We start from the raw sequence: 56,976 nt of genomic DNA on the forward strand, positions 1-56,976 counted from the left end.
GCGGCCAGGGAATTCCGAACCTTCATTCCTTCTCTCTTTCCTCTGTCGCACGGCCGACAGGGGCCGGTCGCCCACTTCGGGAGCGACAGAAAAGAGAATCAATGGCAGGAAATGCCGAAAGCAAGTATTCCGCATTTCACATATTTTATGCGCGGAACCCGGGGCAGAAGCCCCGGACCCTACCGGACGTGGGGCAATTGCCCCGAGGGGCGCGCGGCGCGGGAGGGAAAACCGTCCGTGTGGGTGACCTGCGTCGGGTGCCGGACAATGGGCATATGGCACGGGGCGACAGACGGCGTGACAAGCCGCGCGACAAGGGGCGCGACGGTGAGCGCGCCAGGGACCGCGGCGCCGAGCGCGACAGGGACCGCACCAGGAACCGTGCCGCAGGCCCGGTCACAGCCGGGGTCGGTGGCGGGACCGCCTCGCTGGTGCCGGACCCCGACCGGCCGTACTCCTGGTCGCTGCTGCTGGACGGAGCCCCGCAGTCGCACGTGGACCTCGCCGACCCCACCCGCCTCGGCTTCGAGTACCAGCGCCGCCTCGGCCACCTGGTGGACCTCCTCGCGCCGCCCGGCCACCCGGTGCGCGTCCTGCACCTGGGCGGCGGGGCGCTGACACTGGCGCGGTACGTCGCCGCCACCCGGCCGCGCTCCACCCAGCAGGTGGTCGAGGTGGACGAGGAGCTGACCCGGCTGGTGCGCGAGCACCTCCCGCTGGAGCGCGGCTGGCGCATCCGGGTGCGCGGCGGTGACGCACGCGCGGGCCTCGAGCGGCTGCCGCAGGGCTGGGCCGACCTCGTCATCGCCGACGTCTTCAGCGGTGCCCGCACTCCGGCTCACCTCACCAGCGTGGAGTTCCTGCACGAGGTGCGGCGGGTGCTGCGGCCCGCCGGGTGGTACGCGGCCAACATCGCCGACGGCGCGCCACTGCGCCATCTGCGCGCCCAGATCGCCACGGCGGGGGCCGTCTTCCCGCAGCGCTGCCTGCTCGCCGACCCCGCGGTGCTGCGTGGCCGCCGGTTCGGCAACGGCGTGCTGCTGGCCGCCGAGGGGGAGCTGCCCGTCGCCGAGCTGACCCGGCGCACGGCGGGCGACCCGCACCCGGGCCGGGTCGAGGCGGGGCGCGGCCTGGACGCCTTCACGGCCGGCGCCGCCCCCGTGACGGACGCCACGGCAACGGCTTCACCGGCCCCGCCCGAGGGCACGTTCGGCTAGCACCCCCTACCCGTCGTACGTCTCGATCCGCGGCGGGCCGTTGTCCCAACGGCAGAAGACCGACGAGGAGACGGCGCCGTTGGTGAACGTCACCCGGACCAGCCCCGGAGCCTCCCAGATCCGCATCTCCCATCCCGGATCGGGGGTCGCGGACACCAGGGCTCCCTCCCGGCCGCTCAGGTCGAAGACGGCCCGGCCGCCGCGTACGGTCGCGCCCCTGACGTTTCCGGTGTGGTGGCCGTCCGGGCTCGGCTCCTCGGCGCCGGGGTGCGAGCCCGGGGAGCCGGTGTGCCGCGGCGTCCGCGTGGCCGTCTTCGAGGGACTCGGGGTGGGAGAGGGGCTCGGCCTGGGCCGGTGGGTGGAGGAGGCCCGGGGCGTGACCCGGTCGGCGCTCCCGCCGGAGACGGGCAGGGCCCGGGGCGGCGCTTCGGCGGTCTCGTTCAGCACCGTGTGGACCCCGAACCAGGAGAGCGTGGTCGCGGCGCCGGTGGCCAGGAGCCACGCGCCGACGTGCAGCCAGCGAGGTCCGGGGAGGCTACTTGGGCGCTGCATCCCCGTCAGCCTAGAGGCCGTTGGAATGTCGTACGGTTCCGCCCATGCCAAGTGTGCTCGTGGTCGAGGACGACCAGTTCGTGCGCTCCGCTCTCATCCGGCACCTGACAGAGGCCGGCCACACGGTCCGCAGTGTGGGTACGGCGCTGGAGGCCCTGCGCGAGGTGGCGCAGGTCGGATTCGACGTGGTCGTGCTGGACCTGGGACTGCCGGATCTGGACGGCGCCGAGGCGCTGAAGATGCTGCGCGGGGTCACGGACGTCCCTGTGATCATCGCCACCGCGCGGGACGACGAGGCCGAGATCGTCCGGCTGTTGCACGCCGGCGCGGACGACTACCTGGTCAAGCCGTTCTCGGTGGCGCACCTTTCGGCGCGGATGGCTGCCGTGCTGCGCCGTACGCGCACAGGGGAGTTCGGCGGCAGCGGGGAGAGCGCCGGGGACGGCGTCCTGCGGGTCGGCGGCCTGGTGGTCGACCCGCTGCGCCGGGTGGCCCGGCTGGACGGGGTGGCGCTCGATCTCACCCGCCGGGAGTTCGACCTGCTGGCCTTTCTGGCGGGGCGGCCAGGTGTCGTCGTCCCGCGCAGGGAGCTGCTGGCCGAGGTGTGGCAGCTCTCCTACGGGGACGACCAGACCATCGACGTGCATTTGTCATGGCTGCGGCGGAAGTTGGGGGAGACGGCCGCCCGGCCCCGCTATCTGCACACCCTGCGCGGGGTCGGCGTCAAGCTGGAACCGCCCCAGGAGGAGGGCGGGCCACGGTGAGCGGCGGCCCGACGCGAGAGGGCCCGGTGTGCAGGGGCGGTTGCGGCCCGGCGCGAGGGGCCCCGGCGTGAGAGGCGGGCCCGCGTGAGGTGGGCGCTGGTGAAGGTCTGCCTCGCGGTGACGGTGATGGTCGTGGTGGCCTTCGCGGTACCGCTGGCACTGGTCGTCAAGGAGACCGCGCGCGACCGCGCCTTCGCGGGCGCCGAGCGGCAGGCTTCCGCCATCGGTCCCGCCTTGGCCATCACCCGCGACCACCGCGAGCTGCAGCGCGTCGTCGCCGTCACCCAGGCGGGCGCTCAGGACCGCATCGCCGTACACCTGCCCTCCGGTGCGACCAGCGAGTCCGGCAAGAGCGCCGAGTCCGGCAAGAGCGCCGAGTCCGGCCGATCCGACGGCTCCGGCTCCGGCTCCGGCGGCGAGCTGCGGGTCGGGCACAGCCTTGCCCCACAGGACCGGGTGGCCGCGGCGCGGCGTCTCGGGCGGGCCTCGACCGTCGAGGTCGAGGGCGGGTACGCGCTGCTGCGGCCCACCGCTGTGGCGGGCGGCAAAGTGGCGGTCGTCGAGGTCTTCGTGCCCGACAAGGAGGTCACCCGCGGGGTGGCCACCTCCTGGATGGTGCTCGCAGGAGTCGGGGTCGCGCTGGTCGTCGGCTCGGTCGCGGTCGCCGACCGGCTCGGCACCCGGATGGTACGGCCGGCCGAACGGCTCGCCGGGGCCGCGCACGACCTGGGCGAGGGCGAACTGGACGTCCGGGTGCCCGAGGAGGGGCCGACGGAGCTGCGGTCGGCGGCCGTCGCCTTCAACTCCATGGCCGACCAGGTCGTCCAACTGCTGGCCAACGAACGGGAGCTGGCCGCCGACCTCTCGCACCGGCTGCGCACCCCGCTGACCGTGCTGCGGCTGAACGCGGCCTCGCTGGGCTCGGGCGACGCGGCCGACCAGACGCGGGCCGCCGTCGCGCAGCTGGAGGGCGAGGTGGACCGCATCATCGGCGCGGCCCGCGAGCAGCGTGCCAAGTCGCCTGGCGCAGCGCACTCGGCCGTCTCCGACGCCGCCGAGGTGATCCGCGAACGGATGGCCTTCTGGTCGGCGCTGGCCGAGGACGAGGGGCGCGAGGCGCGGGTCGCCGGGGTCGAGCAGCCGGCCAGGGTGCCGGTCGCCCGGGCCGAACTCGCCGCCGCCGTCGACGCGTTGCTCGGCAATGTCTTCCGGCACACGCCGGAGGGCACCGCCTTCTCCGTCGACCTGCACAGCGGCGGTCCCGGCAGTGACGCCGTCATCGTGCTGGTTTCCGACGCGGGGCCCGGCATCGAGGACCCCCAGGCGGCGCTGCGGCGCGGCCACGGCGCGGGCGGACCCGGCTCGACGGGGCTGGGGCTGGACATCGTGCGCCGGGTCGCGGAGTCCACCGGCGGCGACGTACGGCTGGGGCGCTCGGTGCTGGGCGGTACAGAGGTGCGGATGTGGCTGGCGCTGCGGCCGACGGGCGGGCGTCGCCGCAACCACCGTCTGCGGCGCCGGGCCCGCCGCTGGGTGCGCCGCTGAGCGGCACCTCCCGCGGCCGTTGAGCGGCACAGGGAACGCCGCCGGGTCCGGACCGTGGGACGGGCCGGACCCGGCGGCGTCGCGGGGCGTGCCGCTGCTTACTCGGCTGCTTACTTGGCCACGCAGGTGTTGCCGATGGCCGGGTTCAGCAGACCGATGACGTTGACGGTGTTGCCACACACCTGGACCGGAATGTGGATGGGCACCTGGACGACGTTGCCGCTGAGCACGCCCGGCGACTTGGCGGCGCCACCCTGGGCACCGGAGTCGGCGACGGCGGCGGAGGCGCCACCCAGGACGAGGGCGGCGGCGCAGGCGGCCGTGGTCACGTAACGGAGCATGGTGTTCTTCCTCCAGGAGACAGACAACTTGACCACCATCCAGGCACAGGGGCCGGGCTCCGTCGTTGTGACTTTCCGACCAGCGCCGCTCCCTCACTCCACGGAGTGGCGGGGCTGTGCGGCGAATGGAGCAACAGCGCGGCGAAAGGGCCCCGCCCGCCGCGCGGCCGCGGTCCGGGGCCCTCTCCTGAGGAGGCCCTTTCGGCTTCCTTAAGAGCTCCCTAAGGCCGACGGCAGAAGTCCGCAACATGGCGTTTGCCCGATTCACCGTCAGTACCGTGCTGCTCGTTCCCATCCCCCACAGGACGAGGCAGCAACGAGATGACGAAATCAGCGGGCCACCGCCGCCGTACCGGCCGCGCCACCAAGACGGCGCTGGGCGCCGCCACCATGGTGCTCGTGGCGGGCGGCGGCTTCCTGCTCGCCGGCAACGCGACGGCGGGCGAGGAGCGGGCGGCCGACTCCGCGGGCACCCCCTTCGCGCCGTATGTCGACACCTCGCTCCAGCCCTCCTACGACCTGCTCAAGAGTGCCGAGAGGACCGGAGTCAAGGAGTACAACCTCGCCTTCGTCACCAGCGGCGGCGGCTGCGTCCCCAAGTGGGGCGGCAGCCAGGAGCTGACGGACAACCCGGTCGCCGGGCAGATACCCGAGCTGCGGGCCAAGGGCGGTGACGTACGGGTCTCCTTCGGCGGCGCCAACGGCTCCGAGCTCGCACTGGCCTGCGACTCGGCGGATGAGCTGGCCAAGGCGTACGGGAAGGTCATCGACGCCTTCGACCTCAAGAAGATCGACCTGGACATCGAGGGCGCTGCACTGCCCGACACCGAGGCCAACGAGCGGCGCGCCAAGGCCATCGCCTCGCTCCAGAAGAGCCACCAGGACCTGGACGTCTCCTACACCCTGCCGGTGATGCCCGAGGGCCTCACCGAACCCGGCGTCGCGCTGCTGAAGAACGCCGAGGAGAACGGGGTCGAGGTCTCGGCCGTCAACATCATGGCGATGGACTACGGCCCCTCCTACGACGGAGACATGGGCGAGTACGCCACCAAGGCCGCCACCGCGTCCCACAAGCAGGTCGCGACAGCCCTCGGCCTCGACGACGCCGCCGCCTGGAAGGCGCTGGCCGTCACCCCGATGATCGGCGTCAACGACGTCAACGTCGAAATCTTCGAACCCGAGGACGCCAAGGAGCTGCGGGCCTTCGCGGACGAGCACGGCATGGGCTGGCTGTCCATGTGGTCCGGTACCCGTGACAAGCCCTGCCCCGGCGGCCCCAAGGACCAGGCGGACCCGACCTGCTCCAGCATCGAGCAGAGCCCCGACGAGTTCAGCAAGGCATTCGCCGGCTGACCTGACCGCGCCGGCCGCTGCCGGCCAACACCAGCCACCTCCGGCCACCCCCCACCGGCGGGGCGCGACGGCACCCACCACCCCCCACACCGCCGTCGTGCCCCGCCTCCTCTCGCACCGCCTCGGTTCATGCCCCTCCTGCTGCCGGGGCCGGTGTAGTTGAATGTTCTCCTCGCCCGGGCCCCACGGGGTCGGGGCTCGCAGCACCGGGGAGGGCACCATGGCAGCAGTGCGCGGCGGACGGGCCCGCGGAACCGCACAGTCCAGGCCGACCCTGGAGGAAGTGGCGCGCCGCGCCGGGGTGGGCCGTGGCACCGCCTCCCGCGTCATCAACGGCTCGCCGAGGGTCAGCGACCGCACGCGCGCCGCCGTCGAGGAAGCCGTCGCCGAACTGGGCTACGTCCCCAACCGGGTCGCCCGCGCGCTCGCGGCCGGCAGCGCCGACACCGTGGCGCTGGTGGTGCCCGAACCGGAGTCCCGGTTCTTCACCGAGCCCTACTTCCCCGCCATAGTGCGGGGCATCAGCGCCGAACTCGCCGGTGCCGACATGCAGTTGCTCCTCACGCTGCTGCACGGCAGCAAGGAGCGGGACCGCTTCGCGCAGTACGCGGCGGCCCACCGCATCGACGGCGTGCTGCTGGTGTCCGTACACGCCGACCACACCCTGCCGGACCTGTTGGCCCGCTCAGAGATCCCCGCCGTACTGGGCGGCCGCCGCAGCGCGGCCGAACCGGTTCCGTACGTCGACTGTGACAACACCGGCGGCGCCCGGTCGGCCGTCACCCATCTGCTGGGGCGCGGGCGCACCACGATCGCCACGGTCACAGGGCCTGCCGACGTGTACGCGGCACGCTGCCGCGCCGACGGCTACCGTCAGGCGCTGCGCGAGGCGGGCCTGCCCCAGAACGCGGACCTGATGGCGTGCGGCGACTTCACCGAGGAGGGCGGGGACCGCGCGATGCGGCAGCTGCTGGACCGCGCCCCCGGACTCGACGCCGTCTTCTGCGCCTCGGACGTGATGGCGGCCGGCGCCCGGCGAGCGCTGCGCGAGGCAGGCCGCTCGGTGCCGGACGACGTGGCGCTGGTCGGCTTCGACGACTCGGTCGTGGCCCGCCATATGGACCCGCCGCTGACCACCGTCCGCCAGCCGATCGCCGCGATGGGGCGGGAGATGGCCAGGGTGCTGCTGGAGCTGCTGGGCAAGTGGACCCCGGGCGGTGCCGGGCCCGCGCCCGGAGAGGGAGACGCCCGGCACCGCGTACTCCCCACCGAGCTGGTGCGGCGCGGCTCCTCCTGACGAGGGATCACGTCACCCCGTGAGCCCTGCTCCGGGTGCGCCCGGCCCGCACCGGTCGTTGGATCACAGGCATGGCGCGCACCGGAACCGGCACACCGACAGGCACGGCACGGACGGGAACGACGAGTACGACGGGGGCGGGCAAGGCACGCACGGGCAAGGCGCTGGGACCGGGACGCCGTGTCCGCCGCCTGCTCGGCCTCACCCTGACGGGTGCGGCGCTGCTCGCCCCCGCCGCGGCTCTCGCCACGCCGGAACCGGACACCACCGCGTCCTCGGCGGCCCCGGTGACGCCCGCGCCCGGCCCTCCGGCGGCGTCACTGCCACCCGCGTCCGACCCCTCGGCGGCGCCCGCGACGCCGACCCCCGAGTCCGCGGCGGCGCCGCTCGCACCTGCCTCGTCCTCACCCCCGGCCCCGGCCCCGGACTCGCCCCAGCCCTCGTCCCCGCCTTCGTCCCAGCCGTCTTCGCCGTCCTCGCCCGAGCCCTCGTCCCCGCCTTTGTCCCCGCCCCCACCTTCCTCTTCGTCTTCGGCCCCACCTTCGCCCTCGCCCTCGTCCCCGCCCACCCCGTCCTCCCCGCCCTCCTCCTCCGAAGCCGGGCAGGGAGCGGGGGTCGGGGCGGGGAGCCGCTGGGTCACACCGGTGGTCGCGTCGCGGGTGCGGATCTCGCAGCCGTACGGTGCCAAGGGCAGCTGGGCGGCCGGCTACCACACCGGTGTCGACCTGGCCGTGCCCGTGGGCACTCCGGTGCGGTCCGTCGGACCGGGGACGGTCGTCTTCGCGGGGTGGGCCGGCGCCTACGGCAAGGCGGTGACGGTGCGGATGATCGACGGCAAGTACATCCTCTTCGCCCATCTGTCGGAGATCTACGTCGGGGACGGTGCGATGGTGGGCGGCGGCACCTGGCTCGGCCTCTCCGGTAACACGGGCCGCTCCTCGGGCCCGCACCTGCACTTCGAGGTACGGACCGGTCGCTCTTACGGTTCGGACATCGACCCGGTCCGCTATCTCGCCTCGCACGGCGTCCGGCTCGGCTGAGACGCGGACGCCAGGCGTCGCCCCGGGTGGGGCGAGGCCGTCCACAGATCCGCGGGTCAGCCGATCCGCGGATCCGCGGGTCAGCGCCCGGACCGCCCCAGCACCCGGTCCGGGCGGCAGACGTCGCACACCCGTGCTTCGGCCGTCCGCGCCAGCAGCTCCACCGCCTCGCGGGAGGTGATGCGCCGGGTGAGCCAGCCGTCCCTGGCCTGCCAGCAGTCCCGGCGGTGTACGCACCACCACGGCCCCGTCTCACCGACGCCCCGCACCCGGACGGCCAGCCACTGGCGGCCCGCCACGGCGCCGGCCGTGGGCACCGCATGATAGTTCTCGCCGGGGATCGGGGTGATGTTCTCGGCGGCGACGCTGATCGCGGTCGGCGCGCTCTTGGGCTCGGCGCGCCCGTCGGGGTGTTCGTAGCGGCTGGGCAGGATCGCCTCGCACTCGTACCACCAGTGGCCGTCGGCCGTACGGGAGCGGCCGGTGACGATCACGTCCAGCTCCTGTCCGTCCGGCATCCGGGCCCGCGCCCACGGGCCCGCACGGTCGCGCCACTCACTCACGTACCGAATATTAGTTCGAATACGAGGGTGGGTGCGCCGTCCGGGTTCATTACGGGCGGCGTTGTCGTGTTGTACCAAAAAGTGACACTTCACCCTCCATCGTGGTGTCTCGTCCAACCAACCCTTGGAGGTTCACATGCGCATGCGTATGCTCGCGCGCTCCGTCGCCGTTGGCTTCGCGGTCCTGGGCCTGGCCGGCGCGGGCGTGGGCTCGGCCGCCGCCTGGCCGAAGGGGCACGGCAACTCGGTGTACGAGTCGGTGAAGAAGGTCAACGTCTCCGACGACGACCACATCATCAGCGGCTCGTACTTCTTCTACTTCGGGCCGATGATCCTCGACTGACCCGAACACTTTCCCGTGGCAGACCCGCTCTGCCAGCCCGTCAGCACTGCGTTCCCGCCTCCCCAGGGAGTCCGGGAACGCAGTGTTTTCCACCCCCGCCGCACTCTCGCCCGAAGGGGCGCGGGGAACTGCGCGCACAACCACGACGCTGCCGCAGCCTGCCGCGGACAGTCAGGGGCAGTTGCTGCCCGGCAAGATCCGCCGGACAGCTCCCATGCCGATCCCGCACCCGCATCCGCTGCCGTGCGGCCCGTCGCCGCGTTCCCCGTGCCTGACTGGCCCGCGCCCGGCGGCTACGCGTCGGGGGTCTGGCTGTCGTTGTCCTTGCGCGCTGTGGACTTCGCGGGTTCCTCGGCCGGGTCCTTCCGGGCGCCCGCGCCGAACGGCCAGTGGGGGCCGCGTTTGTCGTCGGGGATGCCTACGAGCTCCTCGACATCGAAGAGGCGGGCGATGGGCACGTCCGAGCTGCTGTGGGCGATGATCGAGAAGGCGATGGTGACGGCGATGAGGGTGAACGCCTCCTCGCCGCGCGGGATTCCGGCCTGGAGCACCAGCAGTCCGTAGACCACGGAGGCGAAGCCCTTGGGGCCGAACCAGGCGGCCGTGAGCTTCTCCCGCCGGTCGAAGGAGGTGCCGATGAGCGACAGCAGGAGCGAGGCCGGGCGGATCAGGATGATCGCCAGTACGGCCACCACGTACCCGCCGAAGGACAGATCGCTGAACAGCTCGCCGGTCAGCAGCGCTCCGAAGACCAGCAGGGCGACGAACTTGGCCAGTTCGGCCAGCGAGTCGCCCAACGGCTCGAACGCGTGCTTGGCCTCGGGCGAGACCGCCGCCAGGACGGCACCCGCGCTGAACGCGGCCAGGTAGGCATTGGCGTGGGTCAGCGAGCAGACCGCGTACAGGATGACGCCGATGGCCAGCGGTCCCAGCGGCTGGAGCTTGGGCTCGGCGCCCAGCAGCCGGAAGCGTGTCAGGCCGTTGACGAGCAGCGGTGCCGCGATGCCGAAGACCACGCCGAGCACCAGCTCCAGGGCGATGCTGCCCAGCGAGGCGTGCTCGCTGTGCCCGCTCGGGGCCGCAGCCGCGATGAAGATGAGCACGAAGGGCAGCGCCAGCCCGTCGTTGACGCCGCTCTCCACGTTGAGCAGCTGGCGCAGCCGTGCGGGCACCTGCTGGCGGCCGACGATGGCGGAGGCGAACACCGGGTCGGTGGGCGAGAGCACCGCGCCGACCAGGAAGGAGGTCGTCCAGTCGAAGCCGACGAGATAGTGGGTGAGCAGCGCGATACCGAGGAAGGCCAGCGGCATGCCGAGGCCGAGCGCACGCGCCGGGCTCTTCCACCGCTCGCGCAGCTCGGCGAAGCGGACGTGCATGCCGTCCGTGAACAGCACCGCGAACAGGGCCAGATCGGCCGTCACCCGGACGATCTCGCTGCCGGGCGCGACGTGGATGAGTCCGAGCCCCCCGTCTCCGACCAGCGCGCCGCCCGCGAGGAACAGCAGCGAGGTGGACAGCACCGACCGGGCCGCCAGTCCGGACAGCAGCACGGCGACCAGCAGGGCTATGCCGAAGACGATGACCAAGACCACGAGAACAACCCCCGCCCGACCGTGCATACGTCACAGAGGCCCTGTGGCCCGCGTTTCCGCCGGCCACAGGGCCTCCGAGTGAGGGTGATCGACGGGACTTGAACCCGCGACATCCTGGACCACAACCAGGTGCTCTACCAACTGAGCTACGACCACCATGTCCGGCGGGGAAGAGAAGATCTCCCTGACCGGCCGCTACGAGTGTACAGGGTCGGGCGCGGTGCTCGCGCCCCGGTTTCCGGTGCGGCCCCTCACCCGACCCGGCCCAGGCGCTGCTCGGCCGGCCGGAGGCTCAGCAGCCGGCCGGAAGCCCGGTCGGCCGAAGGCTCGGTCGGCCAAGAGCTCAGTCGGCCGGAGGCAACACATGCCGGGCGGCGATCTTCTTGGCCGTCTCCGAGTCGGGGCCCGGCTGGGGCACGAACACCGCCTCGCGGTAGTAGCGCAGCTCGGCGATGGACTCGCGGATGTCGGCCAGCGCCCGGTGGTTGCCCATCTTCTCCGGGCTGTTGTAGTAGGCGCGCGGATACCAGCGCCGGGCCAGCTCCTTGACCGAGGAGACGTCCACGATGCGGTAGTGCAGGTGGCCGTCGAGCGCGGGCATGTCCCGGGCGAGGAAGCCGCGGTCGGTGCTGATGGAGTTGCCGCACAGCGGAGCCTTGCCCGCCTCCGGGACCCACTCGCGGACGTACGCCAGGACGCGGGCCTCGGCGTCGGCCAGCGTGGTGCCCGCGTCCAGTTCCGCCAGCAGGCCGGAGGCGGTGTGCATCTCGCGCACCACCTCCGGCATCGCTTCCAGGGCGTGTGCGGGCGGGCGGATCACGATGTCCACGCCGTCGCCGAGTACGTTCAGCTCCGAGTCGGTCACCAGCGCGGCCACCTCGATGAGCGCGTCATCGGACAGCGAGAGGCCGGTCATCTCGCAGTCGATCCACACCATGCGATCGTTCATGCGCCTCACACTACGTGACGGACCCGCTCAGCCCGCTCCCCGGCCTCGCTGCCCCGGCACTCGCGGGGCGAACGTGTCCGACTCCGGTTTGCCCTGTTCAGGGCGTTCGGAGCGGTTCTGCTGCGCGTTCCTGTGCTCCCTCGGCTCGTGACGGGTCTCGTGCCTGGTGCCGTACGCCGACGGGCCGTTCGCCGCCCCCGGCTCGTGGCCGGCTCCCGGGTGCCCGGCAGGCCCCGGATGGCCGCCCGGCGCGTGCCCGGGGTGCCCGGACGGGCCGGATTGGCCGGAATGGCCGGGGTGACCTGGGTGGCCCGGGTGCCCCGAGTGGCCCTGCTGGGGCTGATGGGACTGGTGCGGCAGCCGCAGCGAGTTCTCCGCACCCGCGCCCGGACCCCCGCCCGGACCCGGGCCCTGCGCGTGGCCGCCGGAGCCCGGCGCTCCGCCCCCGGCTCCGCCCACTGCACCCGCACCCTCGTGCCCCTGTTCCCCGTCCGGCCGGCGCGCGCGGTACGCGGCCCGGTAGGCGGCCGGGGAGGCGCCGAGCTGGCGGCGGAAGTGGCCGCGCAGCGCGACGGGGGAGCGGAAGCCGCAGCGGCCAGCCACCTCGTCCACGGAGTAGTCCGACGTCTCCAGCAGACGCTGTGCCTGGAGCACGCGCTGGGTGATCAGCCACTGCAGTGGAGCGCTCCCAGTAAGAGACCGGAAGCGCCGGTCGAAGGTGCGGCGGCTCATGTACGCGCGCGCGGCGAGCGTCTCCACGTCGAACTGCTCGTGGAGGTGTTCCAGCGCCCAGGCGACGACCTCGGCGAGCGGGTCGGCGCCGATCTCCTCTGGTAAGGAGCGGTCCAGGTGACGGGGGTGACCGCCGGTCTCCTGGCCGTTCCCGCGGCGGGGCGGTACGACCAGGCGGCGCGCGAGCGCCCCGGCCGCCTCGGCCCCGTGGTCGGTGCGTACGACGTGCAGGCACAGGTCTATGCCCGCTGCCGTGCCCGCCGAGGTGAGAATGTCCCCGTCGTCCACGAACAGCTCGCGCGGATCGACGTGTACGGCCGGATACCGCTTGGCCAGCGTCGGGGCGTACATCCAGTGCGTGGTGGCCGGGCGGCCGTCGAGCAGCCCGGCGGCCGCGAGGACGAAGGCGCCGGTGCACAGCCCGATGACACGGGCTCCCTCCTCGTGCGCGCGGCGCAGCGCGTCCAGTGCGGCCGGTGGTGGTGGCTGGGTGATGGAGCGCCAGGCGGGCACGACGACGGTGCCCGCGCGGGAGATCGCCTCCAGCCCGAACGGCGCGCTCAACTGCAGCCCGCCTGTGGTGCGCAGTGGCCCGTCCTCGCCCGCGCAGACCAGCAGCCTGTAGCGCGGAACTCCGGCGTCTTGGCGGTCGATTCCGAAGACGGAGAGCGGGATGGAACTCTCGAAGATGGGACCACCGCTGAAGAGCAACACCGCCACGATCTCGCGCCGGCGGCGCGCGGCCAGCTTGCGGGTCTCGACTGGGCCGTTCGTGGAGTCCTGGCTCATTGGAACTAAGCCCCCCTCAATCGTTGTGTTCCTCTCGGTCCATGCAGATCTCCCCCGCTCTCCCCCGCAGCGAAAGCCAAGATCGAATCTACTGCGTCGGATGAGGTGGGCGGTGCAAGTTCGGCATCCGGCGCTATGTCGACATGGCAACTTGGCGTGAAGCATTCGATCACGAAGCGTTTCACTCAACGGCGCTACAGGGAAGTACGCATGCCCTCTCTGCCCCATCAACGTAGGGTGCACACCCGCGCGCCGCTCCTTTCGCCCCTGGTGGCAGGGGGGTTGGCGCAAGGCGGGGCAAGGGTTGTGGCGGGGTGGCAAGTTGGCTGAAATTCGCGGGGGGTCAGACGTGCGATCCAGTCATCGGCCCGGCTCGCGTTTGGGGCTCCAGAGGTCCGTGGGGCGTATGGGGCACCTGAGGTACGCCCGGCGTACGCGGCCGGAAACAGTGCGTGATTTTTTGTGACTCTGTGCGCGCTGGTGTGTGCCGGTGTGCGCCCCGGGGGACCTTCTCGCGCCATCGCAACGATCGGGACCGGACGACTCCGGCGCGCCCCCCTGTCACCGCCCAAGTCATCGGCCGCCGCGCCGAACCGTTCCCACCGTGGGTGACCGGAGTGGTACGAACGGTGTGCGAGGGGCGTACGGGGCGTGCCCAGGCCGCCGACGCGGCCTGTTCAGCGGTTCTTCCGGGCCAGGGCCGCCTTACGTGCCTGTCAAGGAGGCGCGTAAGGGGCGTAACGCGGCATTGCGCTGTGGCCCGCGCTCAGGCATGCTCCGGGGTCAACCGCCTCGGGCGGCCCGCCACGCATTACCTGGGCAAGAGGGGAGTGCGGCCGTACCCTGTGGGTAAGGGACTTGGGAAGACGATTCCCGGTCTTCATCGACCAGGCCGTGCAGGCATCCAGCAGTTTTCGACCGAGCCGATCACAGAGAGCGCAAGCCGTCCGACATCCCTCTGCACAGAGGACTCACTTCGCCGAGACAACTCATGGCAGGACACGAGATCCCTGACCCAGCAGACCGCAGGCAGGTCGCCGACTCGACGGCGATCCCCGAAGCGGCGGACGAGACGCGCCACTCCTGCGATCCGGCCTTCCAGCACGGCGTCGTCGTCGGCTTCGACGGCTCCGTCTCCAGCGAGCGCGCCCTGGCCTACGCCATCGGCATGGCCCACCGCTCCGGCTCCGGCCTGATCATCGTCCATGTCGCCAACCGGTTGCCGACCACCGTGTGGGCGGGATGCGAGCCGCCCGTCTTCGTCGACGTCCCCGACCACCGCACCGAGGTGCTCGGGCTCGAACTGGCCTGCGCCGACCACCTCGCCGAAGTGCCCTGGATTCTGGTGGAGCGGGGCGGGGACATCTGTCACGAGCTGGAAGAGGTCGGCAGCGAGTACGCGGCCGACGCCATCGTGGTCGGCTCCACGCACGGACTGGTGGGCCGGATCTTCGGCTCGGTGGCCGGCCGGCTGGCCCGGCGCGCCCAGCGTCCGGTGATCGTCGTTCCGTAAGGCAGCCGCCTGAGCCCGCAGGTGCCCCGTCCGGCGGACGGGGCGGGTCCGGCCGGGCAAGGCCCTTGCAGCTGCCGGGAGTTCAGCTTCCGCACATCGACAAATCTACCCACCCGTAAGAGGTGGGTTGTGCGCTTGTGAGGGGCATACAGACAACACAACGGGTGGACAGAGCCCGAGGGCGCGCTGCCGAACGGGAGGTGACGGTCCCACGCGGCAGCCCACCCGCCGGCGTAATGGGCGACGCCGGCACAGGGGAGGCGGAATCCCGCGCGGTTGGTGGCCCGCGTGGGATTCCGCCCTTCCGCCTTTCCGCGCGCCTTGCGGCGCTGTGGCTCCCTGTTACTCCACGGTGACCGACTTGGCCAGGTTGCGGGGCTTGTCGATGTCCCGGCCCAGGGCGAGTGCCGTGTGGTAGGCCAGCAGCTGGAGCGGGATGCCCATCAGGATCGGGTCCAGCTCGTCCTCGTTCTTCGGGACGACGATGGTGTGGTCGGCCTTCTCCTGCTCCTGATGTGCGACGGCCAGGATGCGGCCGCTGCGGGCCTTGATCTCCTCCATCGCGGCCCGGTTCTTCTCCAGCAGATCGTCCTCCGGCACGATCGCCACCGTCGGCATCGCGGGCTCGATCAGCGCCAGCGGCCCGTGCTTGAGCTCGGAGGCCGGGTACGCCTCCGCGTGGATGTAGGAGACCTCCTTCAGCTTCAGCGAGGCTTCCAGTGCCACCGGGTAGCCGCGTACCCTCCCGATGAAGAGCATCGAGTGCGCGTCCGCGTAACTCTTGGCCAGCTTCTCGATCTCCGGCTCCTGCTTGAGGATCTCGGCGATCTGGCCCGGCAGCCGGCGCAGCCCGTCGATGATCCGCTTGCCGTCCTTGACCGACAGATCGCGGATGCGGCCCAGGTGCAGCGCGAGCAGGCCGAAGGCGACCACCGTGTTGGTGAAGCACTTGGTGGAGACGACGCACACCTCGGGCCCGGCGTGCACATAGACCCCGCCGTCCGCCTCGCGGGCGATGGCCGAGCCGACGACGTTGATGACGCCCAGCACCCTGGCGCCCTTGCGCTTGAGCTCCTGGACGGCGGCGAGCGCGTCGTACGTCTCACCGGACTGCGAGACGGCGATGTAGAGCGTGTCCGGGTCGACGACCGCGTTGCGGTACCGGAACTCGCTGGCGGGTTCCGCGTCGGCGGGGATGCGGGCCAGCTCCTCGATCATCTGGGCGCCGATCAGGCCCGCGTGGTACGAGGTGCCGCAGCCGAGGATCTTCACCCGGCGCACGGCGCGCGCTTCGCGCGGGTCGAGGTTGAGGCCGCCGAGGTGGACGGTGGCGAACCGGTCGTCGATGCGCCCGGCCAGCACCCGGTCCACCGCGTCCGCCTGCTCGGCGATCTCCTTGTGCATATAGGTGTCGTGGCCGCCCAGGTCGTAGGACTCGGCGGCGTACTCCACCGTCTCCGGCGAGGAGGAGGTGCGCGATCCCTCGGTGGTGTAGGTGCGGTAGTCGCCGGCCTTGATGGTGGCCATCTCGCCGTCGTCCAGGGTGACGACCTGGCGGGTGTGCGAGACCAGCGCGGCGACGTCCGAGGCGACGAACATCTCGTTCTCGCCGATGCCCAGCACCACGGGGGAGCCGTTGCGGGCCACCACGATGCGGTCGGGGAAGTCGGCGTGCAGTACGGCGATGCCGTAGGTGCCCTCGACGTGCCGCAGCGCCTCCTGGACGCGGGCCTCCAGGCGCTCGGCCTGGGCCCCGGCGATCAGATGGGTCAGCACCTCGGTGTCGGTGTCGGAGACGAAGGTGATGCCGTCAGCGGTCAGCTTGGCGCGCAGCTCGGCGGCGTTGTCGATGATGCCGTTGTGGACGACGGCGACCTTCTCGGCCGCGTCCAGGTGCGGGTGTGCGTTGACGTCGTTGGGCACGCCGTGGGTGGCCCAGCGGGTGTGGGCGATGCCGGCGGTGCCGGTGAAGCGCTTGGGGATACGCTCCTCCAGGTCGCGGACCCGGCCCTTGGTCTTGGCGGTCTTCAGGCCGCCCGGCTTGCTGCCCGTACCGGCCTGGATGGCGATGCCCGCCGAGTCGTAGCCGCGGTACTCCAGCCGCTGGAGGCCCTCCAGCAGGAGCGGGGCGGTGTCACGCTTACCGATATACCCGACAATTCCGCACATACTGCTGATGCCCTGCCTCTCCGTCGTGCTGTGCTGATTTCTGATATCCGGAGTCCGACTTCTCTGGAGTCCGACTTCTGGGTGCTCGGTGCTCGGTGCCGGGCGCTCGATGCCGGTGCGCTCCGCGGTCTGCGCTCTGTCAGCCGTAGACGATGCGGCGGAGCTGTCTGAGGGACAGCTCGGGCGGCGCCACGGCGCGGTGCGGCAGCTCGGCCTCGATACGCTCGAAGATCTCCGGGTTCGTCAGGCCCTTGGCCTGGAGCTCGCGATGCCGGCGGCGGACGAACTCGGTGGCCGTCTCATCGAAGTACGACAGCACGTCCAGCACCACCCGGGCCGCCTCGCCGCGCTGGAGCGGCGTGGTGCGGACCAGGTGGTCGATGAGGTCCTCATGGACCGGCGTCGTGGTGTCGAGCACCCGTCGATACTGCGGTCTCAGCGCCTCGATCGCAAGAAATCTGCCCGATAGCGGGCACCGTGTGGCGGAACCGGCACAGAAATACTCCCGGAATCTCCCGGCCGATGTCTTCCCGACCCCGTTCGAGGCGGTCATTATGGCGAAGTGTCCTGAACACGGCTTTCGTTGAGAGTGCGCGACCCGGACCTCCATGAACACTCGTTCGAAGGGATCGGAGTGATCCCGGAGGGAGCGCTGATGGGACGACGAATCGGCCCGTTACTGGTCCTGTGTGCCTCGCTGCTCGCCGCCACCGCCTCGCCACCCGCCGCCGCATCGCCGCGCACCGCACCGGCGACCGCTACCGGCGCCGGCACCCCCACCGCCACCGGCACTCGCACCGGCGCGGACGAAGCGGCCACCGCCCGTTCCCCGCGGCCACTCGATCGGGTGATACCCGCACCCGCCTCGGTACGCGAGCGGGGCCGGCCGTACGCGATCACCCCCCGGACGGTGATCCGGGTGCACGGTGGCCCGGACCACCACCGGCACGGGCAGCGGCGAGGAGCCCGCAAAGACGTACGACAGGTGGCCGACCACCTCGCCGAGCTGCTGCGGCCTGCCACCGGCTACCGGCTGCCCGTCACCACCCGCGCCGGCCGCGACGGCATCCAGCTGCGGCTCGGCGGCCACCGCCGACTGGGCCCCGAGGGCTACCGGCTCGATGTCACCGCACGGGCCGTCAGGCTCACCGCACGCGAGCCCGCCGGACTCTTCCACGGAATACAGACCCTCCGGCAGCTCCTCCCCGCCGCCGTCGAGGCCCCCGACAAGCAGCCCGGCCCCTGGCGGATAACGGGCGGCACCATCACCGACACGCCGCGCTACGCCTACCGGGGCGCCATGCTGGACGTCTCCCGCCACTTCTTCCCCGTCCCCGCGGTCAAGCGCTACATCGACCAGCTCGCCCTTTACAAGATCAACACCCTCCATCTGCACCTCTCCGACGACCAGGGCTGGCGCATCGCCATCGACTCCTGGCCCCGGCTGGCCGGCTACGGCGGCGGCACCGAGGTCGGCGGCGGCCCCGGCGGCCACTACACCAAGGCCGACTACCGCGAGATCGTCCGCTACGCGGCGGCACGGCACCTCACCGTCGTCCCCGAGATCGACATGCCCGGCCACACCAACGCGGCACTGGCCTCCTACGCCGAGCTCAACTGCGACGGCGTCGCACCGCCCCGCTACACCGGCACCGAGGTCGGGTTCAGCTCACTGTGCGTACCGCTGGAGCGCACCTACGACTTCGTCGACGACGTACTCCGCGAACTGGCGGCCCTAACCCCCGGCCCCTACCTCCACATCGGCGGGGACGAAGCGCACTCCACCAGCCACAAGGACTACGTCACCTTCATGCGGCGCGTACAGCCCCTCGTCGCCAAGTACGGCAAGAAGGCGATCGGCTGGCACCAGATCACCGCGGCCCCGGCCCGGGGAACCGTCGCGCAGTACTGGGGCTACGACCGCACCGGCCCGCAGGAGCGCGCCCAGGTGGCCGAGGCCGCACGGCGCGGCACCAAGCTGGTGCTCTCCCCGGCCGACCGCGCCTACCTGGACATGAAGTACGACAAGGACACCCCGCTCGGCCTGTCCTGGGCCGGCTATGTGCCCACCCGGCGCGCCTACGACTGGGACCCGGGCCGCTATCTGGAGGGGGTGCCCGAGCGGGCCGTACTCGGCGTGGAGGCCCCGCTGTGGTCGGAGACCATCGCGACCAGCGACCAGCTCGAATACCTGGCCTTTCCCCGGCTGCCCGGCGTGGCCGAGGTGGGCTGGTCGCCCGCCGCCACCCACGATTGGGACGGCTACCGGGAGAGGCTGGCCCAGCAGGCGCCGCGCTGGGAACTGATGGGAGTGAACTACCACCGGTCGCCGCAGGTGCCCTGGCCACGGTGAACTGCTGCCGGGCCGGACGCGTGAGGGCCCGCACCCGCCCGGCCGGCTGTCAGAAACGGTCGAGGATCGCCTTCTTGGCGAGGGCGAACTCGTCATCCGTGAGCACACCGGCACTGTGCAGCTCACCCAGCTCGCGCAGCCGCCGCAGCAGTCCGTCGTGGTCCGCGTCGGCCGGGAACGGGGTGGGGGCGCTCAACTCGGGTGCCGCCGCCCCGCCCCCCGTGCCCGCCCCGGCCCCCGTGCCCGCCCCGGTGGCTCCCTCCGCCGCGTGCCCCGCCAGCGGGTGCGGCAGCCGGGCGACCACGGCGGAGGCCAGCAGCACGGCGCCGCCCGTCTCCCGTGTCTGCCGCACGCCCCACAGCAGCAGACAGTTGGGGTCGTGCTGCGGCTTGAGGGCCGGGTAGGTGCCCTTGGGACGGAAACGGAGGCTGCCGTTCTCCCAGCCGAGCGCCGGAATCCACTCCACGCCCTCCAACTCCTGGAGCGTCAACCGGCGCGGACCAGCCGAGGACTTGCTCTGCTCGGCCATCCAGTTCCACTCCAACTGGACGTGCTCCCCGTCGAAGGCGGCGGTGCCGTCCGTGCCGGTGGCGGTCAGCGGGACGGGCGGCCCCGGCAGCAGATAGCGGTCGCACGGGGTGTCGGGCACCTCCGCCAGCAGCAGGGCGTTGCGCACCTCCTCGACGAAGTACTCGGCCACCCCTGTGCGGTCCTTCTCCACCGCCAGTTGATACGGGTCGGCCGCGTCCGGCAGCCGTCCGCTGGCCACCTGGGAGAGCGGGTCGGCGCCGTCGCGCAGCCGCAGGCGGAGCCTGCCGCCCTTGCGTCCGCCCGGCTCGTAGGCGATTCCGGCCACCGCGCCCAGGGGAACGGCGACCTCTCCCAGAGCCTTGCGCAGTTGGTGCACCTGACGCTCGGTGCCGGGCACGATCCTGACGGTCTCCCCGTCGAAGGTCCATGCCCCGGCCCGCTGGAGGATTTCCGCCATACTCCGATTATTTAGCCTCGGAGCGCGAGGGTCACCCCCGGTCCGGCCGCCGCCACGCGCCGCGTCCTCACTCGCCGACCCCCAACTCGCGGGCCACCAGCATGCGCTGCACCTCGCTGGTGCCCTCGCCGATCTCCAGGATCTTCGAGTCCCGCCACATACGGGCGACCGGATACTCGTTCATGAATCCGTAGCCCCCATGGATCTGCGTGGCCTCACGGGCGTTGGTCACGGCGCTCTCGGAGGAGTACAGCTTGGCCAGCGCCGCCTCCTTCTTGAACGGCTCTCCGGCCATCAGCCGTGCGGCCGCGTCCCGCCAGGCCAGCCGCGAGGTGTGGGCCCGCATCTCCATGTCCGCGATCTTGAACTGGATCGCCTGGTTGGCACCGATGGGCTTGCCGAAGGCCGTACGGGTGTTGGCGTAGCGCACCGACTCGTCCACACAGCCCTGGGCCAGCCCGGTGGCGAGCGCGGAGATGGCGATACGCCCCTCGTCGAGGATGCGCAGGAACTGGGCATAGCCGCGGCCCGGTTCGCCGAGCAGATTGGCGTTCGGGACGCGGACATCGGCGAAGGACAGCTCATGGGTGTCCGAGGCGTTCCAGCCCACCTTGGAGTAGGCGGGCGCGACGGTGAAGCCCGGGGTGCCCGAGGGGACGATGATCGTGGAGATGCGGGGTGCTCCGTTGTCCTTGCGCCCGGTGACGGCTGTCACGGTGACCAGGCCAGTTATCTCCGTACCGGAGTTGGTGATGAAGGACTTGGTGCCGTTGATCACCCATTCGTCGTTCTTCTCGTCCAGCACCGCTGTGGTGCGGGTGCCGCCCGCGTCCGAGCCGCACTCCGGCTCGGTCAGCCCGAAGGCGCCCAGCATCTCGCCCGCACACAGCCGCGGCAGCCACTCGCGCTTCTGCTCCTCGGTGCCGAACAGGTAGAGCGGCATCGCCCCCAGCGACACCCCCGCCTCCAGCGTGATGGCCACGGAGGAGTCGACCCGGGCCAGCTCCTCCAGGGCGAGGCAGAGCGCGAGGTAGTCGCCGCCCATGCCGCCGTACTCCTCGGGGAACGGCAGGCCGAACAGGCCCATGGAGCCCATCTGCCGGACGATCTCGTACGGGAACTCGTGCTGCTCGTAGAAGTCGCCGATCTTGGGCGCCACCACATCGTGGGCGAATTCCTCGACGGTGCGGCGCAGCTCCTCGTGCTCGGGGCTCAGTCGGTGGTCGAGTGCCATGGTCACTGCTCCTGGGAAGAGGTGGGGGCGGCCGTGCCGGCGAGGGCGCGGACCGTACGGGACGGGCTGGGTCGGCCCAGCCGTTCGGCCATCCAGCGGCTGGTGGCGGTGAGCTGGGCCAGATCGACGCCGGTCTCGATGCCGAGCCCGTTCAGCATCCAGACCAGGTCTTCGGTGGCGAGGTTTCCGGTGGCGCTCTTGGCATACGGGCAGCCGCCCAGCCCGCCCGCCGAGGCGTCCACCGTGGCCACGCCGTTCTGCAGCGCCGCCAGGGTGTTGGAGAGGGCCTGGCCGTAGGTGTCGTGGAAGTGCACGGCGAGCACGGGACCGGCGGCCGGCGGGCCGGAGCCGGGAGCGCCGGACTCCCCGGCGGCCGAGCCGGGCAGCCCTGCCGTACGGAGGGCCGCGAGCAGCGCGTGGACATGGCCGGGGGTGGCGACGCCGATGGTGTCGCCCAGGCTCAGCTCGTCGCAGCCCATTCCGGCCAGCGCCCGGCACACCCTGACCACCTGTTCGAGGGGCACGGCACCCTCCCAGGGGTCGCCGAAGCACATCGACAGATAGCCGCGCACCCGAAGGCCCTCCCGCTTGGCGTGGGCCACCACGGGTTCGAACATCTCCAGGGCCTCGTCCACCGTGCGGTTGAGGTTGGCCTTGGCGAACGACTCGGTGGCGCTGGCGAACACCGCCACCTCCCGCGCCCCCAGCGCCAGCGCCCGCTCCAGACCGCGCGCGTTGGGCACCAGCACCGGCAGCCGCACGCCCCCCAGTGCGGGTCCGCCGAGGCGCGGATACAGCTCCTCGGCGTCGGCCAGCTGGGGCACCCACTTGGGGTGGACGAAGCTGGTGGCCTCCACGGTGGTCAGGCCCGCGGCCGCCAGCCGCTCGATGAACTCCGCCTTGACCTCGACCGGGACGGTCGTCGGCTCGTTCTGCAAACCGTCGCGCGGGCCCACCTCGTGAATCCGCACCCGGCCGGGCAGTCCCTCGTGGCCCTCCAGGGGGAAGACCATGGGCAGCTGTGCCGGTGAGCCGCCGGCCCTGTCCGCCGGTGAGCCGCCCGGTGTCGTGGGGGTTGCCGCGTCAGTCATCCCGCGCCTCCTTCGCCGTCCGCCTTCTCGGCGTCCTCGAACGGGTCCACCACCGCGAGCACCTGGTCCATCGCCACGGTGCTGCCCGCCGTCACCTCCAGCTCGGCCACCCGGCCGGCGTGCGGGGCCGTGATGACGTGCTCCATCTTCATGGCCTCCACCACCAGCAGGCTCTGACCGGCTGCGACCTCGTCGCCCACGGCCGCCTTGACCACCGTGACCGTGCCGGGCATGGGCGCCGTCAGCGCATCGGCCCCGTGGGCACCGCCCGCCCGCCGGAGGGCTTCCGCCACCGGGTCGTGACCGCGCACCTGCCAGACCTCGCCGTCCCTGCCCAGCCACACCCCGGGGGTGTCGCCGTCCATTGCCAGGGCGCGGGTGAAGGTGCGGCTCATCCCGTCCCAGTCGAGCCGTACCGTCGGGCCGTCCGCTGTCCCGCCGGGTGCCAGCCGGGCCCGCACCGGGGCGGCGCCGTCAACGCTGACCTCCATCTCCCCTGCGGCCGGGGGGCCTTCGGGGCGCCTGCCGTCCGGCGCGGCCGGGCGGACCCGCACCGCGACCGGCTCGTGGCCCGGAACCCGCAGATGATGCACCGTCCAGGCCCGCTGTCCGCCGAGCCGCCACCCGGAGGGCACGGAGAACGGACTTACCCAGGCGGCGGCCCCGGCCGCTCGACCGGCCCCGGCCGGCTGACCGGTGGCGGCTTCCGGGGTGACACCCGGCACCGCGGCGGCGCCCGGTCCCGTACCGGCGCCCGGTCCCGTGCCGACGTCCGGGGCGAGTGCCGCCTGCCGCAGCAGAGCCGCCGCTCCGTACACCTCGTCGGGCACGCCCTCGGGCAGCAGCCCGGCAGCGGCGCGGTCCACCAGACCGGTGTCCAGGTCTCCGGAGGCCACCTCGGGGTGGGCGAGGAGGGCGCGCAGGAACGCCGTGTTGGTGTCCACTCCCAACACCGTCGTACGCGCCAGCGCGGCCCGCAGCCCGCGCAGCGCGGCGGCCCGGTCCGGCCCCCATGCGATGACCTTGGCGAGCATCGGGTCGTACGTCGTGCCCACCTCCGTGCCCTCACTCAAGCCGGAGTCGGTGCGCACGCCTTCGCCCTGCGGCTCTTGGAGCAGCAGCACCCGACCTGCCGAGGGCAGGAAGTCGACATGGCCGTCCTCGGCACCCGGCGAGACGCGGGCGGTCTCCGCGCAGATCCGGGCCTCCACCGCATGGCCGTCCAGCGCGATGTCCCCCTGCGCGAAGGGCAGCGGCTCCCCGGCAGCGACGCGCAGCTGCCACTCCACCAGGTCGAGCCCGGTGATCAGTTCGGTGACCGGGTGCTCCACCTGGAGCCGGGTGTTCATCTCCATGAAGTAGTATGACCCGGAGCCGTCGCCCGGCACGATGAACTCCACCGTGCCCGCGCCCCGGTAGCCGCACGAGCGTGCCGCGTTCACCGCCGCCTGCCCCATCGCCTGGCGCGTGGTCTCGTCCAGCAGCGGGCTGGGTGCCTCCTCGATGATCTTCTGGTGCCGACGCTGGAGCGAGCACTCGCGCTCTCCCAGGTGGAGGACGTTGCCGTGGCCGTCCGCCAGCACCTGGATCTCGATGTGCCGCGGCCGGTCGATCCACCGTTCCACCAGCAGTCCGTCGTCACCGAAGGCGCCCCTGGCCTCGCGGCGCGCCGCGGCGATCTCGTCCGGCAGCGCCGCCTCGTCGCGCACCAGCCGCATGCCCTTGCCGCCGCCGCCCGCGGACGGCTTGAGCAGCACCGGAAGGCCGGTGTCCCGGGCGGCGACGGCCAGTTCGGCGTCGGTCAGTCCGCTGCCCGAGGAGCCCGGCACCACCGGAACGTCCGCCTCGCGCACCGTCTCCTTGGCGCGGATCTTGTCGCCCATCAGCTCGATGGCGTCGGCGGGCGGCCCGATGAAGGCGAGCCCGGCCGCCTCGCAGCGCCGCGCGAACTCGGCGTTCTCCGCGAGGAATCCGTACCCGGGGTGTACGGCCTGGGCGCCGCTGCGGTCCGCGGCCTCCAGCAGCCGGTCCACGCTCAGATAGCTGTGCACGGCCGCCGCCGGGCCGATCCGGACCGCGGTGTCTGCCTCCCGTACATGGCGCGCCTCGGCGTCCGCGTCGCTGTGCACCGCGACGGACCGGATTCCGAGCCTGCGCAGCGTACGGATCACCCGCACCGCGATCTCGCCCCGGTTGGCCACCAGCACCGTGTCGAACATCGGTCCTCTCCTCGCCCTTGCGACCCCGTCGCTCCCGGCTTCCCTGCCGTCGGTCGGCTGTGCCACGTCCTGCCCCCTCACATCCGGAAGACGCCGAAGCGGGGCGCCTCCGGATCGCGGTGCGGCAGCGGCGCGTTGGCACAGGCGGTCAGCGCCAGCCCCAGCACCTGCCGGGTCTCCAGCGGGTCGATCACGCCGTCGTCCCACAGCCGGGCGGTGGCGTAGTAGGCGTTGCCCTGGGTTTCGTACTGCGCGCGGACGGGGGCGCGGAACTCCTCTTCCTGCTCGGCGCTCCACTCCTCACCGCGCGCCGCCAGCTGGTCCCGCTTCACGGTGGCGAGCACCGAGGCGGCCTGCTCGCCGCCCATCACGGAAATCTTGGCGTTCGGCCACATCCACAGGAAGCGCGGGCTGTAGGCCCGGCCGCACATCGAGTAGTTGCCGGCGCCGTAGGAGCCTCCGACCACCACCGTCAGCTTCGGAACCCGGGCGCAGGCCACGGCGGTGACCATCTTGGCGCCGTGCTTGGCGATGCCGCCCGCCTCGTAGTCCTTGCCGACCATGAAGCCCGAGATGTTCTGCAGGAAGAGCAGCGGGATGCCGCGCTGGTCGCACAGCTCGATGAAGTGGGCGCCCTTCTGGGCGGATTCGGAGAAGAGGATGCCGTTGTTGGCCACCACGCCGACGGGGTGGCCGTGGATATGGGCGAAGCCCGTGACGAGCGTGGTGCCGTACTCCGGCTTGAACTCCTGGAAGCGGGAGCCGTCCACCAGGCGGCCGATGACCTCGTGCACGTCGTAGGGCGTGCGGGAGTCGACGGGCACCACGTCGTAGAGGCCGGCCGGGTCCAGGGCGGGCTCCTCCGCTGGGCGTACGGCCCAGGGGAGGGCCGAGGCGGCGGGAGGCGCGGGCAGGGTGGCGACGATATGGCGGACGATGCGCAGCGCGTGTGCGTCGTCCTCGGCCAGGTGGTCGGTGACACCCGAGATCCGGGAGTGTGTCTCGCCGCCGCCGAGCTCCTCGGCGGTGACCACCTCACCGGTGGCCGCCTTCACCAGGGGTGGGCCGCCCAGGAAGATGGTGCCCTGCTCGCGCACGATCACCGCTTCGTCGCTCATCGCCGGGACATAGGCGCCGCCGGCGGTGCAGGAGCCGAGGACGGCGGCGATCTGCGGGACTCCGGCGGCGGACATCCGGGCCTGGTTGTAGAAGATCCGGCCGAAGTGCTCGCGGTCGGGGAAGACCTCGTCCTGCATAGGCAGGAAGGCGCCGCCCGAGTCGACCAGATAGAGGCACGGCAGCCGGTTCTCCAGAGCCACTTCCTGAGCCCGCAGGTGCTTCTTGACCGTCATGGGGTAGTAGGTGCCGCCCTTGACGGTGGCGTCGTTGGCGACGATGACCACCTCGCGTCCGGCCACGCGTCCGATGCCCGCGATCACCCCCGCCGCCGGTGCCGCATCGCCGTACATCCCGTCGGCCGCCAGCGGGGCGAGCTCCAGGAAGGGCGAGCCGGGATCGAGCAGGGCGTCCACCCGCTCGCGGGGCAGCAGCTTGCCGCGCGCCGTGTGCCGCTCGCGGGCTCGGGCACCGCCGCCCAGCCGGGCCCGCGCCAGCTTCTCTCGGAGCTGTCCGGCAAGCTCGCGGTGGGCCCTGCGGTTCTCCGCCGCGGCCTCCGAGCCCGGGTCGAGGGCGCTTCCCAGGCGTGGCGCCGCGGGCCCGTGCCCGCTCACGTCCCGCACTGCTCGCTCATTCATCCGGCCGGCCCCCTTGCTCGCACGTCACCACCACGACAGCCGCACCCGCCACCGCACATCCGGCGGTTAGCCATCGTTAACTCACTGCATCCAGGTTAACGCTCACTAACGCGGCTGTCTAGAATGGTCGGCATGAGCACGAAGACGGCAGGCACGGCCGCACCCGGCCGACGGGAGCAGATCCTGCGGGAGGCCGCGCGGCTCTTCGCCGAGCGCGGTTTCCACGGGGTGGGCGTCGACGAGATAGGAGCCGCCGTCGGTATCAGCGGCCCCGGCCTCTACCGCCATTTCGCGGGCAAGGACGCGATGCTGGCCGAGCTGCTGGTGGGGATCAGCCGGCGGCTCTACGAGGGTGGCCGGCGCAGGTCCGAGGAGTCGGCGGCGGCGGGCCTGGCGCCTCAGGCGGCGCTGGATGCGCTGATCGAGGGGCATATCGACTTCGCGCTGGACGACCGGGAGCTGATCACCCTCCACGACCGCGAGCTGGACCGGCTGCGGGAGGCCGACCGCAAGCAGGTCCGCAAGCTCCAGCGGCAGTACGTGGAGCTGTGGGTCGCCGCTGTCCGCGCGGTGTATCCCGGCCTGACCGAGCTGGAGGCCAGGGTCTCGGTGCACACCGTCTTCGGGCTACTGAACTCGACGCCGCACCTGAGCGGCCCCTCGGCGCTGCCCGACCGGGAGACGACGGCCGCGCTGCTGCACCGGCTGGCCCGCGGTGCCTTCTCGGCCGCGGCTCCGCGCGAGCGCGCGGGGCAGGCGGGGGAGGGAGAGGCGCGGCCCGCCGCCGAGCGCGCCGAGTACACCGCGCCCGCGGAGCGCACCGAGTCCGGCGAGTAGCCGGAGTCCTGCCCGCCCCCGGGGTCGCCCTGGACAGCGGAGGTGACCGCTCGGTAGCTTTGACTCCATTAGGCTGAGCAAGCGCTTAGCCACGGCTCAGGCGACGAGGAGGCGTGCTGTGCGCCGCACGGTGTTCAACGAGGACCACGAAGCGTTCCGCCGGACGATCCGCGACTTCATCGCGGATCAGGTCGTACCCCACTACCCGCAGTGGGCCGAGCAGGGCCATGTGCCCAAGGAGTTCTACAAGAAGCTCGGCGAACTGGGCGTCTTCGGCATCGAGGTCCCCGAGGAGTACGGCGGCGCCGGCGAGACCAGCTTCAAGTACAACGCCGTGATCACCGAGGAGTGCGCCCGCGCGGGCGTCAGCTTCGGCGGTTCCAGCGTGCACACCGCGCTGTGCCTCCCGTACCTGCTCAAGTACGCCGACGAGGAGCAGAAGAAGCGCTGGCTGCCCGCCTTCGTCTCCGGCGAGATGATGACCGCCATCGCCATGACCGAGCCCGGCACCGGCTCCGACCTGGCCGGCATGAAGACCACGGCCAAGCTGTCCGAGGACGGTACGCACTACATCCTCAACGGCGCCAAGACCTTCATCACCGGCGGCGTCCAGGCCGACCGCGTCCTGGTCTGCGCCCGTACAGCCCCGCCCACCCCGGAGGACCGGCGCGGGGGCATCTCCATCCTCGTCGTGGACGCCAGGAGCGAGGGCTACGCGGTCGGCCGCAAGCTGGAGAAGCTCGGACTGCGCAGCTCCGACACCGCCGAGCTGTCCTTCACCGACGTCAAGGTGCCCGTCGAGGACCTGCTGGGCGAGGAGGGCAAGGCGTTCTCCTATCTCACCCACAACCTGCCGCAGGAGCGGCTGGGCATCGCCATCGGCGCCTACGCGCAGTCCGCGGCGGCCGTCCGCTTCGCGCACGATTACGTCAAGGAGCGGACGGTCTTCGGCAAGGAGGTGGCCTCATTCCAGAACACCAAGTTCCAGCTGGCCGACTGCCAGTCCGACGTGGACGCGATGCAGGCCGTCGTCGACCGTGCCCTGGAGGCGCTGGACGCCGGCGAGCTGACGCCCGCCGACGCCGCCTCGGTCAAGCTGTTCACCACCGAGACCGCGGCCCGGGTCATCGACAAGTGCCTCCAGCTGCACGGCGGTTACGGCTACATGCTGGAGTACCCGATCGCCAACCTGTACGCCGACACCCGCGTCTCGCGCATCTACGGCGGCACCAGCGAAGTCATGCGCTCCATCATCGCCAAGTCCATGGGGTTGTGAACGGCGTACGGCCGTCTCGGGTCCACTCGGCAGAATCACAGAACATGAGCCAAGAACTGACGTCCCTGCTCGAACTGCTCGATCTGGAGCGGATCGAGCAGGACATCTTCCGCGGCAGCAGCCGTGCCGCCATCGTCCCCCGGGTCTTCGGCGGCCAGGTGGCCGCGCAGGCACTCGTCGCCGCCTGCCGCACCGTCCCCGCCGGGCGGCTGCCGCACTCCCTGCACGCGTACTTCCTGCGCTCGGGAGACCCCGGCGCGCCCATCGTCTACACGGTGGACCGGATACGCGACGGGCGGTCCTTCACCACCCGCCGGGTGGTGGCCGTACAGCACGGGCAGCCCATCTTCCATCTGTCCGCCTCGTTCCAGGTCCACGAGGAGGGGATGGAGCACCAGGAGCCGATGCCCCACGCACCCGATCCGGAGACGCTGCCGGCCGCGGAGGAGATCGTTCCGCGCTACCGGGAGCTGTTCGCCGACCCCCAGGTGCCCGAGCGGCTCCTGAGGGCGCGGGCCGCGGTCGATCTGCGGTACGTCGAGGAGCCTCCCTTCGGCAGGGTCGGCAGGCCCGGTGAGCCGCGCTCCCAGGTGTGGTTCCGCACCAACGGGAAGCTGGACGGTGAGCTGGACGACCCGATGCTGCACATCTGTCTGGCGACCTATGTCTCGGACATGACGCTGCTGGACTCGGTGCTGCTCGCGCACGGCAGGGGCGGCTGGGCGGTCGGCGACGTGGTCGGGGCCAGCCTGGACCACGCCATGTGGTTCCACCGCCCCTTCCGCGCGGACGAGTGGCTGCTCTACGACCAGGAGTCCCCGACGGCCCAGGGCGGCAGGGGGCTGGGCAAGGGGCGGATCTTCACCCGGGACGGACGGCTGGTGGTCTCCGTCATCCAGGAGGGCGTTGTCCGGGTTCCGCGTCAGGAGGGCGGCTCTCAGCCCGCCAGCCCGGCGGCGGCCAGCAGGTAGGCCGTCATCGGCTCGTAGAAGCGCGGGTCGACCACGTGGTCGTCCAGCGGCACCGTGACCTCCAGCGTGCCCTCCGCCTCGCCCAGGAAGAGGGCCGGATCGTTGCAGTCGGCGAAACCGACGGTGGTCAGCCCGTGCTGCGCTGCGCGGCCCGCCCACCCGTGGTCGGCCACCACCAGGTCGGGCAGCGGCTCTCCCGCCTGCTCCAGCCCGTGCAGCACGCCCGCCATCGGCTCGGGCGAGTGGGTGTGCCACAGGGAGGCGCCGCGCTCGTAGACGGCGACTCCCTGGAACTGCACGATGACGCCCTCGTCGGCGAAGACCCGCAGCGGGGTGCGCACGATGTCGCACCCGGCCGCGCGCAGCGCGGTGGCGAGGGTGCCGTGCATATCCAGCAGCGCTCCCGGGTGGCCGGTGGCGAACAGCACCCTGCCGCGCCCCTCGGCGGCCTTGCGCAGCTCGGCGGCGGCCCGGTCGAGGGCCGCCACGGTCAGCTCGGGGTCGATGGTGTCCTGGCCGGTGCGGTAGTCCGGGTCGTCGTTGACGCCGCAGCGCTCGGCCATCACGGCCAGTACGTCCTGCTCGTCCGCCCAGCGCTCGCCCAGTTCCAGGCCGAGCCAGTAGTGGCGGTCGCCGTTGGCGAGCTTGCGGTAGTGGGACAGGTTGTTCTCCCGCGGCGTGGCGACGTCCCCCGCGATCCGGGTGCGCACCAGGTGGCCGGTCAGCTCGTCACGGGAGGGCGCTTCCGGGAGCGGCAGGGGCAGCGACACGGGCAAGAGAGGCTGTGACATGTAGCCATTGTGTCTCGTACGGTCGCTCGATGGACGGAGTGTCCAAAAGGCGGCGTACGTTCCTGCGGACCGTCCAACGGCCCAGGGGTGCGTTCCGCCTACGCTCGACGGTATGAGCAGCAGCGAGATGCATCCCTCCGACACCGTTCCGACGCCCCGTGGCCCCGTCGACTCCTCCCGGGTGCCCCGCTACGCGGGACCCGCGACCTTCGCGCGGCTGCCGCGGATCGACGAGACGGGCGGCCGTGCGGACGTGGCCGTGGTGGGTGTCCCGTTCGACACCGGAGTCTCCTACCGTCCCGGAGCCCGCTTCGGCGGCAACGCCATCCGGGAGGCGTCGCGGCTGCTGCGGCCCTACAACCCGGCGCAGGACGCGGCACCCTTCGCGCTGGCGCAGGTCGCGGACGCCGGGGACATCGCGGTCAACCCGTTCGACATCGGCGAGGCCGTCGAGACGGTCGACGAGGCGGCCACCTCCCTGCTGGAGTCCGGCGCCCGGCTGATGACGCTCGGCGGCGACCACACCATCGCGCTGCCGCTGCTGCGTGCGATGGCCCGCAAGCACGGACCTGTGGCCCTGCTGCACTTCGACGCGCACCTGGACACCTGGGACACCTACTTCGGCGCCGCCTACACCCACGGCACGCCCTTCCGGCGCGCCGTCGAGGAGGGGCTGCTGGACACCTCGGCACTCTCCCATGTGGGCACCAGGGGACCGCTGTACGGAAAGCGCGACCTGGACGACGACGCCAAGATGGGCTTCGGCATCGTCACCTCGGCGGATGTGATGCGGCGGGGCGTGGACGAGGTGGTCGACCAGCTGCGGCAGCGCATCGGCTCCCGGCCGCTCTATGTGTCGGTGGACATCGATGTGCTCGACCCCGCGCACGCGCCCGGCACGGGCACCCCGGAGGCGGGCGGGCTCACCTCGCGGGAGCTGCTGGAGATCCTGCGAGGTCTGTCCGACTGCAATCTGGTCTCGGCCGATCTGGTGGAGGTCGCGCCCGCCTACGACCACGCGGAGCTCACTTCTGTCGCAGCCTCGCACACGGCGTATGAGCTGACGACGCTGATGACGCGGCAGATCGCGGCGGCCAGAGGCTGATGAGGGCGGCCCGGATGAGTGGGTTCCGGCCGTGTTGGGGACCCGCCCTCTCCGGTCGTGTGTTCGCCTGCGGGCAGCCTCCCGTACACATCGGGCGAGTCGGCACCGTTCGGGCTGCCGAACGGTGCAGGTCGGTGCGGGCTTGACGGTACCCGGCAAATCGTCCGCTCAGTAACAGAGCGCAGCTGGTTTAATACGGGACGTTACTAGATTTGATCGGTCGATGTGCATTTCGTGGAAGTTCTCGACAGACTGCACAAGCGATCCCGCGGGAAGACGGCGCGGAGCGATCGCGGAGCTGGCCTCGTGGGGGGTGCCGGCCCGCACGCACCCAGGGACGCGCCGTCGGTGGCCGGGGCGGCCTCGGAAGAGCCTAGGGCTCACCGGGCCGCCTTCGGTCACCTTCTCCTCCACTCGCCCCTCCTCTGCTCCTCCCTCCACTCCGCTCGCCCGCTTCCACTCGCCCCTCCTCGGCTGACCTCTCCGCCGATCCGGGATGAAAATCCGATCCATTGATGTTGGGCTGTCCGCAGGGAAGGCAGCGGAAGGCCCGACATGAAGGGACTGGGGCGTCGTGACGGAGGAGAGTGCGAGTACGCCGGGGTGGGCCCGGCGGCTGGCCGGGTACTGCTGGCGGTACAGGCGTTCGGTCGTGCTCGCGCTGGGCGCCTCGCTGGGCGGCATGGCCGTCATGGCGCTGGTCCCGCTGCTGACCAAGACGATCATCGACGACGTGGTGGTCGGCGGCCGGGGCAGCCTGTGGACGTGGATCGGGCTGCTGCTCGCCGCCGCCGTGGTCATCTACGTACTGACCTACGCACGCCGCTACTACGGCGGGCGGCTCGCGCTGGATGTCCAGCACGACCTGCGGACCGAGATGTACCGCTCGATCGTGCGGCTGGACGGCCGCAGCCAGGACGAGCTGTCCACCGGACAGGTCGTCGGACGCGGCACCAGCGACCTCCAACTGGTGCAGAGCCTGCTGTTCATGTTGCCGATGATGATCGGCAACGTGCTGCTGTTCGTGGTCGCGCTCGTGGTGATGCTCGCCCTCTCACCGCTGCTGACCCTGGTGTCGGTGGCGGTCTTCCCGCTTCTGTGGTGGGTGGCCAACCTCAGCCGCAAGCGGCTCTTCCCCGCGACCTGGTACGCACAGCAGCAGGCCGGCGCGGTCGCCTCCGTGGTGGACGGATCGGTCACCGGCGTACGCGTGGTCAAAGGCTTCGGCCAGGAGGCACAGGAGACCGGAAAACTCCGGGCCGTCAGCCGGAAGCTGTTCGCCGGGCGGATGCGCACCGTACGCCTCAACGCGCGCTACACACCCGCCCTGCAGACCGTGCCCTCCCTCGGACAGGTCGGCATGCTGGCGCTCGGCGGCTGGATGGCCACCCGGGGCGAGATCACCCTGGGCACCTTCGTCGCCTTCTCCACCTATCTGGCCCAACTGGTGGGCCCGGTGCGGATGCTCGCCATGATGCTCACCGTCGGACAGCAGGCGCGGGCCGGCGTGGAGCGGGTCTACGACCTGATCGACACCGAACCGCAGATGGCCGAGAGCCCGCACGCGCGCGCCCTGCCGCAGTCCGCCGACGCCTCCGTCGAGTTCGAGGACGTCACCTTCGGCTACGCACCGGACAACCCGGTGCTGGACGGCTTCAGCCTGCGCATCGAACCCGGCGAGACGGTCGCCCTGGTGGGCGCCAGCGGCAGCGGCAAGTCCACCGTCTCCATGCTGCTGCCGCGCTACTACGACGTGACGGGCGGAGCGGTGCGCGTCGGCGGCCAGGACGTGCGCGACCTGACGCTGGACTCGCTGCGCTCCGCCATCGGCCTCGTGCCGGAGAACCCCTTTCTGTTCTCGTCCTCCATCCGGGAGAACATCGCCTACGGCGCTCCCGACGCCACCGACGAGGAGATCCGCGCCGCCGCCCGCGCCGCACAGGCCGACCGCTTCATCAACGAGCTGCCGGACGGCTACGAGACGGCCGTCGGCGAGCAGGGGCTGACCCTCTCCGGCGGTCAGCGCCAGCGCACAGCGCTCGCCCGCGCGCTGCTGACCGACCCGCGTCTGCTGCTCCTGGACGACGCCACCTCGGCCGTGGACGCGCGCGTGGAGCACGAGATACACCAGGCACTGCGCGAGGTCATGGCGGGCCGTACGACACTGCTGATCGCCCACCGCCAGTCCACCCTGGCGCTGGCGGACCGGATCGCCGTGCTGGAGCACGGGCGGCTGGCCGACGTCGGCACCCACGAGGAGCTGACCGAGCGCTGCGCCCTCTACCGCCGGCTGCTGACCGACCCGGACGAGCTCGGCGACGTGGAACGCGACCCGGCCGGTATGGCCCTCCACGACGCGCACGAGACCGTCGACGGAGTGACGCCCGAGCTGTGGGTGCGGGAACAGGAGGCGGAGGCCGACGAGGCGGCCGTGGCCGGCGGCACCGGCACCGCCGCGGCACAGGCCGGACGGCCGGGCGCCTTCGGCGCGGAACTGGCCGGCCTGCCCGGCAGCCCCGAACTGCTCGCCAGGGTGGCCGCGCTGCCGCCCGCCGACGACACACCGGATGTGGACGAGCAGCGCGCCGAGCAGCGCGAGGACTCCTACGGGCTGCGCCGCCTGCTGCGCGGTTTCGGCGCGGCCCTGCTGGTCGCCCTCGTCTTCGCCGCACTGGACGCCGGGTTCGGACTGCTGCTGCCCGTGCTGATCCGGCACGGCATCGACGACGGTGTCGAAAAGGGCGCACTGGGCGCCGTCTGGTTCGCCTCCGGCCTCGCGCTGGCCGTCGTGCTCGCCCAGTGGGGCGCGCAGATCTGCTCGCTGCTGCTGACCGGGCGCACCGGAGAGCGGGTGCTCTACGCCCTGCGGGTGAAGATTTTCGCGCAGTTGCAGCGGCTCGGACTCGACTACTACGAACGGCACCAGGCGGGCGCCGTGATGACCCGGATGACGACGGACGTGGACGCCCTCTCGACGTTCTTGCAGACGGGTCTTGTCACCGCTGTCGTCTCGCTGTTCACCTTCCTGGGCATCCTGGGCGCACTGCTGGTCCTCGACATCGAGTTGGCCCTGGTCGTTTTCGCGACCCTGCCGCTGCTGGTCGTCGGCACGGTCTTCTTCCGCAGGCAGAGCGTCAAGGCATACGAGCTGGCCCGCGAGCGGGTGAGCGTGGTCAACGCAGACCTGCAGGAGTCGGTGGCCGGACTGCGGATGGTGCAGGCATTCCGCGGCGAGGAGCGCGGCGCCGAGCAGTTCGAGCGCCGCAGTGACGGCTACCGCCGGGCCCGGGTGCGCGGCCAGTGGCTGATATCGGTCTACTTCCCCTTCGTGCAGCTGCTCGCCTCCGTCGCGACGGCTGCGGTGCTCGTGGTGGGCGCCGGGCGCATCGAGAACGGCACACTGACGGCGGGTGCGCTGGTCGCCTACCTGCTCTACATCGAGCTGTTCTTCGCACCCGTGCAGCAGCTCTCACAGGTCTTCGACGGGTACCAGCAGGCGGCCGTCTCACTGCGCCGTATCCAGGAGCTGCTGCGCGAGGAGAGCAGCACTCCGCCGGCCGCGGCGCCGAGCGAACTGACCGCGCTGGAGGGCCGGATCGAGTTCCGGGACGTCAACTTCCGCTATGCGAGCGCGGACCCGGCCGGCGCCCAGGGGGACGAGGAAGCGCTTTCCGGCGTCCGGCTGACCATCCCGGCAGGCCAGACCGTCGCCTTCGTGGGGGAGACCGGTGCGGGCAAGTCCACGCTGGTCAAGCTCGTCGCCCGGTTCTACGACCCGAGCGAGGGCGCCGTCCTGGCCGACGGCCGGGACCTGCGCGAGATCGATCTGACCGGCTACCGGAACCGGCTCGGAGTGGTGCCCCAGGAGCCGTACCTCTTCCCGGGCACCGTGCGGGACGCCATCGCCTACGGGCGGATGGACGCCACCGACGCCCAGGTCGAGGCGGCGGCCCGGGCCGTGGGCGCCCACGACATGATCGCCTCCCTGTCGGGCGGCTATCTGCACGAGGTGGACGAGCGGGGCCGCAACCTGTCCGCCGGGCAGCGGCAGTTGATCGCACTGGCGCGGGCCGAGCTGGTGGACCCGGTGGTCCTGCTGCTGGATGAGGCGACCGCGGCTCTCGACCTGGCGACCGAGTCGCTGGTCAATCAGGCGACGGACCGGCTGACCGGGTCGCGTACCACACTGGTGGTGGCACACCGGCTGACGACAGCGGCGCGGGCCGACCGGGTCGTCGTCCTCGACCACGGCAGGGTCGTCGAGGACGGTACGCACCAGGAGTTGGTGGCGCGCGGTGGCCGCTACGCGGAGCTGTGGCGGACGTTCGCCGGGGAGCCCGCAGCGGGAGGCGCGGAGCACGCCGTGGTCCGGTGAGGCATGGCTGCTAGGAGCCCTGGTTGCGTGGGTGCCGGCGTGCGGTGCGCTCGTTGCCGCGCCTGTAGTTGCCCGTCCAGCGGGCCATCACCAGCTGCGCGTCGCCGGCGGCGACCTCCTCGAGGAAGCGGTCGGCGCGCGGTCCGCGCAGTGTGGTGACCGGGCGGCCGTGGTGGCTGATCACCACGGCCGCTGTCGCGCCGTGCTGCTCGTAGGCGAATCCGTGAGGTCTCGGCATGCGTCCTACGCTAGACCTCAGTTGTCGCAGAGTCCCACCACATATTCGTCCACCGTCTGCACCTCGCCATAGGGCAGCGGTTCCGCGCCGGTGCGCCAGTGGATGGCCGAGATCTCCTCGGTCGGGGTGAAGGGCAGCACCTGTGTGAGCTCCCCGGTGTAGACGGCGCCGTAGAGCACCCGTTGCTCCGGGCCCAGCGCGGTACGGGCGAAGCCGGTGAAGCGCAGCGCCGCCGCGTCCACCGACTGGCAGGTCTCCTCGTGCAGTTCGCGGGCGGCCGCCGCGCGCGGGCTCTCGCCCTCCTCGATACCGCCGCCGGGCAGCTCCCAGCAGGCGCGGCTGCGTACGTGCACCATCAGCAGCCGGCCCGCGTGCCGTACGGCCAACAGCACGTAGCCGACGGGAGCGTCAGGGAAACGCGTGTCCTCCGCCTCGCGGTGGAAGGACAGCAGCCGCATCCCGCGCGGGCCCGTGGCCAGCGGGGCGGGCGTGGGCGGGGTTGCGGGATCGGTCATGACGGCAGCGTAACCCCGGCCGCGGACAGCCGGACCGGTACCGCTGAGCGGGGCGCGCTCTCCCGAATTCCGTACACGCGGTCGGTTCCGGGGTCTGGCGGAGCCGGTCGGACGCCGATAGGTTCTCGACGACTTTTGGCGAGAACAGGGGAGGGTGAATGCGTAAAACGCTCAGATGGCTGCTCTCGCTGGTGGTGCTCATAAGCACCTTCAGCGTGGGCAGTGCCACGGCGGGGGCCGCCACCACGGCCGGGACCGCAGGTGAGACGGACATCAAGGACCGCATCCTGGCGGTGCCCGGGATGAGCCTCATCGAGGAGAAGCCCGTCGACGGGTACCGCTTCTTCCTGCTCAACTACGAGCAGCCGATCGACCACCGGCACCCGAGCAAGGGCACGTTCAAGCAGCGCATCTCCATCCTGCACAAGGACACCAACCGTCCGACGGTCTTCTTCACCAGCGGCTACAACCTCTACACCAACCCCAGCCGCAGTGAGCCGACGCAGTTGACGGACGGCAACCAGGTCTCCATGGAGTACCGCTTCTTCACCCCCTCCCGGCCCAAGTCGGCCGACTGGTCGAAGCTGACCATCTGGCAGGCGGCCAGCGACCAGCACCGTATCTACAAGGCGCTCAAGCGGATCTACCACAAGAACTGGATCGCGACCGGCGGCAGCAAGGGCGGTATGACGGCGACGTACTACCGCCGCTTCTACCCGCACGACATGGACGGCACCGTCCCCTATGTCGCGCCCAACGACGTCCGCAACGGCGAGGACTCGGCCTACTACGAGTTCTTCGAGAACGTCGGCTCCAAGGAGTGCCGTGACCGCCTGAACGGCGTGCAGCACGAGATCTTCGAGCGGCGCGACGAGATGGTCCCGCGGCTGAAGGCGTGGGCCAAGGAGAACGACTACACCTTCAAGCTGGCCGGCAGCGCCGGCAGAGCGTTCGAGCTGATCTCCCAGGACCTGGTCTGGGGCTTCTGGCAGTACCACCTGGAGAGCGAGTGCGACCAGGTGCCCGCCACCGACGCCTCCACCGACACGCTCTACAAGTGGGCCGACGAGATCGGCGGCTGGGAGGCAGGCACCGACCAGGGCATCACCCCGTACGTCCCGTACTACTACCAGGCGGGCACCCAACTGGGTTCGCCCGACTACGAGGAGCCCCTCCTCGACGACGTGCGCAAGTACCCGGGTCTGAACGTGCCGCGCACCTATGTGCCGCGCAGCATCCCGATGGCGTTCAACAAGCACGACCGGGCGATGCGTGACATCGACCGCTGGGTGCGCCACCGCTCCTCGCAGATGCTCTTCGTCTACGGCGAGAACGACCCCTGGGGCGCCGAGCCGTTCCGTCCCGGCCGGCACACCAAGGACACGGCGGTCTTCTGGGCACCCGGACAGGACCACGGCGCGAAGATCGCCACGCTCAAGGAGAGCGACCGGGTGGAAGCCACCCGCATGGTGATGGAGTTCGCGGGTCTGAAGGCCGCACACGCCAAGAAGCCCAAGCGGCTGACGGCCTACGACAAGAAGCTGGACAAGCCGCGCAAGACGCTGGAACTGCGTCCGTGACGCGCGCGGCCCGCTAGGCCGCGTCCGCCAGCAGACCCAGCAGGTGTGCGCGGACCTGCGGCAGCAGGGCGGGCAGCTCACGGATCTGTGGGTACCAGCGCTTCTCGTACTCCCAGCACAGCCACTCGGCGCCCGTCCCCTGCCCGGGGGCGGGCGCCTGTGCGTCCGTCGCGCGGGTGAGCACTTCCGCGACGTCGGTGAGCGGCAGTACGCCCTCGCCGGGCGGCAGCGGGGTGGTGTCCTGCCGGGAGGCGATGTCCTTGACCTGTACGTAGCCCAGGTGCGGGGCGAGCAGCCGGTAGGTCTCCTCGGGGTCCTCGCCGCCGCGCCAGGTGTGCATCACGTCCCACAGCGCCCCTGCGCCCGGGTGGTCGACCGCGCGCAGTACGCGCGCCGCGTCCGCGCCCGTGGCGTGCGAGTCGTGGGTCTCCAGCAGCACCCGTACGCCCAGCCCGTCGGCGGTCTCGGCCGCCTGCCGCAGCCGCCGTACGGCCCTGGTGTCGCCCTCCGTGTCGCCAGGGCCGCCGCTGGTGCCGCTGCCGGGGCCGCCGCTGGTGTCGCTGCCGGGGCCGCCGCTGGTGTCGCCGCCCGGGAAGACCCGGACGTACGGTGCCCCCAGGTCGTGCGCCAGCTCCAGCAGCGCGCGTACTTCGTCGAGTACGGGCGCGTCGTCGCCGCTCGCGGCCACTCGCGGGTACCCGGCGACGCACAGCAGGGCGACCTCCGCCTCGGCGAACTGGCGTGCCACCCGCTGCCGCTCGGCACGGTCGAGTCCGGGGTGCACGGGTTCTTCGGGGTGGGCGCGCAGTTCGACCCCGTGGAAGCCCGAGCGGGCGGCAAGGCGCAGCACTTCGGGGACGGGCATGCCGGGGACGCCGAGAGTGGAGAACGCGAGTCGCATGGGCTCACCCGACCAGATGCCCTCCCGTCCGGCAAGGTTCCGGCGGTACGTGTCGGACGGCGGGCAGCGGCGGGCAGCGGCGGGTGCGCCGGGGCGCGACGCCCGGGAGCGGCCTCGCTCAGGAAGCCCGGCCTCAACCCCCGGCGCGGGGCGGCGCCGTGGAGGCGCGGACCACCAGTTCGTGGCCGATGGTCGTCACACCGCCCCGCGGCGGCGGCTGCGTGCCCAGCGCGAGGCGCCCGGCGCGGGCGCCCGCCTCCTGCAGCGGCAGCCGCACGGTGGTCAGCGTGGGTGAGGCGTCGGCGCTGAAGGGCAGGTCGTCGAAGCCCGCGACGGAGACATCCTCCGGGATGCGCAGTCCCGCCTCCCGCAGCGCGGCGCACACCCCCAGGGCCACGGTGTCGTTGGCCGCCAGCACGGCGGTCGTCTCGGGGGCCCTGTGCAGCAGTACGCGGGTGCCCTCGTAGCCGGCTGAGCGGTGGTAGCCGCCACCGTGCACGGTCAGCCGTTCAGCGCGCGCGGGGTCGAAGCTCTCGTGCGCCTCCAGCGCGGCGCTGTGGCCCTCCAGCCGGTGCCGGGTGGTGGTGCGCTCGGCGGGGCCCGCGACGTAGCCGATGTGCCGGTGGCCCAGCGCCAGCAGGTGCTCGGTCAGTGCACGCGCTCCGCCGCGGTTGTCGAAGGCGACCGTCAGCAGCGCACCGGGCACCGGGCCGCCGCCCTGGCCGTCGCTCAGGGGCGGCCTGCCGCACAGCACGATCCGGGTGCCGCCGGCAGCCAGCCGGCGCAGCCGCGCGGCGAGCGCCGCACTGTGCTCGGGGTCTTCCACCGCCCCGCCGGTCAGTACGATCGCCGCGGCGCGCTGGCGTTGCAACAGCGTGAGGTAGGTCAGCTCGCGCTCGGGAGAGCCGCCGGTGTTGCAGACGACGGCGAGCTTGCGCGGGACGGGTCCTTCGCCCTGGCCCTGGCCTTCCAGCTCGCCCTGCACGGCGGAGGCGATGATGCCGAAGAACGGGTCGGCGATGTCGTTGACGAGGATGCCCAGCAGGTCGGAGCTGGCGGCGGCCAACGCGCTGGCGGGGCCGTTGACGACGTACTCCAGCTCCTCCACGGCGCGCAGCACGCGGTTCCTGGTGGCACCCGCGACCGGGTAGTTGCCGCTCAGTACCCGCGAGACCGTCGCCGACGAGACACCGGCGTGCGCCGCCACGTCCGCCAGGGTCACTGCCATCCGTTCCTCCGCCTCGTTCTGTTCGAGGACATGTTCCCACGCTGCCGCCGTGCCGGTGCCCCGTGCGTCAACTCCCCTGCGGCCGTCCCGTGTCTCTTGCCGCCGCCTGTGGCCGGGGCTACGGTGAGCGGTAGTAAGCGCTTACTGCGCCGCGCCGCGACAGCAGGGAGACGAGCCCACGTGCCACGCAGGACGATCCGGATCGCCATGAACGGCGTCACCGGCCGGATGGGACACCGCCAGCACCTCGTACGCTCCATCCTCGCGCTGCGGGAGGAGGGCGGCATCGACCTCGGCGGCGGCGAGAAGCTGTGGCCTCAGCCGGTGCTGGTGGGCCGCAGAGAACACGCGCTGCGCGCCCTCGCGCACGAGTACGGGCTCGACCCGGAGGCCGTCTCCACCGATCTGGACGCGGTGCTGGCCGACGACAGCATCGACATCTACTTCGACGCGCAGGTCACCTCGGCGCGCCAGGAAGCCCTCAAGAAGGCCATCGCGGCGGGCAAGCACATCTACGCCGAGAAGCCCACAGCCGGCACGCTGGACGGCGCCCTGGAGCTGGCCCAAGCGGCGTCCCGGGCGGGAATCAAACACGGCGTCGTCCAGGACAAGCTCTTCCTGCCCGGTCTGCGCAAGCTCGCCAGGCTGGCCGGGAGCGGCTTCTTCGGCCGGGTGCTGTCGGTGCGTGGCGAATTCGGCTACTGGGTCTTCGAGGGCGACTGGCAGAGCGCCCAGCGCCCCTCCTGGAACTACCGTTCAGAGGACGGCGGCGGCATCGTCAGCGACATGTTCCCGCACTGGGAGTACGTGCTGCACAACCTCTTCGGCCGCGTCACCTCCGTGCAGGCGCACGCCACCACCCACATCCCGCGGCGCTGGGACGAGCAAGGCGAGCCCTACGAGGCGACGGCGGACGACGCCGCCTACGGCATCTTCACCCTGGAGGGCGGGGCCGTGGCGCAGATCAACTCCTCCTGGGCGGTACGCGTGCACCGGGACGAGCTGGTCGAGTTCCAGGTCGACGGTACCGAGGGCTCTGCCGTCGCAGGGCTGCGCGGCTGCCGCTACCAGCACCGCGCGGGCACCCCCAAACCGGTGTGGAACCCCGACCTGCCCGTCACCGAGCGCTTCCGCGAACAGTGGCAGGAGGTGCCCGACAACGACGGCGACGCCGACACCAACGGTTTCAAGGCACAGTGGGAGCTCTTCCTGCGCCATGTCGCCGATCGGGAGGCCGCCGAGCCCTACCCGTGGGACCTGCTCGCCGGGGCGCGCGGGGTGCAGCTGGCCGAGCTGGCCCTCAAGTCGTCGGCCGAGGGACGCCGCTGCGAGGTCCCGGAGCTGGCGCTGTGATCCGGCTGCCCGACCCAGGCACCGGAGGGACCCGCCGCTACGAGCCGCGCGAGACCCCCGCCGAGGCCGTACGCGGCCACCACCGCACCGGCACCGGTGCGGCAGTACCGCTCACCTCCCGTACGGTCCTCGCCGCAGCGCACGTGGTGGCCGACCCGCTGGCCGACACCTCGCCCGGCGGTCCGGCTGCGCTCGACTGGGACGCCACGCTCGCCTTCCGCCGCCACCTGTGGGAGCACGGCCTGGGCGTGGCCGAGGCGATGGACACGGCACAGCGTGGCATGGGCCTGGACTGGGCGGGCGCCGCCGAACTCATCCGGCGCTCGGCGGCCGAGGCCGCGGCGGTCGGCGGGCTGCTGGCGTGCGGCGTGGGCACCGACCAGCTGGGCCCGCACCCTTCCGGCTCGGGCGCGGTGCCCGGGCAGACGCTCACCGCGATCACCGCAGCCTACGAGGAACAGCTGGCACTCACCGAGGACACCGGCGCACGGGCCGTCCTGATGGCCTCCCGGGCGCTGGCCGCCGCCGCGCGCGGCCCGGAGGACTACGAGCACGTCTACGGCACACTGCTGCGCCAGGCGAGCCGCCCGGTCATCCTGCACTGGCTCGGCCCCATGTTCGACCCGGCGCTGGCGGGCTACTGGGGCAGCGACGACCTGGACGCGGCGACCGACACGTTCCTGCGCATCATCGCGGCGCACCCCGAACGGGTCGACGGGGTGAAGGTCTCGCTGCTGGACGCCGACCGCGAGGTGGCGCTGCGCCGACGGCTGCCCCAGAACGTCACCTGCTATACCGGTGACGATTTCAACTACCCCCGGCTGATCGAGGGCGACGAGGCGGGCCACAGTGACGCGCTGCTGGGCGTCTTCGACCCGCTGGCCCCGCTCGCCGCGCACGCCGTACGGCTGCTGGACTCCGGGGACGCCACGGCCTTCCGGGCGGTGCTCGATCCGACCGTGCCGCTGGCGCGCCACCTCTTCCAGCAGCCGACCCGCTACTACAAGACCGGTGTGGTGCTGCTCGCCTGGCTGGCCGGGTACCAGGAGCACTTCACCATGGTCGGCGGCCTCCAGTCGGCCCGCTCCCTGCCGCACCTGGCACGCGCCTACGAACTGGCCGACTCCCTGGGGCTCTTTCCCGACCCCGAACGCGCCGAGCAGCGGATGAGGCTGCTGCTCACCGTCCACGGAGTGGCCCAGTGAGCCCGGCGCAGGGCCTGGCCAGGCTCTCCATCAATCAGGAGACCGTGCGCCCGCTGTCCCTGCCCGAACTGGCCGGCAGGACGGCGGAACTGGGCATCGGCGGAGTCGGACTGTGGCGCGATCCGGTGCGCTCCTACGGGCCCGCCGCCGCTGCCCGCCTCATGCGCCAGCACGGACTGGCCGTCACCTCGCTGTGCAGGGGCGGCTTTTTCACGGCAGCGGAGGCCGGGGCGCGGCGCGCGGCTCTCGACGACAACCGGGCGGCGCTCGACGAGGCGGCCGAACTGGGCACCCGCGTGCTGGTGCTGGTCTCCGGAGGGCTGCCGGACGGTGAGCGGGATCTGGCCTCCGCCAGGGAGCGGGTGGCCGAAGCCCTCGCCGAACTCGCCCCCTACGCCCGCGAGCGCGGGGTCCGGATGGCCCTCGAACCGCTGCACCCGATGTACGCGTCGGACCGGTGCGTGGTCTCCACGCTCGGTCAGGCTCTCGACCTGGCTGAGCGGTTCCCCGCCGAGGAGGTCGGGGTGGTGGTGGACACCTACCATCTGTGGTGGGACGAGCGGGTCCCGCGGCAGATCGCCCGCGCGGGGGAGCGGGGCCGGATCGCCCTGTTCCAGCTGGCCGACTGGGTCACCCCGCTGCCCGAAGGCGTGCTGCTGGGCCGGGGACAGCTGGGGGACGGGGCGGTCGACCTGCGGGCCTTCCGGACGTGGACGGAAGCAGCCGGCTACCGGGGCCCGGTCGAGGTGGAGATCTTCAACCCCGCGCTGTGGGAGCGGGACGGCGCCGAAGTGCTGCGGGAGACGGCGGCGAGGTATCTCCAGCACGTGCTGTAGTCCGGAGAATCGTCACCCACCGCTGGGCTCGGGCACAGCGCTCAGCGGCTCAGAACGGCACTCCGCAGCGCAGCGCCACGTTCGCATACGGTCTCGCCTCGCCCGTGCGCACCACCAGGCGGGCCTGCCGGGTCAGCTTCTTCAGTTCCTCGTGCGGCACCAGTTCCAGCCCGGGGAAGTGGCTCTCAAGCAGGGCCTCGCACTCCGGGTTGGCCTGCCGTACCTCCGCCGCGGCGACCGCGCCCTCGACCTCCAGCTCCTCCACCAGGCCGGTGAGCACCTCGGCGAAGGAGGGCACTCCGGCGCGGAAGGCGAGGTCCACCACCGTCGGTCCCTGGGGGATGGGCAGCCCGATGTCGCAGACCACCACGAGGTCGGTGTGTCCCAACTGCGCCAGGGCGCCGGAGAGATGGCGGTTGAGTATCCCGGACTTCTTCATTCCGCGCTCTCCTGACCGGCTGTTCCTACTTCCTCGGCGCTGGGGTAGGACTCCTGCGCACCCGGGCGGGTGACTGCGAGGGCGCCGACGCGTACGGCGTAGCGCACGGCCTCCTCCAGCCCGTCACCGCGCCCCAGCCGCCAGCCGAGCGCACCCGTGAAGGCGTCACCCGCTCCGGTGGTGTCCACGGCCCGCACGCGCGGGCTGGGGACCCGCGCCATGCCGATCCCGTCCGTCACTTCGGCACCCACCGCCGGCCCGGCCACCAGCGCGCCCTCGGCGCCCAGGGTGACCACGACGCTGCGCGGGCCCAGTGCGAGCAGCGCGGTCGCCCACTCCTCGGGCCCCGCACCCGGCGACTGCCCGTCGAGCAGCAGCCGTGCCTCGTGCTCGTTGACGACCAGCGGATCGCACAGGGCCAGCACGTCCTCGGGGAGGCGGGCGGGCGGTGAGGGGTTGAGCACCAGCCGGGCACCGTGCTCGGCTGCCGCCTGCGCCGCGGCCGTGACCGTCTCCAGTGGGATCTCCAGCTGGAGGGAGACCACGGCGGCGGCCGCGAAGAGGTCGTGCGCGGCTGCCACATCGTCCGGAGTGAGCCGGCCGTTGGCGCCGGGTGAGACGACGATGCTGTTGTCACCCGCCGCGTCGACGGTGATGAGGGCGACGCCGGTCGGGGGTGCGTCCTTGCCCTCCTCGGCACCGCCGGTGCCGTCCTTGGCCACCGTGCCGGGGGTCTTCGCCGCCCCTATGAGGAGCCCCGACAAGGCGGCGCCCGCAGCCCGCTGAGCCTCGGCCAGCATGCGGCCGTACGCGTCGGCACCGACGCGCGCCAACAGCGTGGTGCGGGCGCCGAGCCGGGCGGCTGCCGCCGCCTGGTTCGCGCCCTTGCCGCCCGGGTGGATCACCAGATCCGACCCGAGCACCGTCTCGCCGGGGCCCGGTCGGCGGTCCAGACCGATGACCAGGTCGGCGTTGGCGGAACCTACGACCAGCAGGTCGTATCCGTGCATCCGGGGTGCTCCTTCTCGACCCGCGCGCGGGCGCGGCTGCCCGCGACGGGCCGTTCAGCCTGTCGTTCCTGCGGCTCCCGTCCGGGAAGCGGCTCCCGGCTGGAGAACCGCGTCCCCGTCAGGAGAACCGGTCGACGTTCTTCTTGGTGACGACCTTCACCGGGACCTTGATCTCCTTGTCGACGTCGGAGCCGTCGATGACGCGCATGGCGTTGCGGACGGCCATCTTGCCGAGCTCGGCCGGCTGCTGGGCGACGGTCGCGTTGATGGTGCCCTTCTTGATGGCCTTCATCGCGTCGGGCGTGCCGTCGAAGCCGATGACCTTGACGGACTTGCCCGCCTTGGAGCCGAGCGCCTTGACCGCGCCGAGCGCCATCTCGTCGTTCTCCGCGAAGACGGCGTCGATCTCCGGGTGCGACTGCATCGCATTGGTGGTCACGTCCAGGCCCTTGGTGCGCTGGAAGTCCGCCGGCTGCTTGGTGACGACCTTGATGCCGGGGTACTTCTTGAGGCCCTCGGTGAAGCCCTTGCCGCGCTCGCGGGAGGCGGAGGTGCCCGTCTGCCCCTGGAGGTGCAGAACCTGGCCCTTGCCGCCGAGCTGGTCGGCGATCTCCTTGGCGGCCTTCTCGCCGCCCGCGACGTTGTCGGAGGCGACGGTCGTCTTCACCTCGGCCTTGTTGACGCTGCGGTCGGCGGCGATGACCGGGATGTTCGCGTTGTTCGCTGCCTTGACAGAGGGAGCTGCGGCGTCCGAGTCGACGGGGTTGATGATGATCGACTTCACCTGCTGCGAGGTGAAGTTCTGGATCTGGTTGGCCTGCTGGGAGGCGTCGTCCGAGGCGTTCTGGACGCTCAGCTCCGCGCCCTGTGCCTTGGCCTCCTCCTCGGCGCCCTTCTTCATCTGGACCATGAAGGGCTGGTTGAGCGCGGATATGGCGAAGCCGATCTTGGGCTTGTCCTTACCGCCACTCGAACCGTCGCCGGAACCACAGGCCGTTGCCGTCAGTGCGACTGCCGTGGCCACGACGACGACAGACGTGTTCGTTCTCTTGCTCATTGCTGCATTCCTTGCAGTCGGCAGATGGATGAACTACGCGAGCTCCCCCGTCGCATAAAGATCATGCGCGGCGACGCAGTGTATCGAGGAGCACGGCGAGCGCAATAACTACCCCAATGACAACCTGCTGCCAGAAAGCGGAAACATCGAGAAGGTTGAGTCCATTGCGCAGAACAGCGAGGATAAGCGCGCCGATCAGCGTTCCGGAAGCCTTGCCGACGCCTCCGGCGAGACTGGCACCACCAATGACGACGGCCGCAATCGCATCCAGTTCGTAACCATTGGCGGCCGTCGGCTGGGCCGAGGCGAGCCGGGAGGCCAGGACGATTCCGGCGATGGCGGCGAAGGTGCCCACCAGGGTGTAGATCACCAGCTTCTGGCGGCGGACCCGGATGCCGGACAGGTGCGCGGCTTCCTCGTTCCCGCCGATGGCGTACATCGAACGGCCGCTGTAGGTGCGGTTGAGCACCAGCGCCGCCAGCAGGCCCATGGCGATCATCACCAGGACCGGCACCGGCAGCCATTCCCCCATCGTCTTGCCGATCCAGGTGAGGGAGTCGGGCAGCACGACCGGGCTGCCCTCGGAGACGACCTGCGCCAGGCCGCGCGCGGCCGAGAGCATCGCCAGGGTCGCGATGAACGGCGGCAGTTTCCCGTAGGAGATCAGGATGCCGTTCACCAGTCCGGCGGCGGTGCCGGAGAGGATCGCCAGGACGACGCCGAGAAAGACCGGCATGCCCTGGGTCGTGGTGAACCAGCCCAGCATGACCCCGGAGAACGCCGCCACCGAACCGACCGACAGGTCGATGCCGCCGGAGACGATGGCGAAGGTGACGCCGAAGGCGAGGATGGCGGTCACGGCCGCCTGTACGCCCACGTTCAGCAGGTTCGTCGTGGTGAAGAAGTTGCCGGTCCAGAACGACAGCACGAGGACCAGAACGGCGAGCGCGGTGAGTGCGCCGTTGTCCTCCAGGACGCGGCGTACGCGGTTGGGCGGCCCGCTGCCGCCGGGGCGCTTGTCCAGGCGGTGACCCGGCTGCTGCGTGTCAATGGCCACGGGGAGAATCCTCCATCTCGCTCGTACCTGGCGCGGAGGTGCCGACGGCCAGGGCCATGACGGCGTCCTGGGTCGCTTCCCGCGCGGTCAGTTCACCGGCGATCCGGCCCTGGGACATCACCAGGATCCGGTCGCTCATGCCCAGCACCTCGGGGAGGTCGCTGGAGATCATCAGCACCGCGTGGCCGGAGGCCGTCAGCTCGTTGATGAGCTGGTAGATCTCGACCTTGGCGCCCACGTCGATGCCTCGGGTGGGTTCGTCCAGGATCAGCACGCGGCTGTTGGCGAGCAGCCACTTGCCGATCACGACCTTCTGCTGGTTGCCGCCCGAGAGGGTGCGCACATGCTGGTCGAGTCCGGCCATCCGTACGCCCAGCCGGTCGGCGATCCGGGAGGCCGCCTTGCGCTGTCCCGCACGGTCGACCAGGCCGCCCCTGCTCGCCTCCCGCAGGGTGACCAGGCCGAGGTTCTCCGCGACCGACGCGTCCGGCAGCAGCCCCTGCCCCTTGCGGTCCTCGGGGACCAGGCCGAGCCCCGCCGCGTGCGAGGCCCATACGTCGCCGCCGGGCAGCCGCTTGCCGGCCACCTCGACGCGCCCGGCGTCGTAGTCGTCGGCGCCGAAGACGGCGCGCACCACCTCGGTGCGGCCGGCGCCGACCAGCCCGGCGATGCCGACGACCTCACCGGCGCGCACCTCGAAGTCGATGTTCTCGAAGACGCCCTTCTTGTGCAGCCCGGTCACCCGCAGCAGCGGCGCGGCCGAGGCGGCCGCCTGCTCGGCCTGTACGGTCTCGCGCGGGTACTGCTGCTCGATGCTGCGGCCCACCATCATCCGCACCAGCTCGTCCTGCGGGGCGCGGGCGGAGACCTGGCCGACGCTGCGGCCGTCGCGCAGCACGGTGACCCGGTCGCCGATGGCGGCGATCTCCTCCAGGTGGTGGGTGATGAAGACGATGCCCACACCCTCGGCCCGCAGCTTGCGGACGATGACGAAGAGCCGGTTCACCTCCTCGGCGGTGAGCACGGCGGTCGGCTCGTCCATGATCAGGACCCGGGTGCGCAGGCTGAGCGCCTTGGCGATCTCGACCATCTGCCGCCCGGCGATGCCCAGCTTGCCGACCGGAGTGCGCGGGGGAGCGGTGACGCCGACCCGCTCCAGCAGCACCTTCGCGTCGGCCTCCATCTTCTTGCGGTCCACCAGGCCGAACCGGCGCGGCTGCCGGCCCAGGAAGAGGTTCTCCGCGATGGACAGGTGCGGCACCAGGTTGAACTCCTGGTGGATGGTGCCGATACCGAGCTTCTCCGCGGCCTCGGCGCCCGTGATGCGCACTGCCTTGCCCTCACGCAGGACCCGTCCCGCGTCCGCGCGATAGGTGCCGGAGAGCACCTTGATCAGGGTGCTCTTGCCGGCGCCGTTCTCGCCCAGCAGGACGTGCACTTCACCGGCGCGCAGGTCGAAGTCGACACCGTCGAGGGCGACCACGCCGGGGAAGGTCTTGCGGATGCCCTCCGTGCGCAGCAGTTCCCGTGCCGGGGGCGGGTCTGGGGTGGTCAACGACGCGTCCTTTCGTCTTCGCCGCAGGAGCGGCGCGCTATGAGGTGGGCGGAGAGCGTGACGGAACCGGCGCTCCGGCCCTCCACCAGGTCGGTCAGCGCGGCGACCGCGCGGTGGCCCAGTTCCTGGGTCGGTTGGGCGATCGCGGTGATCGGGGGGTCGGTGTGCAGGAACCAGGGGATGTCGTCGAAGGCGGCCAGCGACACATCGGCCGGCACCCGCAGGCCCCGGGTGCGCAGCTGCTCCATGACGCCCAGCGCCATCAGGTTGTCCGTCGCGAAGATCGCGTCGGGCGGCTCGGGCAGCGCGAAGAACCGCTCCGTGGCCCGCCGTCCGCTCGCCGTCTGGAAGTCGCCCTGGCCGATGAAGGCGTCGGGCAGCGGCAGTCCGTGCTCCCGCAGCGCCGAGCGGAAGGCGTGGACCCGTTCGTTGCTGGTCGTGCTCGCGACGGGCCCGGTGATGATAGCCAGCCTGCGGTGTCCGAGGGCGTACAGATGAGCGACGAGATCGCGAACGGCGGGCTGCCCGTCGGCACGCACCAGCGGTACGTCCAGACCTTCGATCCACCGGTCCACGAACACCATGGGGATGCCCAGCAGCGCGGCCTCCCGCAGCGCGACGGAGTCGCCGGAGGCGGGGGAGACGAGCAGTCCGTCGATCCGGCGGTCCAGCAGGGTGCGCACATGGTGGTCCTGGAGCGCGAGCTGTTCGTCGGCGTTGCCGATGATCACGCTGTAGCCCTTGCTCCGCGCCGCGTCCTCGACCGCACGGGCCAGCTCGGTGAAGAAAGGATTCAGCACATCGCTGATGACCAGCCCGAGGGTGCGCGTCTGGTCGGTGCGCAGGGAGCGGGCCAGCGTGTTGGGCCGGTAGCTCAGTTCGGAGACGGCGGTCAGCACCCGGGCGCGGGTCTCCTCGCGGACCCCGCTGTGGTCGTTGAGGACGCGCGAGACCGTGGCGACGGAGACGCCGGCGCGTGCCGCGACGTCCTTGATGCCTGCCATTGCCGTGCTTTTTCCAAGCTGGGAAGAGGGGGGAAGTGCCTCCGGACGCAGGGCACTCGGAGGCGCCGCGCTGCGCATGGAAACGATTACATCGGTCATGCAATGTGATGTGCGCATGCTGGCGCAAGTCGAGAACGGTGCCGATGCACGATCGTGATGATGCTCGTGCATACGTAACTGCACTGGTCACGCGGACAGTTCCGATGGTGAACCCAGAGTTGTGCACAGGAGAGTGTGCCGGCCTAGTTGTGCTGTTCGGTCAGGTTTGTCCGGCTGGGGGTCCGGGGGTCGGCCGCCGGGGAGGCGCAGTGTCCACAGGGCTGCCACGCTGTCGGTGTCCAGGGCTACGGTCGGTCACATGACGTTCCAGCCTGCCGTGCTCGAAGGGGTACTAGAGCGCATCACCTACGCCAATGAGGACAATGGGTACACCGTCGCACGAGTCGACACCGGCCGCGGCGGTGGCGAACTGCTCACGGTCGTGGGCGCGTTGCTGGGCGCCCAGGCGGGGGAGTCGCTGCGGATGGAGGGGCGCTGGGGCTCCCACCCGCAGTACGGGCGCCAGTTCCATGTGGACAACTACGTCACGGTGCTGCCCGCCACCATCCAGGGCATCCGCCGCTATCTGGGCTCGGGCCTGGTCAAGGGCATCGGGCCACGTATCGCGGACCGGATCGTCAGTCACTTCGGCGTCGACACACTGGAGATCATCGAGGCCGACCCGAAAAAACTCGTAGAGGTCCCCGGGCTCGGCCCCAAGCGCACCAAACTGATCGCCGCCGCGTGGGAGGAGCAGAAGGCCATCAAGGAGGTGATGGTCTTCCTCCAGGGCGTCGGCGTCTCCACCTCCATCGCGGTGCGCATCTACAAGCAGTACGGCGACGCGTCGATCTCCGTGGTGCGCGGCAACCCCTACCGGCTGGCGGCCGACGTGTGGGGCATCGGCTTCCTGACGGCCGACCGCATCGCCCAGTCCGTCGGCATCCCGCACGACAGCCCGGAGCGGGTCAAGGCCGGTCTGCGCCACGCCCTGTCCCAGTCCTCGGACCAAGGCCACTGCTATCTGCCCGAAGAGCGGCTCATCTCCGAGGCCGTCAAGCTCCTCCAGGTGGACACCGGCCTGGTCATCGACTGTCTCGGTGAGCTCGCCGCCGACGAGGAGGGCGGCGTGGTACGCGAGCCGGTGCCCGACCCCGAGGACCCCTCACGCCATCTGACCGCCGTCTATCTGGTGCCCTTCCACCGCGCTGAGGTGGCGCTGGCCGCCCAGCTCAAGCGGCTCCTGCGCACGGCGGAGGACCGGCTGCCGTGGTTCCAGGACGTCGACTGGGACAAGGCGCTCGGCTGGCTGGCGGAGCGTACGGGTGCCCGGCTGGCGCCCGAGCAGCGGGAGGCGGTGCGGCTCGCCCTCACCAGTCGGGTGGCGGTGCTGACCGGCGGGCCGGGATGCGGCAAGTCGTTCACCGTGCGCTCGGTGGTCGAGCTGGCCCGCGCCAAGCATGCCCGGGTGGTGCTGGCCGCACCCACCGGCCGGGCCGCCAAGCGGCTGGCGGAGCTGACCGGGGCCGAGGCGTCCACCGTGCACCGGCTGCTGGAGCTGAAGCCGGGCGGCGACGCGGCCTTCGACAGGGACCGCCCGCTGGAGGCCGACCTGGTCGTGGTGGACGAGGCGTCCATGCTGGACCTGCTGCTCGCCAACAAGCTCATCAAGGCCGTTCCGCCCGGCGCCCATCTGCTGCTGGTGGGAGACGTGGACCAACTGCCCTCGGTGGGCGCCGGTGAGGTGCTGCGGGATCTGCTGGCCGAGGGCGGTCCCGTACCCGCGGTGCGGCTGCGCCGGATCTTCCGGCAGGCCCAGCAGTCGGGGGTGGTGACCAACGCGCACCGGATCAACTCGGGCACCCAGCCGCTCACCCAGGGGCTGGAGGATTTCTTCCTCTTCGTGGAGGAGGACACCGAGGCGGCCGGCGCGCTGACGGTGGATGTGGCGGCCCGGCGCATCCCGGCCAGGTTCGGGCTCGACCCGCGGCGCGATGTGCAGGTGCTGGCGCCGATGCACCGCGGCCCGGCCGGGGCCGGAGCGCTCAACGGGCTGCTCCAGCAGGCTGTCACCCCGGCCCGTCCCGGGCTGCCCGAGAAGCGCTTCGGCGGTCGGGTTTTCCGGGTGGGCGACAAGGTCACCCAGATCAGAAACAACTATGAAAAGGGCGCGAACGGTGTCTTCAACGGCACGGTCGGTGTGGTCACCGGGCTGCACGTCGACGACCACCGGCTCACCGTGCTGACGGACGAGGACGAAGAGGTCGCCTACGACTTCGACGAGCTGGACGAGCTGTCCCACGCCTACGCGATGACCATCCACCGCTCGCAGGGCAGCGAGTACCCGGCGGTAGTGATCCCGGTCACCACGGGTGCCTGGATGATGCTCCAACGGAATCTGCTGTACACGGCGGTGACGAGAGCCAAGCGGCTGGTGGTGCTGGTGGGGTCGCGCAGGGCGCTCGGCCAGGCGGTCCGGACCGTCTCGGCGGGGCGGCGCTGTACGGCGCTCGACAACCGGCTGCGCGCGGCGGCTCCTCCTCGGGAGGCGGGATGTGTGCCAGGGGGTGACCATGGCGGCCAAGAGGGTGCAGGATAGCTAGTTGGGCGGCACTGCGTGCCACCATGGAGCCCTCCGGCTGACCCCCAGTGCACCGCACGGCGCTGAATAGGGGAGAGTGGAAGAAGTCAGGGCACCTCGAAGAAGAGGCACTACGTCGGTGAGGGATGACGTGAGCGAACACCGCGACAGCGAGAACTCCGTAGTACTCCGCTACGGGGACGGCGAGTACAGCTACCCGGTCGTCGACAGCACGGTCGGTGACCGTGGCTTCGACATCGGCAAGCTGCGTGCCCAGACCGGTCTGGTGACCCTGGATTCGGGATACGGCAACACCGCCGCCTACAAATCCGCCATCACCTTCCTCGACGGTGAGCAGGGCATCCTGCGCTACCGCGGCTATCCGATCGAGCAGCTCGCCGAACGCGGCACCTTCCTGGAGACGGCGTATCTGCTCATCAACGGCGAGCTGCCCACCGTCGACGAGCTGAGCGCGTTCAAGAACGAGATCACGCAGCACACCCTGCTGCACGAGGACGTCAAACGGTTCTACGACGGCTTCCCGCGTGACGCCCACCCGATGGCGATGCTCTCCTCGGTGGTGAGCGCGCTGTCGACCTTCTACCAGGACAGCCACAACCCCTTCGACGAGCAGCAGCGGCACCTGTCGACCATAAGGCTGCTGGCCAAGCTGCCGACGATCGCCGCGTACGCCTACAAGAAGGCGATCGGCCACCCGGTCATCTACCCGAGCAACGACCTGGGCTATGTGGAGAACTTCCTGCGGATGACCTTCTCGGTCCCGGCCCAGGAGTACGAGCTGGACCCGGTCGTGGTCAGCGCCCTGGACAAGCTGCTGATCCTGCACGCGGACCATGAGCAGAACTGCTCGACCTCCACCGTGCGGCTGGTCGGCTCGTCGCAGGCGAACATGTTCGCCTCCATCTCGGCCGGTATCAACGCGCTCTGGGGCCCCCTGCACGGCGGCGCCAACCAGAGCGTGCTGGAGATGCTCCAGGGCATCCAGGCATCCGGAGGCGACGTCGACACCTTCATCCGCAAGGTGAAGAACAAGGAAGACGGCGTCAAGCTGATGGGCTTCGGCCACCGCGTCTACAAGAACTTCGACCCCCGGGCGAAGATCATCAAGGCGGCGGCCCACGATGTGCTCTCGGCCCTGGGCAAGAGCGACGAGCTGCTGGACATCGCGCTCCGCCTGGAGGAGCACGCCCTGTCCGACGACTACTTCGTGGAGCGGAAGCTCTACCCGAACGTGGACTTCTACACCGGCCTGATCTACCGCGCCATGGGCTTCCCGACCAGCATGTTCACCGTGCTGTTCGCGCTCGGCCGGCTCCCGGGCTGGATCGCCCAGTGGCACGAGATGATCAAGGAGCCGAACTCGCGTATCGGCCGCCCGCGGCAGATCTACACGGGCGTCGTCGAGCGGGACTACGTCCCCGTCGAGGCGCGCTGAGCCGTTGCCCTGTTCGGGGCTGCCCCTTTTCGGGTGAGCCGCTCCGCCGGCGCCGCGCTCTCGGGGTGCCCCCGCTCTCCCCGGTACCAGCACAAATGGAAGACCCCGATCCAAACGGACCGGGGTCTTCCGTTTGTGCGCATTGACGACGAGACGTAGGTCACAGAAATTGGGGGGTAACCATCGGCGGGGTTCGTAGGTCTAACCGGGTGGCGTCGGCCTCCCGGCGGAGCCGACGCCGCCGGCTTCACATCCGTCTTGGGGGACGGATGCGAGGTGAAGGAACGGTGAACGTGCGCGGGGAGCTTTGAGCGGCCCTCCCGCTCGCACGGACACCCAGGAGGCGCCCGGCCAGGATCCCGTGGGGGGAATCCGTGACCGGGAATCGAAAGCGCCCCGTCGGCGGGCCCGTGGGGGGACCTGGCTGACGGGGCGCTTTTCGCTGCCGCGGACCTTGGCGCAAGAGGGCTCCGTCGCGGCGGAGCGCCCCCCTCGATGCCCGTCGCCATGGCTAGTCCTCCGCGGTGGGGGAGAGGTTTGCTCTGCCGTGCGGGTGCCCGGGGCCGGGGTGACAATGGAGGGGCGGTGCCCCTTGTGATGGCGAGGCGGCCGGGCTGGTTCAGGCCCGGCCGGCCAGCTCGTAGCCGGCCTCGTCCACGGCATCCCGCACGGCGGCTTCGTCCAGCTCGCCGGAGGAGGTGACGGTGACCTCTCCGGAGGCGGCCACGGCCTTCACTGCCGAGACGCCCTCGATCCGGGAGATCTCCTCGGAGACCGCGCCCTCGCAGTGGCCGCAGGTCATTCCGGAAACCTTGTAGGTGGTCGTGACGGTGCTCATGATCCACTCCTCAACTCTCAGTACGGAAGGCTCAGCACGGAGCGCTCGGACCGGGCCGCGAGAAGGGCCCGGGTGGTGGCGCTTCCGGGGTGTGCGCGGGCTCAACGATATACCCCCGCAGGGTATATGCAAAGCGCGGACGGGCGACGGTACGCACCGTCCGTCCGGCTGACGGCGATCCCCTTAGGGGTCGGCTCGACCAGCCCCTGAGATGTCCCCGTAATGGTCGGACGGCGGTTGTTCCCCTGGTCTTTCACCTGTCAGCTGGGGCTTACGGGTGGCGCCGCGGGGGCGTCCGGTGGAAGGCGGGTGGTCGGCGTGGAGAGCGCGCTGTGGATGACGCTGGCGGTGCTGGGGCTCACCACCCTGCCGCCGCTGGTGCCCAACTCCGCGCTGATCGCGGCGGCGGGCGCGCTGGCCGCCGAGGGGCGGCTGCCGCTGCCGCTGGTGCTGCTGACCGTGGCGGGCAGTGCGCTGGCCGGGGACGTGCTGGTGTACGGGATCGGGCGGCGCACGGGCGGACGGAGCCGCCGGTGGCTGTCTTCCGGTCCGCGCCGCAGGGCGGCGCTGGAGTGGACGGCCGGCCATGTCCGGAGCCACGGGGTGCCGTTCGTGATCGCGGTCAGGTTCCTGCCCAGCGGCCGGATCGTCGGCGGTCTGGCGACCGGCACAGTGGGCTACCCGGTGCGGCGCTTCCTGCTGGGCGCAGGGCTGGCGGAGCTGCTGTGGGCGGGCTATTCGGTGGGCGTCGGCTACTGGGGCGGCCGGGCGCTGGCCGGAACGCTCTCCGGCGCGCTGATCGGGGTGGGCGCTTCCGCGGTGCTGGCCGGGGTGGCGCTCGCGGTGCAGTGGGTGCTGGGCCGGAGGGTGCCGCGGCGGCCCGCTGCCGCGCCGTCCCGTACGCACCTTGGGGCGGCACCTGCGGTGCCGCCCCCAAGGGTCTCGGCGGTCGGGGACATGCCGGGTGTCGTCGGGGATATGCCGGAGGTCATGGCCGAAGCTCCTTCGTCGCCCGGCTCAGTGCCCGCCGCGGTGGCCCGGCCTGCGGGTGACCCACTCGCGGATGGTGTCGGCGAACCAGAAGGGCCTGCCTCCCTCCACCAGGTCGGGCGGCGGTAGGTGCCCGTGCTTCCGGTAGGAGCGCACGGTGTCCGGTTGGACGCTGATGTGCGCGGCGATTTCCTTGTACGACCAAAGATCTCGGTCGGCCATCTCTCGCACCTCCCAGGGGTGGCTGGTGATCGCTCAGCCTGTGCCCGGTGAACGACGGAGAGTGACCCCCGGCGGGGTGCTGTGCGACGGCTGTGACATCCGGCCCGTGAAACGGTGACATTGGTGACCGGCTCGTCGCGTCCCGGTGAGCGTGCCCCCTCACCCGTACGAGGCAGGCTCCCAGGGCACGCTCTAGGCGCCGCAGCTGCGCAGGAAGCGCCGGGTCCGCTCCGCGATGGGGAGGGGCTGGTCCGGCGGACAGGGGTACATGTCCTGCTCGACGATGGCGAACAGGTCCACGCCCAGGTTCTGGGCCGCCACCAGTACCGGCTCCAGCTCCGGAACACCCCCGGGGGGTTCGCACATCACGCCCTGGCGCACCGCCGGGCCGAAGGGCGTGCCCTCGCGGACGACGTCGGCGAGGATCTCCGGGTCCACCTGCTTGAGGTGCAGATAGTCGATCCGTTCGCCGTACCGCTCGATCAGCTCGACGCTGTCGCCGCCGCAGTAGGCGTAGTGGCCGGTGTCCAGGCAGAGGTTGACCAGGTCGGAGTCGGTCGCGTCGAGGAAGCGGACGACGTGTTCCTCGGTGTCGATATGGGTGTCGGCGTGCGGGTGGACGGCGATGCGCAGCCCGTACCGCTCGCCGACCTCGCGGGCCAGCCGCTCGGTCCCCTGCGCGAGGTGCTGCCACTGCTGCGCCGTCAGCTCCGCGGGTTCGATCAGTTCGGCCGTCTTGTCGTCGCGCCAGAAGGAGGGGATGACCACGAGGTGCGCTGCGCCCATCGCGCGGGTGAGCTCGGCGACGCGGGAGACGTGCGCCCAGGTCTCGTCCCAGATGTCCGGCCCCCGGTGCAGCGAGGTGAAGACCGTGCCGGCCGAGACCTCCAGACCGCGGGAGGCCACCTCGTCGGTGAGCCGTGCCGGGTCGGTCGGCAGGTAGCCGTAAGGGCCGAGCTCGATCCAGTGGTAGCCCGCCTGTGCCACCTCGTCCAGGAAGCGCTGCCAGGGCACCTGCTGGGGGTCGTCGGGGAACCACACCCCCCAGGAGTCGGGAGCGGAGCCGACGCGGATGCGGTCGAGGGAGGGGGCGGAGGAAGTGCCAGTCATGGCTGAGAG

At 71.5% G+C, this 56,976-nt stretch carries 46 protein-coding genes, 1 tRNA gene and 3 pseudogenes (1 of these 50 running past the window's edge); 21 read left to right on the top strand and 29 right to left on the bottom strand.

All coding sequences use genetic code 11. From position 1 onward, the window contains the following. On the bottom strand, nucleotides 1-26 hold the 5' portion of the coding sequence (locus JW592_RS05205) for a hypothetical protein (RefSeq protein ID WP_229375203.1). Its footprint begins 397 nt before the window's first position; only the first 26 of its 423 coding nucleotides appear in the window; the start codon lies at nucleotides 24-26; the stop codon falls past the left edge of the window. 249 nt (nucleotides 27-275) lie between these two features. Here JW592_RS05205 and JW592_RS05210 point away from each other — a divergent pair, with 249 nt between their 5' ends. Continuing rightward, complete coding sequence (locus JW592_RS05210) at nucleotides 276-1,217, top strand: spermidine synthase (protein WP_209263667.1); 942 nt, start codon at nucleotides 276-278, stop codon at nucleotides 1,215-1,217. Nucleotides 1,218-1,223: 6 nt separating this feature from the next. Here JW592_RS05210 and JW592_RS05215 read toward each other — a convergent pair whose 3' ends face one another. Beyond that, nucleotides 1,224-1,769, bottom strand: coding sequence for a hypothetical protein (locus tag JW592_RS05215; RefSeq protein WP_209263668.1), 546 nt, complete (start codon nucleotides 1,767-1,769; stop codon nucleotides 1,224-1,226). A 44-nt stretch (nucleotides 1,770-1,813) separates the two neighbouring features. Here JW592_RS05215 and JW592_RS05220 point away from each other — a divergent pair, with 44 nt between their 5' ends. Together JW592_RS05220 and JW592_RS05225 are read left to right on the top strand one after the other, a co-directional pair. Further along, on the top strand, nucleotides 1,814-2,533 hold the full coding sequence (locus JW592_RS05220) for a response regulator transcription factor (RefSeq protein WP_209263669.1): 720 nt from the start codon (nucleotides 1,814-1,816) through the stop codon (nucleotides 2,531-2,533). An 84-nt stretch (nucleotides 2,534-2,617) separates the two neighbouring features. Next, nucleotides 2,618-4,078 carry a sensor histidine kinase gene (locus JW592_RS05225; RefSeq protein WP_209263670.1) on the top strand — a complete coding sequence of 487 codons (1,461 nt, stop codon included), beginning with the start codon at nucleotides 2,618-2,620 and terminating at the stop codon, nucleotides 4,076-4,078. Nucleotides 4,079-4,188: 110 nt separating this feature from the next. On the opposite strand, the gene JW592_RS05230 is transcribed toward JW592_RS05225, so the two are convergent. Continuing rightward, nucleotides 4,189-4,419, bottom strand: a complete 231-nt coding sequence (locus JW592_RS05230; RefSeq protein WP_209263671.1) for a chaplin — start codon at nucleotides 4,417-4,419, stop codon at nucleotides 4,189-4,191. A 321-nt stretch (nucleotides 4,420-4,740) separates the two neighbouring features. Between JW592_RS05230 and JW592_RS05235 the strand changes: the two genes are divergently transcribed. After that, nucleotides 4,741-5,772, top strand: coding sequence for a chitinase (locus tag JW592_RS05235; protein ID WP_209263672.1), 1,032 nt, complete (start codon nucleotides 4,741-4,743; stop codon nucleotides 5,770-5,772). 220 nt (nucleotides 5,773-5,992) lie between these two features. Beyond that, nucleotides 5,993-7,069, top strand: a complete 1,077-nt coding sequence (locus tag JW592_RS05240; RefSeq protein ID WP_209263673.1) for a LacI family DNA-binding transcriptional regulator — start codon at nucleotides 5,993-5,995, stop codon at nucleotides 7,067-7,069. A gap of 7 nt (nucleotides 7,070-7,076) precedes the next feature. On the opposite strand, the gene JW592_RS32510 is transcribed toward JW592_RS05240, so the two are convergent. Beyond that, the gene (locus JW592_RS32510) at nucleotides 7,077-7,637 is read right to left on the bottom strand and encodes a hypothetical protein (RefSeq protein WP_229375204.1); all 561 of its coding nucleotides are present in this window, start codon (nucleotides 7,635-7,637) and stop codon (nucleotides 7,077-7,079) included. Nucleotides 7,638-7,713: 76 nt separating this feature from the next. Here JW592_RS32510 and JW592_RS32515 point away from each other — a divergent pair, with 76 nt between their 5' ends. Beyond that, nucleotides 7,714-8,109, top strand: coding sequence for a M23 family metallopeptidase (locus JW592_RS32515; protein ID WP_307805295.1), 396 nt, complete (start codon nucleotides 7,714-7,716; stop codon nucleotides 8,107-8,109). 80 nt (nucleotides 8,110-8,189) lie between these two features. Here JW592_RS32515 and JW592_RS05250 read toward each other — a convergent pair whose 3' ends face one another. Continuing rightward, nucleotides 8,190-8,672 carry a DUF6233 domain-containing protein gene (locus JW592_RS05250; RefSeq protein ID WP_307805296.1) on the bottom strand — a complete coding sequence of 161 codons (483 nt, stop codon included), beginning with the start codon at nucleotides 8,670-8,672 and terminating at the stop codon, nucleotides 8,190-8,192. A gap of 136 nt (nucleotides 8,673-8,808) precedes the next feature. Between JW592_RS05250 and JW592_RS05255 the strand changes: the two genes are divergently transcribed. Beyond that, nucleotides 8,809-9,015, top strand: coding sequence for a hypothetical protein (locus JW592_RS05255; protein WP_229375205.1), 207 nt, complete (start codon nucleotides 8,809-8,811; stop codon nucleotides 9,013-9,015). A gap of 293 nt (nucleotides 9,016-9,308) precedes the next feature. Here the strand turns inward: JW592_RS05255 and JW592_RS05260 are convergent, their stop codons facing one another. The 4 genes from JW592_RS05260 to JW592_RS05275 form a co-directional block, all read right to left on the bottom strand. Further along, nucleotides 9,309-10,607 (bottom strand): cation:proton antiporter, encoded by a 1,299-nt coding sequence (locus tag JW592_RS05260; RefSeq protein WP_209263675.1) that lies wholly within the window; start codon nucleotides 10,605-10,607, stop codon nucleotides 9,309-9,311. Between the two features lie 83 nt (nucleotides 10,608-10,690). Then, nucleotides 10,691-10,763, bottom strand: a tRNA-His gene (locus JW592_RS05265). Between the two features lie 187 nt (nucleotides 10,764-10,950). Next, nucleotides 10,951-11,556: an oligoribonuclease gene (gene orn, locus JW592_RS05270; protein WP_209263676.1), complete on the bottom strand. Its 606-nt coding sequence runs from the start codon at nucleotides 11,554-11,556 to the stop codon at nucleotides 10,951-10,953. Between the two features lie 27 nt (nucleotides 11,557-11,583). Beyond that, complete coding sequence (locus JW592_RS05275; RefSeq protein WP_209263677.1) at nucleotides 11,584-13,077, bottom strand: GlxA family transcriptional regulator; 1,494 nt, start codon at nucleotides 13,075-13,077, stop codon at nucleotides 11,584-11,586. 991 nt (nucleotides 13,078-14,068) lie between these two features. Here JW592_RS05275 and JW592_RS05280 point away from each other — a divergent pair. Next, nucleotides 14,069-14,590 (top strand): universal stress protein, encoded by a 522-nt coding sequence (locus JW592_RS05280; RefSeq protein ID WP_209212707.1) that lies wholly within the window; start codon nucleotides 14,069-14,071, stop codon nucleotides 14,588-14,590. 342 nt (nucleotides 14,591-14,932) lie between these two features. Here the strand turns inward: JW592_RS05280 and glmS are convergent, their stop codons facing one another. Both glmS and JW592_RS05290 read right to left on the bottom strand, forming a co-directional pair. Further along, a complete protein-coding gene (glmS, locus tag JW592_RS05285) occupies nucleotides 14,933-16,759 on the bottom strand; it encodes a glutamine--fructose-6-phosphate transaminase (isomerizing) (protein WP_209263678.1) in 1,827 nt (608 codons plus the stop codon). Between the two features lie 139 nt (nucleotides 16,760-16,898). Then, nucleotides 16,899-17,177: a hypothetical protein gene (locus tag JW592_RS05290; protein WP_209263679.1), complete on the bottom strand. Its 279-nt coding sequence runs from the start codon at nucleotides 17,175-17,177 to the stop codon at nucleotides 16,899-16,901. Nucleotides 17,178-17,414: 237 nt separating this feature from the next. Between JW592_RS05290 and JW592_RS05295 the strand changes: the two genes are divergently transcribed. Then, a complete protein-coding gene (locus tag JW592_RS05295; RefSeq protein ID WP_209263680.1) occupies nucleotides 17,415-19,112 on the top strand; it encodes a beta-N-acetylhexosaminidase in 1,698 nt (565 codons plus the stop codon). 49 nt (nucleotides 19,113-19,161) lie between these two features. Here JW592_RS05295 and JW592_RS05300 read toward each other — a convergent pair whose 3' ends face one another. From JW592_RS05300 to JW592_RS05320, 5 genes are all read right to left on the bottom strand, one after another. Beyond that, nucleotides 19,162-20,100 (bottom strand): DUF4429 domain-containing protein, encoded by a 939-nt coding sequence (locus JW592_RS05300; RefSeq protein ID WP_209263681.1) that lies wholly within the window; start codon nucleotides 20,098-20,100, stop codon nucleotides 19,162-19,164. Nucleotides 20,101-20,167: 67 nt separating this feature from the next. Further along, nucleotides 20,168-21,334 (bottom strand): acyl-CoA dehydrogenase family protein, encoded by a 1,167-nt coding sequence (locus tag JW592_RS05305; protein WP_209263682.1) that lies wholly within the window; start codon nucleotides 21,332-21,334, stop codon nucleotides 20,168-20,170. A 2-nt stretch (nucleotides 21,335-21,336) separates the two neighbouring features. Next, nucleotides 21,337-22,347 (bottom strand): hydroxymethylglutaryl-CoA lyase, encoded by a 1,011-nt coding sequence (locus tag JW592_RS05310; protein WP_229375251.1) that lies wholly within the window; start codon nucleotides 22,345-22,347, stop codon nucleotides 21,337-21,339. A 74-nt stretch (nucleotides 22,348-22,421) separates the two neighbouring features. Then, nucleotides 22,422-24,644: an ATP-binding protein gene (locus tag JW592_RS05315; RefSeq protein WP_209263684.1), complete on the bottom strand. Its 2,223-nt coding sequence runs from the start codon at nucleotides 24,642-24,644 to the stop codon at nucleotides 22,422-22,424. A 77-nt stretch (nucleotides 24,645-24,721) separates the two neighbouring features. Further along, complete coding sequence (locus JW592_RS05320; protein ID WP_209263685.1) at nucleotides 24,722-26,398, bottom strand: carboxyl transferase domain-containing protein; 1,677 nt, start codon at nucleotides 26,396-26,398, stop codon at nucleotides 24,722-24,724. A 132-nt stretch (nucleotides 26,399-26,530) separates the two neighbouring features. Between JW592_RS05320 and JW592_RS05325 the strand changes: the two genes are divergently transcribed. The 3 genes from JW592_RS05325 (at nucleotide 26,531) to tesB (ending at nucleotide 29,482) form a co-directional block, all read left to right on the top strand. Then, nucleotides 26,531-27,235, top strand: a complete 705-nt coding sequence (locus JW592_RS05325; protein ID WP_372446452.1) for an SACE_7040 family transcriptional regulator — start codon at nucleotides 26,531-26,533, stop codon at nucleotides 27,233-27,235. A 118-nt stretch (nucleotides 27,236-27,353) separates the two neighbouring features. Further along, nucleotides 27,354-28,511, top strand: a complete 1,158-nt coding sequence (locus tag JW592_RS05330) for an acyl-CoA dehydrogenase family protein (protein WP_209263686.1) — start codon at nucleotides 27,354-27,356, stop codon at nucleotides 28,509-28,511. Nucleotides 28,512-28,555: 44 nt separating this feature from the next. Then, complete coding sequence (gene tesB, locus JW592_RS05335; RefSeq protein ID WP_209263687.1) at nucleotides 28,556-29,482, top strand: acyl-CoA thioesterase II; 927 nt, start codon at nucleotides 28,556-28,558, stop codon at nucleotides 29,480-29,482. Here the strand turns inward: tesB and JW592_RS05340 are convergent. Further along, nucleotides 29,449-30,273, bottom strand: a complete 825-nt coding sequence (locus tag JW592_RS05340) for a phosphatase (RefSeq protein WP_229375207.1) — start codon at nucleotides 30,271-30,273, stop codon at nucleotides 29,449-29,451. The genes tesB and JW592_RS05340 overlap by 34 nt on opposite strands. A 112-nt stretch (nucleotides 30,274-30,385) precedes the next feature. On the opposite strand from JW592_RS05340, the gene speB reads away from it, so the two are divergent. Beyond that, complete coding sequence (gene speB / locus JW592_RS05345) at nucleotides 30,386-31,378, top strand: agmatinase (protein ID WP_209263688.1); 993 nt, start codon at nucleotides 30,386-30,388, stop codon at nucleotides 31,376-31,378. A gap of 574 nt (nucleotides 31,379-31,952) precedes the next feature. Beyond that, a complete protein-coding gene (locus JW592_RS05350; protein WP_209263689.1) occupies nucleotides 31,953-35,753 on the top strand; it encodes an ABC transporter ATP-binding protein in 3,801 nt (1,266 codons plus the stop codon). A gap of 10 nt (nucleotides 35,754-35,763) precedes the next feature. Here the strand turns inward: JW592_RS05350 and JW592_RS05355 are convergent, their stop codons facing one another. Both JW592_RS05355 and JW592_RS05360 read right to left on the bottom strand, forming a co-directional pair. Further along, the gene (locus tag JW592_RS05355) at nucleotides 35,764-35,991 is read right to left on the bottom strand and encodes a hypothetical protein (protein WP_209263690.1); all 228 of its coding nucleotides are present in this window, start codon (nucleotides 35,989-35,991) and stop codon (nucleotides 35,764-35,766) included. Nucleotides 35,992-36,008: 17 nt separating this feature from the next. Next, entirely contained in the window at nucleotides 36,009-36,506 is a 498-nt protein-coding gene (locus JW592_RS05360) for an NUDIX hydrolase (protein ID WP_209263691.1), read from the bottom strand. Nucleotides 36,507-36,832: 326 nt separating this feature from the next. Between JW592_RS05360 and JW592_RS05365 the strand changes: the two are divergent. Beyond that, a pseudogene (locus JW592_RS05365) lies at nucleotides 36,833-38,086 on the top strand (S28 family serine protease); the annotation flags it as partial. A gap of 13 nt (nucleotides 38,087-38,099) precedes the next feature. On the opposite strand, the gene JW592_RS05370 reads toward JW592_RS05365, so the two are convergent. Continuing rightward, nucleotides 38,100-38,987, bottom strand: coding sequence for a sugar phosphate isomerase/epimerase family protein (locus tag JW592_RS05370; RefSeq protein ID WP_209263693.1), 888 nt, complete (start codon nucleotides 38,985-38,987; stop codon nucleotides 38,100-38,102). A gap of 133 nt (nucleotides 38,988-39,120) precedes the next feature. Then, entirely contained in the window at nucleotides 39,121-40,215 is a 1,095-nt protein-coding gene (locus tag JW592_RS05375) for a LacI family DNA-binding transcriptional regulator (protein WP_209263694.1), read from the bottom strand. A gap of 180 nt (nucleotides 40,216-40,395) precedes the next feature. On the opposite strand from JW592_RS05375, the gene JW592_RS05380 reads away from it, so the two are divergent. Genes JW592_RS05380 through JW592_RS05390 form a run of 3 tightly spaced genes read left to right on the top strand, consistent with a single transcriptional unit; the run spans nucleotide 40,396 to nucleotide 43,609 of the window. Then, a complete protein-coding gene (locus JW592_RS05380) occupies nucleotides 40,396-41,568 on the top strand; it encodes a Gfo/Idh/MocA family protein (RefSeq protein ID WP_209263695.1) in 1,173 nt (390 codons plus the stop codon). After that, complete coding sequence (locus JW592_RS05385) at nucleotides 41,565-42,773, top strand: dihydrodipicolinate synthase family protein (RefSeq protein WP_209263696.1); 1,209 nt, start codon at nucleotides 41,565-41,567, stop codon at nucleotides 42,771-42,773. The genes JW592_RS05380 and JW592_RS05385 overlap by 4 nt, the downstream gene beginning before the upstream one ends. Continuing rightward, nucleotides 42,770-43,609 carry a sugar phosphate isomerase/epimerase family protein gene (locus tag JW592_RS05390; protein ID WP_209263697.1) on the top strand — a complete coding sequence of 280 codons (840 nt, stop codon included), beginning with the start codon at nucleotides 42,770-42,772 and terminating at the stop codon, nucleotides 43,607-43,609. The genes JW592_RS05385 and JW592_RS05390 overlap by 4 nt, the downstream gene beginning before the upstream one ends. 49 nt (nucleotides 43,610-43,658) lie before the next feature. On the opposite strand, the gene rbsD is transcribed toward JW592_RS05390, so the two are convergent. The 5 genes and pseudogenes from rbsD to JW592_RS05420 form a co-directional block, all read right to left on the bottom strand. Further along, nucleotides 43,659-44,048 (bottom strand): D-ribose pyranase, encoded by a 390-nt coding sequence (rbsD, locus tag JW592_RS05395; protein WP_209263698.1) that lies wholly within the window; start codon nucleotides 44,046-44,048, stop codon nucleotides 43,659-43,661. After that, a complete protein-coding gene (locus JW592_RS05400) occupies nucleotides 44,045-45,058 on the bottom strand; it encodes a ribokinase (protein WP_209263699.1) in 1,014 nt (337 codons plus the stop codon). Before JW592_RS05400 ends, rbsD begins: the two co-directional genes overlap by 4 nt. Before the next feature lie 118 nt (nucleotides 45,059-45,176). Further along, nucleotides 45,177-47,172: pseudogene (locus JW592_RS33305) on the bottom strand (ABC transporter permease/substrate-binding protein). Beyond that, nucleotides 47,162-48,727, bottom strand: coding sequence for a sugar ABC transporter ATP-binding protein (locus JW592_RS05415; RefSeq protein ID WP_209263702.1), 1,566 nt, complete (start codon nucleotides 48,725-48,727; stop codon nucleotides 47,162-47,164). Before JW592_RS05415 ends, JW592_RS33305 begins: the two are co-directional and overlap by 11 nt. Continuing rightward, nucleotides 48,724-49,731 carry a LacI family DNA-binding transcriptional regulator gene (locus tag JW592_RS05420; RefSeq protein WP_209263703.1) on the bottom strand — a complete coding sequence of 336 codons (1,008 nt, stop codon included), beginning with the start codon at nucleotides 49,729-49,731 and terminating at the stop codon, nucleotides 48,724-48,726. Before JW592_RS05420 ends, JW592_RS05415 begins: the two co-directional genes overlap by 4 nt. A gap of 358 nt (nucleotides 49,732-50,089) precedes the next feature. Between JW592_RS05420 and recD2 the strand changes: the two genes are divergently transcribed. Further along, nucleotides 50,090-52,369, top strand: a complete 2,280-nt coding sequence (gene recD2 / locus JW592_RS05425) for an SF1B family DNA helicase RecD2 (protein ID WP_209263704.1) — start codon at nucleotides 50,090-50,092, stop codon at nucleotides 52,367-52,369. Between the two features lie 121 nt (nucleotides 52,370-52,490). After that, nucleotides 52,491-53,807 (top strand): citrate synthase, encoded by a 1,317-nt coding sequence (locus JW592_RS05430; RefSeq protein WP_209263705.1) that lies wholly within the window; start codon nucleotides 52,491-52,493, stop codon nucleotides 53,805-53,807. 619 nt (nucleotides 53,808-54,426) lie between these two features. On the opposite strand, the gene JW592_RS05435 is transcribed toward JW592_RS05430, so the two are convergent. Continuing rightward, nucleotides 54,427-54,666, bottom strand: a complete 240-nt coding sequence (locus JW592_RS05435) for a heavy-metal-associated domain-containing protein (protein ID WP_372446456.1) — start codon at nucleotides 54,664-54,666, stop codon at nucleotides 54,427-54,429. A gap of 315 nt (nucleotides 54,667-54,981) precedes the next feature. Here JW592_RS05435 and JW592_RS32520 point away from each other — a divergent pair. Beyond that, a pseudogene (locus JW592_RS32520) lies at nucleotides 54,982-55,389 on the top strand (VTT domain-containing protein); the annotation flags it as partial. 273 nt (nucleotides 55,390-55,662) lie between these two features. On the opposite strand, the gene JW592_RS32525 reads toward JW592_RS32520, so the two are convergent. Continuing rightward, complete coding sequence (locus JW592_RS32525) at nucleotides 55,663-55,857, bottom strand: helix-turn-helix transcriptional regulator (protein WP_229375208.1); 195 nt, start codon at nucleotides 55,855-55,857, stop codon at nucleotides 55,663-55,665. Nucleotides 55,858-56,049: 192 nt separating this feature from the next. Further along, nucleotides 56,050-56,967, bottom strand: coding sequence for a sugar phosphate isomerase/epimerase family protein (locus JW592_RS05445; RefSeq protein WP_209263707.1), 918 nt, complete (start codon nucleotides 56,965-56,967; stop codon nucleotides 56,050-56,052). Between the last annotated feature and the right edge of the window lie 9 nt (nucleotides 56,968-56,976).

The organism is Streptomyces spirodelae, from assembly GCF_017676385.1.
Classification (GTDB): domain Bacteria; phylum Actinomycetota; class Actinomycetes; order Streptomycetales; family Streptomycetaceae; genus Streptomyces; species Streptomyces spirodelae.

Coding starts and splice junctions, on each gene's coding strand:
- JW592_RS05210 (WP_209263667.1), top strand. CDS start 276: ATGGCACGGGGCGACAGACGGCGTGACAAGCCGCGCGACAAGGGGCGC.
- JW592_RS05215 (WP_209263668.1), bottom strand. CDS start 1,769: ATGCAGCGCCCAAGTAGCCTCCCCGGACCTCGCTGGCTGCACGTCGGC.
- JW592_RS05220 (WP_209263669.1), top strand. CDS start 1,814: ATGCCAAGTGTGCTCGTGGTCGAGGACGACCAGTTCGTGCGCTCCGCT.
- JW592_RS05230 (WP_209263671.1), bottom strand. CDS start 4,419: ATGCTCCGTTACGTGACCACGGCCGCCTGCGCCGCCGCCCTCGTCCTG.
- JW592_RS05235 (WP_209263672.1), top strand. CDS start 4,741: ATGACGAAATCAGCGGGCCACCGCCGCCGTACCGGCCGCGCCACCAAG.
- JW592_RS05240 (WP_209263673.1), top strand. CDS start 5,993: ATGGCAGCAGTGCGCGGCGGACGGGCCCGCGGAACCGCACAGTCCAGG.
- JW592_RS05255 (WP_229375205.1), top strand. CDS start 8,809: ATGCGCATGCGTATGCTCGCGCGCTCCGTCGCCGTTGGCTTCGCGGTC.
- orn (WP_209263676.1), bottom strand. CDS start 11,556: ATGAACGATCGCATGGTGTGGATCGACTGCGAGATGACCGGCCTCTCG.
- JW592_RS05275 (WP_209263677.1), bottom strand. CDS start 13,077: ATGAGCCAGGACTCCACGAACGGCCCAGTCGAGACCCGCAAGCTGGCC.
- JW592_RS05280 (WP_209212707.1), top strand. CDS start 14,069: ATGGCAGGACACGAGATCCCTGACCCAGCAGACCGCAGGCAGGTCGCC.
- glmS (WP_209263678.1), bottom strand. CDS start 16,759: ATGTGCGGAATTGTCGGGTATATCGGTAAGCGTGACACCGCCCCGCTC.
- JW592_RS05295 (WP_209263680.1), top strand. CDS start 17,415: ATGGGACGACGAATCGGCCCGTTACTGGTCCTGTGTGCCTCGCTGCTC.
- JW592_RS05300 (WP_209263681.1), bottom strand. CDS start 20,100: ATGGCGGAAATCCTCCAGCGGGCCGGGGCATGGACCTTCGACGGGGAG.
- JW592_RS05305 (WP_209263682.1), bottom strand. CDS start 21,334: ATGGCACTCGACCACCGACTGAGCCCCGAGCACGAGGAGCTGCGCCGC.
- JW592_RS05310 (WP_229375251.1), bottom strand. CDS start 22,347: ATGGTCTTCCCCCTGGAGGGCCACGAGGGACTGCCCGGCCGGGTGCGG.
- JW592_RS05315 (WP_209263684.1), bottom strand. CDS start 24,644: ATGTTCGACACGGTGCTGGTGGCCAACCGGGGCGAGATCGCGGTGCGG.
- JW592_RS05320 (WP_209263685.1), bottom strand. CDS start 26,398: ATGAATGAGCGAGCAGTGCGGGACGTGAGCGGGCACGGGCCCGCGGCG.
- JW592_RS05325 (WP_372446452.1), top strand. CDS start 26,531: ATGAGCACGAAGACGGCAGGCACGGCCGCACCCGGCCGACGGGAGCAG.
- tesB (WP_209263687.1), top strand. CDS start 28,556: ATGAGCCAAGAACTGACGTCCCTGCTCGAACTGCTCGATCTGGAGCGG.
- JW592_RS05340 (WP_229375207.1), bottom strand. CDS start 30,273: ATGTCACAGCCTCTCTTGCCCGTGTCGCTGCCCCTGCCGCTCCCGGAA.
- speB (WP_209263688.1), top strand. CDS start 30,386: ATGAGCAGCAGCGAGATGCATCCCTCCGACACCGTTCCGACGCCCCGT.
- JW592_RS05355 (WP_209263690.1), bottom strand. CDS start 35,991: ATGCCGAGACCTCACGGATTCGCCTACGAGCAGCACGGCGCGACAGCG.
- JW592_RS05360 (WP_209263691.1), bottom strand. CDS start 36,506: ATGACCGATCCCGCAACCCCGCCCACGCCCGCCCCGCTGGCCACGGGC.
- JW592_RS05370 (WP_209263693.1), bottom strand. CDS start 38,987: ATGCGACTCGCGTTCTCCACTCTCGGCGTCCCCGGCATGCCCGTCCCC.
- JW592_RS05375 (WP_209263694.1), bottom strand. CDS start 40,215: ATGGCAGTGACCCTGGCGGACGTGGCGGCGCACGCCGGTGTCTCGTCG.
- rbsD (WP_209263698.1), bottom strand. CDS start 44,048: ATGAAGAAGTCCGGGATACTCAACCGCCATCTCTCCGGCGCCCTGGCG.
- JW592_RS05400 (WP_209263699.1), bottom strand. CDS start 45,058: ATGCACGGATACGACCTGCTGGTCGTAGGTTCCGCCAACGCCGACCTG.
- JW592_RS05420 (WP_209263703.1), bottom strand. CDS start 49,731: ATGGCAGGCATCAAGGACGTCGCGGCACGCGCCGGCGTCTCCGTCGCC.
- recD2 (WP_209263704.1), top strand. CDS start 50,090: ATGACGTTCCAGCCTGCCGTGCTCGAAGGGGTACTAGAGCGCATCACC.
- JW592_RS32525 (WP_229375208.1), bottom strand. CDS start 55,857: ATGGCCGACCGAGATCTTTGGTCGTACAAGGAAATCGCCGCGCACATC.
- JW592_RS05445 (WP_209263707.1), bottom strand. CDS start 56,967: ATGACTGGCACTTCCTCCGCCCCCTCCCTCGACCGCATCCGCGTCGGC.